The organism is Soonwooa purpurea (assembly GCF_053891095.1).
The window spans coordinates 173,014-230,684 of record NZ_JBSSMA010000002.1; the positions used below are offsets into that span (position 1 = coordinate 173,014).

54 protein-coding genes and 1 pseudogene (2 of these 55 only partly in view) are annotated in these 57,671 nt (G+C 35.7%); 29 read left to right on the plus strand and 26 right to left on the minus strand.

The window, feature by feature from the left end:
* The 11 genes from ACVFVN_RS02620 to ACVFVN_RS02670 all read right to left on the minus strand — a co-directional run.
* Nucleotides 1-229: the 5' portion of a plasmid mobilization protein gene (locus ACVFVN_RS02620; RefSeq protein ID WP_456234057.1), read on the minus strand. Its footprint begins 107 nt before the window's first position; 229 of the gene's 336 nt are visible here — the first part of the coding sequence; its start codon is at nucleotides 227-229; its stop codon lies beyond the left edge, outside the window.
* A gap of 257 nt (nucleotides 230-486) precedes the next feature.
* Nucleotides 487-927 (minus strand): toprim domain-containing protein, encoded by a 441-nt coding sequence (locus ACVFVN_RS02625; RefSeq protein WP_456234058.1) that lies wholly within the window; start codon nucleotides 925-927, stop codon nucleotides 487-489.
* Between the two features lie 14 nt (nucleotides 928-941).
* Nucleotides 942-2,171, minus strand: a complete 1,230-nt coding sequence (locus tag ACVFVN_RS02630; RefSeq protein ID WP_456234059.1) for a primase-helicase family protein — start codon at nucleotides 2,169-2,171, stop codon at nucleotides 942-944.
* A 70-nt stretch (nucleotides 2,172-2,241) separates the two neighbouring features.
* Nucleotides 2,242-2,520: a helix-turn-helix domain-containing protein gene (locus ACVFVN_RS02635; protein ID WP_456234060.1), complete on the minus strand. Its 279-nt coding sequence runs from the start codon at nucleotides 2,518-2,520 to the stop codon at nucleotides 2,242-2,244.
* Between the two features lie 173 nt (nucleotides 2,521-2,693).
* Nucleotides 2,694-3,266 (minus strand): hypothetical protein, encoded by a 573-nt coding sequence (locus ACVFVN_RS02640; RefSeq protein WP_456234061.1) that lies wholly within the window; start codon nucleotides 3,264-3,266, stop codon nucleotides 2,694-2,696.
* Nucleotides 3,267-4,335: 1,069 nt separating this feature from the next.
* On the minus strand, nucleotides 4,336-4,512 hold the full coding sequence (locus ACVFVN_RS02645) for a histone H1 (RefSeq protein WP_079666618.1): 177 nt from the start codon (nucleotides 4,510-4,512) through the stop codon (nucleotides 4,336-4,338).
* A 303-nt stretch (nucleotides 4,513-4,815) separates the two neighbouring features.
* Nucleotides 4,816-5,673 (minus strand): KPN_02809 family neutral zinc metallopeptidase, encoded by an 858-nt coding sequence (ypfJ, locus tag ACVFVN_RS02650; RefSeq protein ID WP_456234062.1) that lies wholly within the window; start codon nucleotides 5,671-5,673, stop codon nucleotides 4,816-4,818.
* Nucleotides 5,674-5,887: 214 nt separating this feature from the next.
* On the minus strand, nucleotides 5,888-6,370 hold the full coding sequence (gene ribH / locus ACVFVN_RS02655; RefSeq protein ID WP_456234063.1) for a 6,7-dimethyl-8-ribityllumazine synthase: 483 nt from the start codon (nucleotides 6,368-6,370) through the stop codon (nucleotides 5,888-5,890).
* A 2-nt stretch (nucleotides 6,371-6,372) separates the two neighbouring features.
* Nucleotides 6,373-7,077, minus strand: coding sequence for a tetratricopeptide repeat protein (locus tag ACVFVN_RS02660; RefSeq protein ID WP_456234064.1), 705 nt, complete (start codon nucleotides 7,075-7,077; stop codon nucleotides 6,373-6,375).
* 70 nt (nucleotides 7,078-7,147) lie between these two features.
* On the minus strand, nucleotides 7,148-7,684 hold the full coding sequence (locus ACVFVN_RS02665; RefSeq protein ID WP_456234065.1) for an adenine phosphoribosyltransferase: 537 nt from the start codon (nucleotides 7,682-7,684) through the stop codon (nucleotides 7,148-7,150).
* Between the two features lie 4 nt (nucleotides 7,685-7,688).
* A complete protein-coding gene (locus tag ACVFVN_RS02670) occupies nucleotides 7,689-8,897 on the minus strand; it encodes a hypothetical protein (RefSeq protein WP_456234066.1) in 1,209 nt (402 codons plus the stop codon).
* Nucleotides 8,898-9,059: 162 nt separating this feature from the next.
* On the opposite strand from ACVFVN_RS02670, the gene ACVFVN_RS02675 reads away from it, so the two are divergent.
* From ACVFVN_RS02675 to ACVFVN_RS02690, 4 genes are read left to right on the plus strand one after another with little or no spacing between them, the layout of a single operon-like run.
* On the plus strand, nucleotides 9,060-9,482 hold the full coding sequence (locus tag ACVFVN_RS02675; protein ID WP_456234067.1) for a RapZ C-terminal domain-containing protein: 423 nt from the start codon (nucleotides 9,060-9,062) through the stop codon (nucleotides 9,480-9,482).
* A complete protein-coding gene (locus ACVFVN_RS02680; RefSeq protein ID WP_456234068.1) occupies nucleotides 9,482-10,195 on the plus strand; it encodes a nucleotidyltransferase family protein in 714 nt (237 codons plus the stop codon). Before ACVFVN_RS02675 ends, ACVFVN_RS02680 begins: the two co-directional genes overlap by 1 nt.
* Entirely contained in the window at nucleotides 10,192-10,908 is a 717-nt protein-coding gene (locus tag ACVFVN_RS02685) for an LOG family protein (RefSeq protein ID WP_165135661.1), read from the plus strand. The genes ACVFVN_RS02680 and ACVFVN_RS02685 overlap by 4 nt, the downstream gene beginning before the upstream one ends.
* A gap of 48 nt (nucleotides 10,909-10,956) precedes the next feature.
* On the plus strand, nucleotides 10,957-11,427 hold the full coding sequence (locus tag ACVFVN_RS02690; protein WP_456234069.1) for a DUF6702 family protein: 471 nt from the start codon (nucleotides 10,957-10,959) through the stop codon (nucleotides 11,425-11,427).
* 52 nt (nucleotides 11,428-11,479) lie between these two features.
* Here the strand turns inward: ACVFVN_RS02690 and ACVFVN_RS02695 are convergent, their stop codons facing one another.
* The 8 genes from ACVFVN_RS02695 to ACVFVN_RS02730 form a co-directional block, all read right to left on the minus strand.
* A complete protein-coding gene (locus tag ACVFVN_RS02695; protein ID WP_456234070.1) occupies nucleotides 11,480-12,220 on the minus strand; it encodes a sulfite exporter TauE/SafE family protein in 741 nt (246 codons plus the stop codon).
* Nucleotides 12,211-12,666, minus strand: coding sequence for a FixH family protein (locus tag ACVFVN_RS02700; RefSeq protein ID WP_185670486.1), 456 nt, complete (start codon nucleotides 12,664-12,666; stop codon nucleotides 12,211-12,213). Before ACVFVN_RS02700 ends, ACVFVN_RS02695 begins: the two co-directional genes overlap by 10 nt.
* Nucleotides 12,667-12,677: 11 nt before the next feature.
* On the minus strand, nucleotides 12,678-14,129 hold the full coding sequence (gene ccoG / locus ACVFVN_RS02705; RefSeq protein ID WP_165135670.1) for a cytochrome c oxidase accessory protein CcoG: 1,452 nt from the start codon (nucleotides 14,127-14,129) through the stop codon (nucleotides 12,678-12,680).
* Between the two features lie 127 nt (nucleotides 14,130-14,256).
* On the minus strand, nucleotides 14,257-15,135 hold the full coding sequence (locus ACVFVN_RS02710; RefSeq protein WP_456234071.1) for a cbb3-type cytochrome c oxidase N-terminal domain-containing protein: 879 nt from the start codon (nucleotides 15,133-15,135) through the stop codon (nucleotides 14,257-14,259).
* Between the two features lie 15 nt (nucleotides 15,136-15,150).
* The gene (locus ACVFVN_RS02715; RefSeq protein WP_456234072.1) at nucleotides 15,151-15,372 is read right to left on the minus strand and encodes a cbb3-type cytochrome oxidase subunit 3; all 222 of its coding nucleotides are present in this window, start codon (nucleotides 15,370-15,372) and stop codon (nucleotides 15,151-15,153) included.
* 12 nt (nucleotides 15,373-15,384) lie between these two features.
* Complete coding sequence (gene ccoN / locus ACVFVN_RS02720; protein ID WP_165135678.1) at nucleotides 15,385-17,655, minus strand: cytochrome-c oxidase, cbb3-type subunit I; 2,271 nt, start codon at nucleotides 17,653-17,655, stop codon at nucleotides 15,385-15,387.
* 2 nt (nucleotides 17,656-17,657) lie between these two features.
* Nucleotides 17,658-17,855 carry a cbb3-type cytochrome oxidase assembly protein CcoS gene (ccoS, locus tag ACVFVN_RS02725; protein ID WP_456234073.1) on the minus strand — a complete coding sequence of 66 codons (198 nt, stop codon included), beginning with the start codon at nucleotides 17,853-17,855 and terminating at the stop codon, nucleotides 17,658-17,660.
* A gap of 107 nt (nucleotides 17,856-17,962) precedes the next feature.
* On the minus strand, nucleotides 17,963-20,344 hold the full coding sequence (locus tag ACVFVN_RS02730; protein WP_456234074.1) for a heavy metal translocating P-type ATPase: 2,382 nt from the start codon (nucleotides 20,342-20,344) through the stop codon (nucleotides 17,963-17,965).
* 91 nt (nucleotides 20,345-20,435) lie between these two features.
* On the opposite strand from ACVFVN_RS02730, the gene ACVFVN_RS02735 reads away from it, so the two are divergent.
* The 4 genes from ACVFVN_RS02735 (at nucleotide 20,436) to ACVFVN_RS02750 (ending at nucleotide 23,190) form a co-directional block, all read left to right on the plus strand.
* The gene (locus tag ACVFVN_RS02735) at nucleotides 20,436-21,149 is read left to right on the plus strand and encodes a Crp/Fnr family transcriptional regulator (RefSeq protein WP_165135687.1); all 714 of its coding nucleotides are present in this window, start codon (nucleotides 20,436-20,438) and stop codon (nucleotides 21,147-21,149) included.
* Nucleotides 21,150-21,214: 65 nt separating this feature from the next.
* Nucleotides 21,215-22,030, plus strand: a complete 816-nt coding sequence (panB, locus tag ACVFVN_RS02740) for a 3-methyl-2-oxobutanoate hydroxymethyltransferase (protein WP_165135690.1) — start codon at nucleotides 21,215-21,217, stop codon at nucleotides 22,028-22,030.
* 135 nt (nucleotides 22,031-22,165) lie between these two features.
* On the plus strand, nucleotides 22,166-22,489 hold the full coding sequence (locus ACVFVN_RS02745) for a hypothetical protein (protein WP_456234075.1): 324 nt from the start codon (nucleotides 22,166-22,168) through the stop codon (nucleotides 22,487-22,489).
* A 2-nt stretch (nucleotides 22,490-22,491) separates the two neighbouring features.
* Entirely contained in the window at nucleotides 22,492-23,190 is a 699-nt protein-coding gene (locus ACVFVN_RS02750) for an RluA family pseudouridine synthase (protein ID WP_456234076.1), read from the plus strand.
* Between the two features lie 62 nt (nucleotides 23,191-23,252).
* Here ACVFVN_RS02750 and ACVFVN_RS02755 read toward each other — a convergent pair whose 3' ends face one another.
* The 4 genes from ACVFVN_RS02755 to ACVFVN_RS02770 all read right to left on the minus strand — a co-directional run bounded on the left by ACVFVN_RS02755 (nucleotide 23,253) and on the right by ACVFVN_RS02770 (nucleotide 31,493).
* A complete protein-coding gene (locus tag ACVFVN_RS02755) occupies nucleotides 23,253-25,448 on the minus strand; it encodes a TonB-dependent receptor domain-containing protein (protein WP_456234077.1) in 2,196 nt (731 codons plus the stop codon).
* Nucleotides 25,449-25,575: 127 nt separating this feature from the next.
* Complete coding sequence (locus ACVFVN_RS02760; protein WP_456234078.1) at nucleotides 25,576-27,843, minus strand: aconitate hydratase; 2,268 nt, start codon at nucleotides 27,841-27,843, stop codon at nucleotides 25,576-25,578.
* Nucleotides 27,844-28,126: 283 nt separating this feature from the next.
* Nucleotides 28,127-28,564 (minus strand): hypothetical protein, encoded by a 438-nt coding sequence (locus tag ACVFVN_RS02765; RefSeq protein WP_456234079.1) that lies wholly within the window; start codon nucleotides 28,562-28,564, stop codon nucleotides 28,127-28,129.
* A gap of 166 nt (nucleotides 28,565-28,730) precedes the next feature.
* Nucleotides 28,731-31,493 (minus strand): bifunctional aconitate hydratase 2/2-methylisocitrate dehydratase, encoded by a 2,763-nt coding sequence (locus tag ACVFVN_RS02770; protein WP_456234080.1) that lies wholly within the window; start codon nucleotides 31,491-31,493, stop codon nucleotides 28,731-28,733.
* A gap of 352 nt (nucleotides 31,494-31,845) precedes the next feature.
* Here ACVFVN_RS02770 and ACVFVN_RS02775 point away from each other — a divergent pair, with 352 nt between their 5' ends.
* The 6 genes from ACVFVN_RS02775 (at nucleotide 31,846) to ACVFVN_RS02800 (ending at nucleotide 38,107) form a co-directional block, all read left to right on the plus strand.
* Nucleotides 31,846-32,148, plus strand: a complete 303-nt coding sequence (locus tag ACVFVN_RS02775; RefSeq protein ID WP_456234188.1) for a DUF2752 domain-containing protein — start codon at nucleotides 31,846-31,848, stop codon at nucleotides 32,146-32,148.
* Between the two features lie 206 nt (nucleotides 32,149-32,354).
* Nucleotides 32,355-34,469 (plus strand): TonB-dependent receptor, encoded by a 2,115-nt coding sequence (locus tag ACVFVN_RS02780; protein WP_456234081.1) that lies wholly within the window; start codon nucleotides 32,355-32,357, stop codon nucleotides 34,467-34,469.
* A 111-nt stretch (nucleotides 34,470-34,580) separates the two neighbouring features.
* The gene (locus ACVFVN_RS02785) at nucleotides 34,581-35,219 is read left to right on the plus strand and encodes a hypothetical protein (protein WP_165135717.1); all 639 of its coding nucleotides are present in this window, start codon (nucleotides 34,581-34,583) and stop codon (nucleotides 35,217-35,219) included.
* Between the two features lie 3 nt (nucleotides 35,220-35,222).
* On the plus strand, nucleotides 35,223-35,744 hold the full coding sequence (locus tag ACVFVN_RS02790; protein WP_165135720.1) for an acyl-CoA thioesterase: 522 nt from the start codon (nucleotides 35,223-35,225) through the stop codon (nucleotides 35,742-35,744).
* Between the two features lie 51 nt (nucleotides 35,745-35,795).
* Nucleotides 35,796-36,728, plus strand: coding sequence for a 2-hydroxyacid dehydrogenase (locus tag ACVFVN_RS02795; protein WP_456234082.1), 933 nt, complete (start codon nucleotides 35,796-35,798; stop codon nucleotides 36,726-36,728).
* Between the two features lie 101 nt (nucleotides 36,729-36,829).
* Nucleotides 36,830-38,107, plus strand: coding sequence for a serine hydrolase domain-containing protein (locus ACVFVN_RS02800; protein ID WP_456234083.1), 1,278 nt, complete (start codon nucleotides 36,830-36,832; stop codon nucleotides 38,105-38,107).
* A gap of 142 nt (nucleotides 38,108-38,249) precedes the next feature.
* Here ACVFVN_RS02800 and ACVFVN_RS02805 read toward each other — a convergent pair.
* Nucleotides 38,250-38,692: pseudogene (locus ACVFVN_RS02805) on the minus strand (HU family DNA-binding protein).
* Nucleotides 38,693-38,734: 42 nt separating this feature from the next.
* Between ACVFVN_RS02805 and ACVFVN_RS02810 the strand changes: the two are divergent.
* The 15 genes from ACVFVN_RS02810 to ACVFVN_RS02880 all read left to right on the plus strand — a co-directional run bounded on the left by ACVFVN_RS02810 (nucleotide 38,735) and on the right by ACVFVN_RS02880 (nucleotide 55,273).
* Entirely contained in the window at nucleotides 38,735-40,390 is a 1,656-nt protein-coding gene (locus ACVFVN_RS02810) for an Ig-like domain-containing domain (protein WP_456234084.1), read from the plus strand.
* Nucleotides 40,387-40,845 carry a heme-binding domain-containing protein gene (locus ACVFVN_RS02815; protein ID WP_456234085.1) on the plus strand — a complete coding sequence of 153 codons (459 nt, stop codon included), beginning with the start codon at nucleotides 40,387-40,389 and terminating at the stop codon, nucleotides 40,843-40,845. Before ACVFVN_RS02810 ends, ACVFVN_RS02815 begins: the two co-directional genes overlap by 4 nt.
* 49 nt (nucleotides 40,846-40,894) lie before the next feature.
* A complete protein-coding gene (locus tag ACVFVN_RS02820; protein ID WP_165135729.1) occupies nucleotides 40,895-41,965 on the plus strand; it encodes a formimidoylglutamase in 1,071 nt (356 codons plus the stop codon).
* A 5-nt stretch (nucleotides 41,966-41,970) separates the two neighbouring features.
* Nucleotides 41,971-42,978 (plus strand): glycosyltransferase family 2 protein, encoded by a 1,008-nt coding sequence (locus ACVFVN_RS02825; RefSeq protein WP_456234086.1) that lies wholly within the window; start codon nucleotides 41,971-41,973, stop codon nucleotides 42,976-42,978.
* A gap of 99 nt (nucleotides 42,979-43,077) precedes the next feature.
* Nucleotides 43,078-44,274 (plus strand): glycosyltransferase family 4 protein, encoded by a 1,197-nt coding sequence (locus tag ACVFVN_RS02830; protein WP_456234087.1) that lies wholly within the window; start codon nucleotides 43,078-43,080, stop codon nucleotides 44,272-44,274.
* Between the two features lie 22 nt (nucleotides 44,275-44,296).
* A complete protein-coding gene (locus ACVFVN_RS02835) occupies nucleotides 44,297-45,163 on the plus strand; it encodes a polysaccharide biosynthesis/export family protein (protein ID WP_185670487.1) in 867 nt (288 codons plus the stop codon).
* A gap of 3 nt (nucleotides 45,164-45,166) precedes the next feature.
* A complete protein-coding gene (locus tag ACVFVN_RS02840; RefSeq protein WP_456234088.1) occupies nucleotides 45,167-47,659 on the plus strand; it encodes a polysaccharide biosynthesis tyrosine autokinase in 2,493 nt (830 codons plus the stop codon).
* Nucleotides 47,660-47,848: 189 nt separating this feature from the next.
* Complete coding sequence (gene porG / locus ACVFVN_RS02845; protein ID WP_456234089.1) at nucleotides 47,849-48,610, plus strand: type IX secretion system protein PorG; 762 nt, start codon at nucleotides 47,849-47,851, stop codon at nucleotides 48,608-48,610.
* 4 nt (nucleotides 48,611-48,614) lie between these two features.
* On the plus strand, nucleotides 48,615-49,358 hold the full coding sequence (locus ACVFVN_RS02850) for an isoprenyl transferase (RefSeq protein WP_456234090.1): 744 nt from the start codon (nucleotides 48,615-48,617) through the stop codon (nucleotides 49,356-49,358).
* A gap of 39 nt (nucleotides 49,359-49,397) precedes the next feature.
* Nucleotides 49,398-51,935 carry an outer membrane protein assembly factor BamA gene (bamA, locus tag ACVFVN_RS02855; RefSeq protein WP_456234091.1) on the plus strand — a complete coding sequence of 846 codons (2,538 nt, stop codon included), beginning with the start codon at nucleotides 49,398-49,400 and terminating at the stop codon, nucleotides 51,933-51,935.
* Nucleotides 51,936-51,953: 18 nt separating this feature from the next.
* Complete coding sequence (locus tag ACVFVN_RS02860) at nucleotides 51,954-52,619, plus strand: OmpH family outer membrane protein (protein WP_456234092.1); 666 nt, start codon at nucleotides 51,954-51,956, stop codon at nucleotides 52,617-52,619.
* A 29-nt stretch (nucleotides 52,620-52,648) separates the two neighbouring features.
* Nucleotides 52,649-53,146: an OmpH family outer membrane protein gene (locus ACVFVN_RS02865; RefSeq protein ID WP_165135750.1), complete on the plus strand. Its 498-nt coding sequence runs from the start codon at nucleotides 52,649-52,651 to the stop codon at nucleotides 53,144-53,146.
* Between the two features lie 60 nt (nucleotides 53,147-53,206).
* Complete coding sequence (locus ACVFVN_RS02870) at nucleotides 53,207-53,686, plus strand: acyl-CoA thioesterase (protein WP_165135753.1); 480 nt, start codon at nucleotides 53,207-53,209, stop codon at nucleotides 53,684-53,686.
* A gap of 5 nt (nucleotides 53,687-53,691) precedes the next feature.
* On the plus strand, nucleotides 53,692-54,555 hold the full coding sequence (rfbD, locus tag ACVFVN_RS02875; RefSeq protein ID WP_456234093.1) for a dTDP-4-dehydrorhamnose reductase: 864 nt from the start codon (nucleotides 53,692-53,694) through the stop codon (nucleotides 54,553-54,555).
* A gap of 37 nt (nucleotides 54,556-54,592) precedes the next feature.
* Nucleotides 54,593-55,273, plus strand: coding sequence for a hypothetical protein (locus ACVFVN_RS02880; protein ID WP_456234094.1), 681 nt, complete (start codon nucleotides 54,593-54,595; stop codon nucleotides 55,271-55,273).
* A gap of 13 nt (nucleotides 55,274-55,286) precedes the next feature.
* Here the strand turns inward: ACVFVN_RS02880 and ACVFVN_RS02885 are convergent, their stop codons facing one another.
* Both ACVFVN_RS02885 and ruvC read right to left on the minus strand, forming a co-directional pair.
* Entirely contained in the window at nucleotides 55,287-57,434 is a 2,148-nt protein-coding gene (locus tag ACVFVN_RS02885) for a helix-turn-helix domain-containing protein (protein ID WP_456234095.1), read from the minus strand.
* Between the two features lie 11 nt (nucleotides 57,435-57,445).
* Nucleotides 57,446-57,671, minus strand: partial view of a crossover junction endodeoxyribonuclease RuvC gene (ruvC, locus tag ACVFVN_RS02890; protein ID WP_165135762.1) — the 3' portion only. It continues 329 nt past the right edge of the window; only the last 226 of its 555 coding nucleotides appear in the window; the start codon falls outside the window, past its right edge; it ends in the stop codon at nucleotides 57,446-57,448.

Genomic DNA, 57,671 nt, shown 5'->3' on the forward strand with positions numbered 1-57,671 from the left:
GATTTCGCAAAAGCTTGGTGATTTTTTTGAAATACGTTCCATATTCAAGTAAGAACTCATCAGTTTGAAATTCATTAATCTTGAGTTCTTTTTCGAACCGAATATTCCGAATGTAAGTAGACAATTTTAACTGATATTTTTTCTGTTTTTGAATAAGAGCTTCATATTCGGAATTGCTCATTCGTACCGAAATTACCTTGTCAAGTTTTTTATTTTCTTTGGTTTTCAAACCATCTTTGTGGCCTAATTCCTAGAAATATTTTTTTCTTTTTTCCTGAGCAATTTTTTCTTCATTGTCCTTGGTGGCTTGCTGTATGAATTCTTGTAAAAAGTCTTTTTCCATTGTGTAAATTTTATTGCATTTAAAAACATTTCTGACGATAGGAAATCAAAAATCCCAATTTTTCAATCAGCGGCTACGCTTATTGAAAACTTTGGTACTTTTTGCACTAACATACCACCATATTTTACCTGTATTTATTTTACTCACCTTCGCCTTTGTTTGACTTGTCTTTCAGGTAATGGATTTTTGTGAATCATCCAGTCATTTAAGTCTTTAAAATCTGAATATAAAACCCGACAATCTTCTGCGCTTTGATTTTTATTTCTAATAATTTCACCGGCACGATTTCCAGCTTCGTCATTGTCAAAATAAAGCTCAATATTTTCATAATTTCCTAGTGAACTTTTAATGTTGTGAATCATCGAAGCGGAATTCAAAATGAGATAATCGACAGGTTCTTTTTCTAAAAAATTCTTTACATTTTTAAAAGAAAGAAAATCTAAAAAGCCCTCGAAAATCCGAAGCGATTCTGATTCGTTTTTTATGGTTGAAATATCTTTTTTGCCAAAACAAATATCCAAAACCAAGTATTTAAAATTTGATGAGGCTTTTGATGAGATATAACTAATTGATTTTCTTTTCATTATAACTTAATTCATCATTTCATCAAATTTTGAAGAATAAAATCCTTTTCTATCGTAAAATACCGCCCTGTTTTATTCTGTTGGTAAAAGCTTCCACTATAATCAATATCGTATTTGATGTAGGCTAATGAATTGTTTTGAGGTTCAAGTTTCCAGCTTTCTTTCAATAGTTTTCGGACATCGTTGATCGTCCAATATTGTTTACTGATTATTTTGCCAAGCATATTGAAAATATCCTGCGGAACGCAATAGATATTACTGTCTTCTGTATTTTCAAAAAACTCATATAAAAGCTCGATGATCTTGGATTCCAGTTTATTGTTGTTCTTCCAAACTAATTTTTGAAGGGCTTTGGTTCTGATCTCATCGGCGGAAAACCACATTCTTGTTTTCTTCGCCGTTGAAAATGGTCTTTCAATTAAAAACCGAAAAAAGTAAGGGATTTCGGAAATGAGGTTATTCAAAAACTCAGTGTTTTCGCTTTTGATTGATCTTACTTTGATGATCAAGAATCGGATCTCATTTTCATCAATCTGAATGAAGTTATCTTCATTATTGGAACAGAGAATAAATTTTCCAAAGAATTCCACCTCTTCACGGTCTTTCCCTTTAGCTTCCTTCTTGTCCTTATCAGTAGTGGAAAGGTATTTTAAGCGTTCAGTAATCTCTTTTTTGTCAAAGAATACTTCATCTATTGCAACAATCAGCATTGATGTCCAATCCGAATTAAACTGGCTCCTAAAGGAGTCTCCTTTGATGTAAGTCATATTCAGTCCAAAGATGGATTTCAGCCATTTGATAAATGTGGATTTTCCGGTAGATCTTTCTTTGCTAACCAGACAAAGAATCGGGAGTATCTGTGTTGGGTATTGCAGTAGTATCTTTATATAATCAAGTCCCAATTCCAACTGTTCTCCGAAAATATGTTCCATAAATTTTAAGGAAAATAGAATTTTTTCTTGAAGGAAATCGATTGCCAAATTCTCTTCAATAGGTTGGTAAGGGATTTTATTATAGGTATTGTAGAATCCATCAATGATCTGCTGGTATTGCAGATGGGAGGGGATGCAACAGAAACCATCAAATTTCGGCACAGTTGATACATACGTTTTTCCGTGATCACTTACGATTGTTTCAGGATTCCACCGAACAAGTATTGAAATCTTGTCTCCTGATATCAATGGTTTTTCAATGGTTTTGTAGTAAGTTGTTCCAACTCTTAGATAGGGGATTTTTTCACTCATTTTTTATAGTGGTATTATTCCATAGAATTACGGAAGGTTAAAGTAGAAGTAATTGGATTTTTATTGATGTTTACTTTCTTCGATTTCTTCCGTAGTCCAAGAGTTCCTTTTTGGAATAATAATACCTTCCACTGAAATTGTAGAATGGTAAATCCTTATTTTTTCTCCAATCAATGATGGTAGGAATGGAAATGTGGAGGAATATTGTAGCTTCAATTTGAGAAATTAAGTCTTCAGGCTGTTCCTCCGTTTTCTTGACAGGTAATGTGAAATCGGTTGCTTTTTTTAGAATAATTTCAACCGCTTTTTCCAAATCTGCTTTGGAATGTGAATAGAGTTGTACTGACATTTTAAAGAATTTTAGTTAAACGTTGTTTGCTTTATTGTCAGTACAAAGGTTTGGGAATATTTGTTTAAATATTTTGTAATCTTTATTTTAAATGTAAATGGCTGATAACGTTGTTTTTATGTTTGGTTTTTTGAAAATAGAATCTCTATTTTACAATCTATTTTTAATTGTTTTTAATGGATACCTATATCAGGAAACTCCTCAAAAATGATTTCCGCAAGTTTCTTTTTTTCTAATGCAAATTTAGAGACAGCATAGGAAACAGCTTTGTAAAAATCTTCTCTGTTTTCAATGAAGAATTGACGGTCGTTGTAATCTTTAGTTGGTGCAGAACTTTGTTTATTAGAATTGTTCTTGAATCTTTTTGCCACAAATTTTAATAAATCTGACTTATTTTTTGACAAGAATTCCAAAGTAGATTTTCTGGCGAAAAAATCAATTACGATATCACCAACGTTTTTTACAAGATAATTTTCTGGTAATTTATAAACTAAATATTTGCTTTCTATTGTTATCTTATTCAGCTTTTCTTTAAGTGAATAAAGTATTTCAGCTTGTTCCGAAAGAGCGTAGTTTAAATTATTATTTTCAAATGCTAACTTCAGATTCTCTAAAGATTGATTTATTACCACTAAGCTGTTTTCAATGCTGAAATTTTCGTTATCTAAATTTATATGTTTATCAATTTCCCAATCAATAAGGGGAATGTCATAATGCAAACCTTGATTGTCATCAAATCTTATCATTTTAATATTTAGTAAAATTTCTGAAATAGTCTGATAGTCATTATTTAAATGAATAAGATTGTCAGTCTGCTTATCTATTCTACTAATGATTTCTACACATTTTTAAGATATTTTCGATAGAAAAGAGTTGCTGTATAATGATCGGAAATTGAATTGTATAATTTGTTATCGTAATATTCAAATGTTAAAAGTTGTTCTATTTTGAGTATAAAGTTTTCGAATAAATAATTTTTGTAGGCTGTATCGGTTATCCCGTTCAATTCTGTTTTTTTAATTTTGTCAATGATGGGTTCAAAGCTTTTTCTCCTGTATTCTTCTGTTTGGTTATTATAGAAACTTACTTTTGTGCTATATTTTTGAAAGAAAAAATCATCACGTAAACTTAATTTACCTTCTTTTCGGAACTTGGTTGTTTTGTATAAAAAATACGAAATCGACAATAAAATAAATACTCCATAATACCAATAAGGTGTAAAAATTACACTGTAAATTGCAATGATTACATATAAAAGAAAGACGCTTAAAATTGTAAATTTAAAAATGAAGTAAGAACTAAAGATTGTTTTTTGCAAAAGCCAAGTAAACTCATCTAAGAAATATTTTCAGTGATGTGGATATATGTTTTGAACAAAATAATAAATGCAATTACGCTTAAAACTGTAATTGATAAATATAAACTCAAGTTGTCAGTGATGATGCTAAATCTTATTTCCTATTTGTAAATAACTAGTAACTAATTATTGCGTATCGCAATATACAATAATCTAACCCCAAGCTTTGTCCATCTGTTCATCAGTGAATACTTCTGTCACCTTCATATATTTATCTAAAACAGCATCTTTTTTGATGTATTTTCTTCAAAACTAAATACAATAGCTTAATTTAAAATTTTATAAGTAGCTGTTAAATATTCCTAGAATTAATGATACATAAATATAATTGCTAATAAATAAATTATTCATATTATGGTAATGTCAAATATGCATTTTTAGTTAACAAATAGTTACAATTCAACAACAAAAAAGCCTTCAAAAACATGAAGGCTTTATAACTAGAAAGATTCAAAAAATTATTTTTTAGATTCTTCAACAGAAACTTTTCTGAATTCTTTGAATAATTTTGTTAATTCTAAAGCTGATTTTCTTGCTCTTGCTCCAGCAGCTTTGTTTCCTTTTTCTTCTTGTAAGCTAGCATCAGTTTTGAAAGCTTCGATTTCAGCATTGATCTTTTCAATAAGTTCTTTCATTGTAAATTATTTTAATTTGAGTGTCAAATATAGAATTTTGTTTGATTGTTCCCAATTTTTTTTCTAAAAAATGATGCCTCAATGCCTTATTTATAGTGTTTTTAATGAAAATGAGATTTTTTTAGATTCTATTTTTGAATTTTTTTTGAATTTTCAAGGTCTAGTTTTAAAAAATTGAGGTTTAAAGCCTCCTAAAATCTACTTTTAAAAATTAAATTTCACTTAAAAGTGATGACATATCTGGATAAATCTAGTTTTATTAATTTATAATCAAATCTAGGTATATTTAAAAAAAACAAAACATTATTTTAGCAAAGCATTGAAAGTATCTCCTTGACGGATATCGCCCGTATTATAACCCTTCATAAACCATTCCTTTCGTTGTGCAGAAGAGCCGTGGGTAAAAGCTTCTTGATTGACATATCCGCTTGATCTTTTCTGGATGTTATCATCGCCAACAGCTTCGGCTGCGCTAATCGCGGATTCGATATCGCCAGGTTCCAGAATTTTTTCGCGATTATCTGTTTGGCGTGCCCATAAGCCGGCATAAAAATCCGCTTGAAGCTCTGTAGCAACCGAAACACGATTTATTTCTGTTTCCGAATAGCGACCGCTTCGGCGCAATTGATCAACTTTTTGTGTCGTTCCTAATAAGGTCTGTACATGGTGACCAACTTCGTGTGCCATAACATAGGCTATAGAGAATTCTGTTACTTGGGCACCAAATCTTTGTTGAAGCTCTTTAAAGAAGCTCATGTCCATATATATGGTTTCGTCAGCAGGGCAATAGAAAGGCCCCATGGCTGCTTGTGCAGTTCCACAGCCCGATCTTGTAACATCTTCGAAGAGTACTACATGTGGTTTTCTATAAGTCATACCGTTTTGTTGGAAAATTTCAGTCCAAGTTTGCTCTGTTTCGGCTGTTACCATTTCGACAAATTCGCGGACCTGTAGCTCTTGTGGGTTAAGCTGTCGTTGTTCTGTTGTCTGTTGGTTAGAGTTGACTGCAGTTCCTAAAATTGCAGAAGGGTCACCTCCCAGAAAGAAAACTATTGCCGCTATGATAAGCGTCCCCAAGCCGCCACCTACTATGAGTCCTCCGCCTCCCCCGGAGCCTCGTCTGTCGTCAACCATGTCACTTCTATCTTTAGTCCATTTCATATTTCGTATATTTTTCGGATAAAAATACAAAAAAAATGCAGGTGGAAACCTACATTTTTTATTATTCTAAGCATGTTGAAAATTGTCTTTTTAGCCCCGATTGCAACATTTGTTTGAGCTCGTTGTAAAACTTGGAAAAGCTTGGGCTACAACAGCGAGTGCGGAAAGCGGGCCCCGTAGTCCTAATGAAGGTTTAATTGTCTTGCTCCTTATTCTAAACCTTGTTGTTGAATTGTATCATTTTGATGGCTGTTACGGCTGCTTCAAGGCCTTTGTTGCCCAAAGAGCCGCCACTACGAGCGATAGATTGCTCTTTTGTGTCGTCTGTTAGGACACAAAAGATAGCGGGTGTTTTGGTAAGGACATTGCAGTCTTTGATGCCATGCGCAACGGCAGAGCATACGTAGTCGAAATGTGGTGTTTCGCCACGAATAACACAGCCAATGGCAATAACCGCAGCAAAGCGGTTGGATTTGCACATTTGCATTGCTGCAAAACTTAATTCGAATGCGCCAGGAACATAAAAAACTTTGATGTTTTCTTTGCGAAGTCCTTCTTTTGCTAGAACTTCCAAAGCTGCATCGCGCATATTATAGGTTACAAAATCATTCCACTCCGAAACAACAATGCCGATAGAATATGTATCGGCATTTGATAAGTTAAGTGGCTTGTAATCCGAAAGATTAACTGTTGCCATGTTTAGTAATATTTAGTCATTTCAATATAAGCATCAGACTGACCGTTGTCGTAATCTTGATACTTCTCATCGATCGTTGCAAAGTATTTTTTAGCTTCTGCTTTTTTGTTTAGTGAAAGTGCTAACATACCTGCTTTTTTTGTAAAATAATAAATGGTATAAGGATCTTTTGCGGTAGAAACTGCTTTGTCCATATTGCTCATTGCATCATCGCTTCTGTTAAGATTTGCAGAGCAATCAGCCATTGCGCCATACTTCATCGCCATAAGCGTTTTGTTATCGCTGCTGAATTTATCTAGCATATCGTAAGCTTTTTGGAAATTTCCCTTTTTGAATTCGATAAGTCCTGCATTGTAAGCTGCAAGTTTACCCGCGTCCGTTGCGGAATATTCGTTATAAGTTCCCATGAAACCTGGGTTAGCAGCGCTTTTGCCTCCTAAAGCTAAATCGTTGTCGCCTTTTGAAAGGTTAGCTTGTGCTGTTAAAAAAGCTTTGGTTGCTTCTTCGTTTTTTGGACCAACGATAAATTGTTTGTATCCAAAAAATCCTAAAACAGCTAGGATAAGTACGATAAAAGCGATACCAATTGGTTTTGAATATTTTTCTAAACCTTGCTCCACGTTAAGAGCTTTTTGGTCTAAGTCTTTGAAAAATTCAACGGTTTCTTTTCCTTCCTGAATTTGTTTTTTATTTAAGTCTGCTGCCATATTTTGTAAATATTCGAAATGCAAATTTAATGCTTTCTGTGTGATATGCAAAAAAACTGCGTTTTATAGATTAATATTTTAAAATTGAATAAATCTCTGCGTTAAATTTTTTAAGCTTTTCGGTTCCGTTCAAACCGTCAAGTTCTATTAAGAAACTGAATTGTGCTGGGATAGCGCCTTGTTTTTCTACAAGTTTTGCGGCGGCTTCTGTTGTGCCTCCAGTTGCTAAAAGATCATCATGGATTAGTACACGTTGACCAGGTTTTAGTTGATCGGTTTTCATTTCAATTTCTGAAGTTCCATATTCCAAATCGTAAATTTGTCCAATGAAAGGAGGAGGAAGTTTTCCTTTTTTACGAATTAATATAAACGGAACTTCCAGCGCAACCGCAATGGCAATGCCGAAAAGATAACCGCGACTCTCGATGCCACATACAACATCTATTTTGCCTTTGCTGAATTCTACAAAGTCTTTGATAACTTCTTCATATAATTGAGGTTGAAGAAAAATGGGTGAAATATCTTTAAACTGAATACCTTCTATCGGGAAGTCAGGGATATTGTCGATGGTGTTTTCTAAATTTTGAATAAGCTCAGCAGATGCCATTTAATTATTGTTTTTTTGATGAATTTATTTTATAGCTTGTGATTTTCCAACCATTGGCTGTTGACTTAAGTCCATAGGTTACATTAAGTGATGTTGTGTTGCCATCTTTGTCCGTTACGTCGTAGTTGGCATTAATTGTTGAAATATTGTCTTTGGTAATGGGCGCCGAAACGGAGTTTACTTTAATATTTTTCACAGAGCCAAAGCCAGAATTTGGATTTGAGAATTTGTCATAACTTCCCCATGCTGGATTTTCTGCATTCTCGTAAGCTGCTTTAAGATTTTGAGAATTAAGATTGCTCAAGAATTTTGAAACCGTAGATTTTGGGTCACTGCTTACCTTTGGAGTCGATGGTGTAGAGGCTGTTGTGGTCGTTCCCGATGAATTGTCGGGACTTGTTGCTGTTGCGTCTGGATTATTAGGGTCAACCAAACTTGGATCAATAGGCTCCGTAGGTTCCGTAGTAACGGGCGCTTTTACTACCGCTCTCGGATTAAAATCAATTCCTGATTTTATCATTTGATAGACTTTCTTTGTTGTTTTTACGCTAACTTTTACTTCAAGTTTGTTATCGATAATACTTGCAATTGGTAAAGACGAATATTTTACAGTAAATCCGCGGAAATTATTATCCTGCATCATGTTTTTTGCAGTTTGTAGCTTGTTGCCATTGCTGAAAACTTCCAGTGTTGTTTCAAGTCCTGCTCCGGTAAATTCAATTTTTTCGCCATTTTGGTTAACCAACTGGGGGATTACTACAAAAGCTTTTGGACCATGGATGCTATCCGACATTGCGGGTTTTACAATAATATTAAGCGCGCTTGCAGCAACATCATTTGGGTCAACTTCTGATACTTTGTCATCACCAAAGATATTCATCGTGCCTAATGATGGTGGCGCTGTACTGGACCAACTAATGTTATTCTTCTGTGCGATTTCATCGGCCATTTTCATAATTTCGGGAACCTTTTTGCCGTTTAGCAATTTTCCTAAAGCCTCAATCTCTGCAACATCGCCATCCACATCAACACCGAATGTTTTTAAAATATATAAAGCTTCATTGAATTTTATCTGCTGTAAGGTCGGCAACGAGGAAGTCATATCGTTTATACTTTCCTGAAATGCCTTTCTGTTGGCACCATCTACACTTGTTTTTTTACAAGACATTACAAGGAATAAACTTGCAAACAAAAGGTATCGAAAGAATTTCATATCTATGTTTTTTCTAGTTAGATTTCTAATATACAAAATTGTTGTTAAATATCTACAATGCAATGTTTTGCATAGAATAGACATGTTACAGCGCAAAATTACATCATTTCTTTTTTCGCGAAGCAAATTAAAAAAACTATTTTTACAAAAATTAATAGTAGTATGTCGAATAAATTGACGGTTGAGATCCATAGTTTTTCCTATAAAAAAGGAGGAATCCCAAAAGATGATTCTGGAAATGGTGGAGGATTTGTGTTTGATTGTCGAGGAATTCTCAATCCTGGACGTATTGAAGAATACAAATCTCAAACTGGAAATGATGTTGCAGTTCAAGAATATTTAGAAGAAAACACAAAGATGCCTTCGTTCCTAGACGCTGTAAAATCTATTGTTTCTATTAATATTGATGATTATCTGGCGAGAGGTTTTGAAAATCTTCAAATCAATTTTGGGTGTACAGGCGGACAGCACCGCTCGGTATATTCTGCATTGAAAATTACTGAATTTATCAAAGAAAAATATCCGAAGGTTGATATCAAAATTCAGCATGATGAGCAACCACAACTTAACAAGTCACAAGCTTAATGAAAGCCTTGATTTTTGCGGCAGGGAAGGGGACAAGACTTCAACCATTCACCAACTTTCATCCCAAAGCGCTAGCTGAAGTTAACGGAATTCCTTTATTGGAACGAAATATCAAGTATTTGCAATCACATGGTATCAATGATTTTGTTATCAATGTTCATCATTTTGGAGAGCAAATCATTGAATTTTTGGAATTAAAAAATAATTTTGGTGCCAATATTGAAATTTCGGATGAGCGAGAAAAATTATTAGAAACTGGCGGTGGTTTGGTTTTTGCAAAAGACTTACTATCATCGGAAGAGAGTTTCCTCATTATGAATGCCGATATCTTAACAGATCTCAATATTTCTAATTTTTTAAAATTCCATTTGGACAGCAATAACTTTGTTACATTAGCCGTTTCGGACAGACAAAGCTCAAGAAAATTATTTTTTGATAAAGAAATGATTTTGAAAGGCTGGAAAAACCTTGGAACTAACGAAACTAAAATGGCTTGTGATAATGATAATTTCAGAGAATTAGCTTTTAGCGGTATCCATTGTGTGCATACATCTATCTTTGAAAAAATAACGAGAAACGGAAAATTTTCAATAATGGATGAATATCTTGATATGATGATGACCGAAAAAATTATAGGTTACGAACATAACGCGAATTTGATAGATGTCGGAAAACCCGAATCTATACAACAAGCAGAAAAATTATTTTTATGATTGACGATAGCAAAGACTTAGATAAAAGATTACACGAAAGTTTCAGACGAAAAACTTGGGACGAAACCATTACCAAAGACAGTTGGATGGTTTTCAAAGTGATGGCTGAGTTTGTAGATGGTTACGAAAAAATGGGACGTATAGGACCTTGCGTTTCGATATTTGGTTCTGCCAGATTAAAAAAAGACGATTATTATTACAACATGGCGATCGAGATTGCAACCAAAATTACCGAAATAGGTTTTGGCGTTATCACAGGTGGAGGTCCTGGTATAATGGAAGCTGGTAACAAAGGCGCTTTTGGACATGGTATTTCTATTGGGCTTAATATTGATTTACCGTTTGAACAACATTTCAATCCGTATATTGATAAAGGTTACAACCTCGATTTTGACTATTTCTTTGTTAGAAAAGTCATGTTTGTAAAATATTCTCAAGGATTTATTGTCATGCCAGGTGGTTTTGGGACTTTGGATGAATTGTCTGAAGCTTTAACTTTAATTCAGACCAAGAAGATTGGACGTTTTCCTATTGTATTGATAGGCTCAGATTTTTGGAGCGGACTTTTGGACTGGTTCAAAAACACATTGGTAGAACGAAAGCTAATCAATGAAGAGGATTTACAATTATTCCGAGTTGTAGATACAGCAGATGATGCCGTGGCACACATTAAAGCATTCTATGACAAATATGCTGTGAACGTCAATTTCTAAAATTGGCTGATGGCATGTTATTTGACCAAATTTTAAAAATCAATAGTTATGAAAAAGTATTTCAACATTTTTGGGGTTTTATTCTTGCTTATTGCAATGAGTTTTACAGGATTGGAGATGTTTTCATCGATGACAAAAGTTGAATTTGTAGAAGGTAGCAAAACCTTAAAATTTACAACTAAGCTAAGTACATCCCACATTTCTAAAGCGCTTAATATTGACCCAAACACAACAGGCTTCGATGCAGAGGTTAAAAAATATGTTAATGCTAATGTTGCTATCGCTGTTAATGGGAGTAGCAAAGTATTAACTTTTACAGGAAGTCAGGTGAATGGCGAATCTGTTTTCGTTTATTATGAAGCTTCTGGTGTTAGCGATGTTTCTAGTTTGAAAATTAAAAACTCAATATTAACAAGTGTTTATCCAAAACAAGTTAATATCGTCAACATTTCTTATAAAGGAAACCTGAAAACTGTTAACTTCCAAAAAGGAAAAGAAACTGCAGATGTCACATTTTAAAAGACATTGCTAGTAAAATAAAAACTCCCGAATTTTCGGGAGTTTTTTAATTTTAATGACATAATGTATGGTCGTTGGGATCACTACCGTGTTGATGGTGTTTAATTTGTAATGCTTCTTTTTTCGGGGAAAGATAAGGTATTCCGATTTCTAAACCGCGTAGAATGAAAAGTCCGCCCAAAATAATCATTACAACTGGCACGAATTTTACCAATTTTAAACGCATGTTTTGGCTTAAAAAATTCCCCAAAACAACAACTGCAAACATAAAAGGAAAAGTACCCAATCCGAAAAATAACATATACAAAGCACCTTGCCAAATTCCGCCAGCTGCTAGAGATGCCGTTAAAGCCATATACACCATGCCGCAAGGCAAAAGACCATTAAGAAGGCCTGTGGTAAATCGCGATGACAAATCAGCTTTGGTTAGTAGTTTTGACAGTTTTAATTTTACTTTTAATAAGGCTTTGTTGACAAAAGGAATTTTTGTAGCAAAATCTTTTCCGCCAAAAGAAAATAGAGCCATTACAATCAGCAAAATACCAACGCCAATACTAAGAGAAGTTTGTAAGCCTGCAAAATGAAAACTTTCACCAACAAGTCCTAAAATAGCACCTAATAAAGAATAAGTGATAATTCTTCCAAAATTATAAGTGAAATTTTGGAGATAGAAGTTGACTTTTTGCTGCCGCGATAATCCCATGGAAAGTGCGATAGGTCCACACATGCCAATGCAATGAAAACCTGAAGCAAATCCCAGTAACAAGGCGGATAAAAGCAATGCTATTTCCATAATACATCATAATCAATCTGGTAGGATTGGTTATTTTCTTTCCATTTTGTTTTTAAAGTGTAAGAACCAGGTACCAAAACTTTTGCTGGTATCAACATGGAGTTGGTGCCATCAAGACGTTCTAGTTTATGGATATCTAGATTCGAATCATCCGTGCGGAAGAGTACAATGTCGATTTGTTTATTATCGATTTTTCTTTCCGAAGGGAAATGAAGTTTTATACCGTTTTTATCTTGGGAATAAATGGGTTTTATCTCCAGGTGTTGTGCATTTTTTTTGGCATCAATAACATCTTGATAGACGAGTTCTTCCTCGTAATAATTGTCAGAAATCATTTCTGCATTTTGCTTTCCTATAGGAAATACTAAAATTAGATACAAAATAAATACAATAAAACTACCTAGCGCGATAACGACTCCATGTCCCCACGATAATTTCTTCAACATTTTTTTTATTTTTAAAATTGGAATTTGAATGGACCTTCGAAGTAAGTCTGGAAAGAGTCTAACAATTTTCCATTCATATCATAAACCCCGATGCTTAGGTTTTGTTTTGATAATTTAATTTGAGATTCTGGGAAACTTACATTGATGGTTCCTTTAATCATTGCATCTCTTTTCATGATAATTTTGTTACCTCCACTTACGCTAATTGTTCCATTTTGTGGTTCAATAACTTTGATCGTAACGGTTCTTGTTTCATTCGATTTGTTAAGGAAAGTATAGTTGTAAGTGTTTGTTATTTTGCCATCACGAAGGAAGAAAGTTGATCCAGGAGGTTTTAAAAATTTGGCCTCCATTGTTCCTCTATTGTTAAGTAAAAACCCTAAGAAAACCATCAATAAAACTAAAAGAACAGAAGAAATCTTCATTCTATTGTTAAACTTGAATTTTTCTTTTTTCTCAATCTGGTTGATGGATGCATAGCGAATAAGCCCTTTTGGCAGGCCTACTTTCTCCATAACTTCGTCACACGCATCAATACAAGCTGTACAGTTGATGCATTCTAGTTGTTGACCATCACGAATATCAATACCTGTTGGGCATACCACAACGCACTGGTGACAATCTATACAATCGCCTTTTCCTACGGCTTTTCTATCTTCTCCTTTTCTCCATTTTGAGCGGTTTTCTCCTCTTTGATAATCATAGAATACATTGATAGTTTCCTTGTCAATCAAGACACCTTGCAATCTTCCATAAGGACAAACTAAGGTACAGACTTGCTCTCTAAACCACGCAAATACAAAATAAAATGCTGCGGAGAACATAATCATCACCAAGAAATTAGTTGGTCGTGCAAATGGGCCTTCCTTCATGATTTTGAAAACTTCCTCGTAGCCTACGATATACATGAACATGAAGTGCGTTATGATAACAGAAATCAGAATAAAAATCGACCATTTGAGTCCGCGTTTCCATATTTTTTCACTATTCCAAGCTTGCTGGTCTAGTCGGATTTGTTTGTTTCTATCACCTTCTATGGCATATTCAATTTTTCTAAAAATCATTTCCATAAAAATAGTTTGCGGACATATCCATCCACAAAATATTCTACCAAAAACAACTGTAAATAAAATAATGAATACTAAAGAAGCAATTGCGCCTAAAGCTAAAATAAAGAAATCTTGAGGGTAAAATGGTTGTCCAACAATAAAGAATTGACGATCCAGGATATTAATCATCAAGAATGGATTGCCATTAATTTTTATAAATGGAACCGCGAATAGAATAATTAATAGAATAACACTGACTACATTTCTGTAATTGGTGTATTTTCCTTTTGGTTTTCTAGGAAATACCCATTTACGTTTTCCAGTATTATCCATCGTTCCGACAGAATCTCTAAAGGTTTCTGCCTCAACGATTTGGCCTTGCCCACCGATAACAGGTTTGTTAGAGTCGCTCATATCATAACTTTTATAAATAAAAAAAGAGATTGCCCGAAAAAAGAATTAATTCTTTTTCCAATACCAGTCCAATTTACGAAAGAACTGATATATTTAGACAATCTCTTTTATATGGTTTTCTTAAAATCTATTTCTCCCAGTTCGCTTCTGTACCTTGTGGTGCAGCGCCGCCCTGTGCTTGTGTAATAGGAGCTTGCTCTTGGTTGATATGATATACATAAGCCGAAACTTTTTCGATATCATTACCAGTTAGCACGCCATTTTGTCCCCAAGCTTGCATCGTTGGATTGTGTGGACTACCATTGTACACAACGTGGAAAATACTTTTGTATAAGGTTTTTTCCGGTTGATTAATCCAGAAATTGTCTGTCAAGTTTGGACCAATACCTCCTTTTCCTGCATCCATGTGGCAAGCCACACAGTTTGTTTCAAAGATAGCTTTACCTTCTTCAACATGATCTTCCGTGAAAACAGCGGTTTCCAATGTTGCCTGTGGTACTGTTTCTAGATACTTTTCGACAGCAGCAATCTGTGCTTTGTGTTCTTGGTTGTACTCGACATCTGGGTCAGCAAAATCTGTAAAGCTAAAAGAAACAATATACAATACACAATATGCAATACCGAAATAGAATAGACCTAACCACCACTTTGGTAATTGATTGTCAAGTTCCATAATTCCATCGAAACCATGGTCGATAAGGATATCCTCTTCCTCTTTTGCGGTTTGTTTTTTAGAAGCAGACGCCCACAAATGTTTGAAATAAGGGACTTTTGTTTCTGCTAGATATTGGTTTTTCTCTTCTTCAGTTAATTTTTTGAATTTTTCATTCTCAATTAAATCACCAATCGCAGACTGAATAAATACTACGATGATACTTACTATGGTTGCTGCCCAGAAATATTTCGTTTTGAAAAATTCTGAAGTCTGTGCAAACATGTAAAATACGACAAGCAATAATCCTAATACAATAAGGATATTAATATATACGGGTGTTCTTCTTTTCATGATCTTAAAATTGTTTTAATGCGAAGTTTTATTATCATCTTTTTCTTCTTTTTCCTCAATGTCGATATCGTCATCAAGTGGCGCATTTTCTTGTTCTTGATAAAACTTTTTTGGTTTGTTGAATACATAGTACGCAATACCAACAAAGGTGATAAGGAACAATATTAATGACAGGGTATTCAAAAATCCTGCATATTCTACATTGGAAACGATGTCTTTAAAACTTTGCGGAATCATTCGTAATTATTATTAGTTGCTCGCAGTTTTTACTTCAGTTGTCTTAATATCTGTTCCTAAGCGTTGTAAGTACGCAATAAGAGCTGTTATTTCTCTTTTTTCAAGCGGTACGAAACTTGCACCTTGCGTTTCTTTTTGCTTAGCAAATTCTTCCTTAACGTCTGCTGCTTCAGAATAAATATTTTTAACAATTGCATTGGCTTGATTATTCATCCAAGAATCTATGGAGTCAATCTGTGCTTTTGTATAAGGTACATCTAGTGAGTTTTTCATAAGCTCAAGTTTAGCTTTGCTCAAAGATGTATCTAGCGTATTTGTAATTAACCAAGGGTAACGTGGCATGATAGATCCTGCCGATGTTGATCTTGGATTATACATGTGTTTGAAGTGCCAAGAGTCTGGTCTTACACCGCCTTCTCTATGTAAATCTGGTCCAGTTCTTTTAGAACCCCAAAGGAATGGGAAGTCATATACGAATTCGCCAGCTTTAGAATATTGACCATTTTTACCATTGAAACGTACAACTTCGTCACGGAAAGGTCTAATCATTTGAGAGTGACATGCGTTACATCCTTCTCTAATATAGATGTCTCTACCTTCTAATTCTAATGGACTATAAGGTTTAACCGCTGATATAGTAGGGACGTTATTTTTCACAAATATTGTTGGTAAAATCTCGATCATACCTCCGATAGCTACAGCAACGAAAGCTCCGATTGTTAAATATAAAGGTGTTCTTTCCAACCAAAGGTGGAAGGTTTCGCCTTGTTTTCTACCTTTTACAGTTTTAGCCAATGCAGGTGCTTCAGCAGGTACATTTTTAAGGAATGAACCTTGTCTAGCTGTTGCAATTAGGTTAACTACCATCAAAATTGATCCAATGATGTATAATAAACCACCAACAAATCTCATCTTGTAATATGGTAAAATAGCCGTTACAGTATCTAACCAGTTTTTATAAACTAAAGTTCCATCTGGGTTGAATTGTTTCCACATCAAACCTTGCGTAAATCCTGAAATATACAAAGGAACGGCATAGAAAATAATACCGAAAGTCCCTAGCCAGAAATGCCAGTTAGCCATTTTGGTTGAGTACAATTTAGTTCTCCACATTACAGGTACCAAATAATAGATAACCCCAAATGCCATAAATCCATTCCATCCTAAAGCACCTAAGTGTACGTGACCAATTACCCAGTCTGTAAAGTGCCCAACTTTATTTAAAGTTTTTGTTGCTAAAATTGGACCTTCGAAAGTTGCCATACCGTAACATGTTACCGCCACTACGAAGAATTTAAGAATTGGATTTTCTCTTACTTTATCCCAAGCTCCTCTTAATGTCAATAGACCATTAAGCATACCACCCCAAGAGGGTGCGATTAGCATGATTGAGAAACCTGTTCCTACGGCCTGTGCCCATGCTGGTAAAGATGTATATTGTAAATGGTGAGGGCCTGCCCAGATATATACAAAAATTAATGACCAAAAGTGGATAATTGAAAGTTTGTATGAGAATACTGGTCTTTCTGCTGCTTTAGGTAAGAAGTAATACATCAAACCTAATACAGGCGTTGTTAATACGAAAGCCACAGCATTGTGACCATACCACCATTGTACTAATGCATCTTTAACACCAGAATAGATAGAATAAGACTTCCACATTGTTAAAGGAACCTCAAGGTTGTTGAAGATGTGCAACATTGCAATGGCAACCCATGTACCCAGGTAGAACCAAATAGCAACATACAAGTGTCTAACTCTTCTCTTGGCGATTGTCCCGAACATGTTAATACCGAAAATCACCCAGATTACCGTAATTAAAATGTCAATAGGCCATTCGTGCTCGGCATATTCTTTAGAAGTGTTAATACCCATAAGGAATGTGATGACTACAGAGACGATCATAATCTGCCATCCCCAGAAGTGGATCCATGACAACGTGTCGCTCCACATTCTTGTTTTTAGAAGTCGTTGCATCGAGTAATATGCCCCAGCAAAGAAGCTGTTACATACGAACGCGAAAATCACAGCACTAGTGTGCAACATTCTGATTCTTCCGAAACCAAATGCCCCATGTGAGTTGATTAATCCCTGCATATCCCCACTCTTAAGACTGGCAATTGTCGGGTCGTCCGTTCCTAAGAAATATTCAGGAAGTTCCGGATAAAAAAGCATTAGTGCCGCAGTAAGCCCAAGTAAGAATCCAACCAAGCCAAAAACTACAGTTGCAATCAAAAAAGCTTTTACGATACTATTGTCATAACTAAACTTTTGTGTTTCCATATCTACAAATCACTATTATCTTTTCTTTCTTTTTCTTCAGATTCCAATGTCTCATCTTTTATTTCGTCATCCATCAGGATCCGAACCGCAGGGCTTTCATCGTCTTCAAAATGTCCTTTTCTAGCCCCAATAATAAAGATTATTAAGAAAACTACAGCCAGAGAAACGCTGCATATAATCATTAAATATAGAATCTCCATATGTGAGACAAATTTAAACTAAATAAAGTTCCCAAATTTAGTTAAAATTAATGACTTTGGTCAGAATGATTTTATTTTAATTAATTTATAATTTATCTAAATAGTTTTTATTTACGTAATAGCTTGAAATACTTTGTACTACGGTACCATGTTGACAAGGTGGTGAAAGCCACAACGCTTATAGAGCTGATAGGCATAATAATGGCCGCAAATAAAGGCGAAACTTTCCCCATAACCGCAAAGCTAACCCCAATAACATTATAGAATAAACTGATTGCAAATGTTAATTTTACAATACTTATAGCGTCTTTTGAGAATTTTAAGTATTTATCAAATTCTGGGATTTTTCCACCGTCCATAATCACATCAGATGATGGTGTGAAGGCGTTGGTGTCGTCAGCGATTGCGATGCCTACATTGCTTTGTTTCAAGGCGCCGGCATCGTTCAATCCATCACCGAGCATAGCGACTTTATGATGCTGGTTTTGAAGCTGTTGGATGAATTCCAGTTTATCTTCTGGACTTTGGTTAAAACGCATTTCTTTAACATTTGGGATCATCGCTTTCAGTTGTTGTTCTTCCGAAGAATTGTCGCCGCTTAAAATGCTGATTTCGTAGGATTTTAAACTATAAAAAAGTTGTTTTAAATCTTTTCGATACTCGTTTTTAAAAGTGTATTTTCCTAAATAATCATTACCAGCTTGGATGAAAACTGCGGTTTCCAAATTGCCAGATTGTTGTCCTGTGAAATTGGCTGATCCTATTTTGTAAATCTTACCACGCACATTTGCCGAATAGCCTTTTCCTGAAATCTCCACAAAGTTTTCGACAGGGAAATAATCGTCCTCAATTTCAATGAAATCGTATAAAGATTTGGACAATGGGTGGTTTGAGTTTTTAAGTAAACTTTTAATATTTCTTAAATCAAATTCAGAAATCGTATCACCATGATAGTTGATATTTGATTTTTTACTTTCGGTAATAGTTCCTGTTTTGTCAAATACCAAGCTGTCAATTTTAGCTAGTTTTTCGATGGTTAAAGTGTCTTTGACGTAGAATTTGTTTCTTCCCAAAATTCGCATCACATGTCCAAAGGTAAATGGTGCCGAAAGAGCCAAGGCACAAGGGCAAGCGATAATTAATATGGCCGCAACCACTTGGAACATTTTTTCGAAATTCTCTTGCGACCAATAGATGGCAGAGATGGCAGTAATACTTAGTATAACAATAGTAAAGTACTTACTAATTTTGTTGGTTATGGTATCGAGCCCTGTTTCTGTTTTTTTGAACGCTTCTTTGTTCCAAAGTTGAGTAAGATAACTTTGGTCCACGTTTTTAATAACTTCCAGCTCCAATATTGGTCCGCTTTGTTTCCCTCCAGCAAAAATCTTGTCGCCCGCTTTTTTGGAAACTAAAGCAGCCTCTCCTGTTATGAAACTGTTGTCAATATTGGCTTCCCCTTTTATTAGGATAGAATCGACAGGGATAATTTCCTGATTTCTTACCATAATTCTGTCGCCCACTTTTAGGTCGGACAAGAGAATGTTTTCTTGTTTTCCGTTGAAGTCTATTTTGGTAACCGCAATTGGGTAAAAAGATTTATAATCGCGGTCGTATGATAAAGTATTGTAAGTTCTTTTCTGGAAGGTTTTTCCTAAAAGCATGAAGAAAAGCAGTCCGCAAAGCGTATCGAAATACCCTGGACCATAGTCTGTTGCGATTTCGTAAATGGATCGTCCGTACAGCATGATGATTCCAATAACAATAGGAACGTCGATGTTGATAATTTTGTTTTTTAAGCCATACCAAGCAGATTTGTAATAATCTTGCGCGGAATAAAATACCACAGGTGTCGCTAAGATTAATAACATAATTCTGAAAAGATGCTTGTAACTTTCCATCCAGACATCGTTGCCGCCGATGTATTCTGGGAAGCTTAAAAACATGCTGTTTCCAAAAGCAAATCCTGCAATCGCTAACTTTACGAGTAAACTTTTGTCAAGAGTTTCCTTTTTTTTATCCGCTGTTTCTAAATTAATAACAGGTTTGTAGCCGAAGCTTGTTAAAAATCGAGCGAGTTCACTCAGTTTTAATTCTTCACTTTTGTACGCGATTTGTACGGTTTTTCGAGTGAAATTAACTTGCGAGTATTTTATTTTCGGATTAATTGTGTTAAGACTTTCTAAAAGCCAAATACAAGACGAACAATGTATAACTGGAATTTTGAAAGTGACCAAAGTTGTCCCACCTTCATGGAAATCAACAATTTTGTTGAAGACATCTTCGGCATCCAAATAATCGAATTGCGTCTGGTCGTCGCTATTTGGTCGTATCCCCGAACTTTTATTAAACTCATAAAAGTTACCAAGATTATGTAGGTTTAGGATTTCGTAAACGGACTGACAACCATTGCAACAGAATAATTTTTCATCAAACTCAATGCGCTCTTTTTCAATAGGCTGACCGCAGTGAAAGCAATTTTCTGACATGTGGCATGATTGTTTTAGCTTACAAAATTACGTCAAAAAACTTTGCTTTTAGAGGTAGAATGTCTTATTTTTGCTGATAAATGTCATTCGTATGTCACTTGAACAACAGCAACTTATCGAGCAAAACTTTATCCAAGCCTTTAACAGAGAGTCTTTTAGAAATAGTTTAAGTTCGGAAGATTATGAAAAATTAGTAGCCGAACTTAAAGATTTGGAATTCGCAAAAGGCGAAACCGTTTTCGAGGATGGAGAAGCTCCACAAGGCGTCTATTTTATTAAAGAAGGAACTGCAAAGCTTTCAAAATCTGGAGTTTACGGAAAGGATCAAATCCTCCGATTCTGTAAAGAAGGCGATCTTATTGGTTATAGATCACTCTTGTGTGGGGAAAACTTCCAAGCTAAAGCAGAAGCCATGACGCCTTTGAAAGTCACTTTTTTGCCAGCCGATTTTTTCATTCACTTATTAGAAGTTGATGCGAAGTTATCTTATGCAATGTTGCAAAAAATAGCTTTCGAACTAGGAGAGTCATCCAATACAGTTACTTTTTTGGCTCAAAAAACTGTTCGTGAAAGATTAGCCGAAATTCTTATTTTACTAGAACAAAAATTAGGAACAGATCCAGAAGGTTTTATTAATATTTCGCTGACCCGTGAAGAGATTGCAAATCTTATCGGGACTGCTACAGAAAGCGCTATCCGTTTGATTTCTGAATTTAAACAAGATGAACTTATTCTGGTGGAAGGTAGAAATATAAAAATCATCAACCACGAAAGACTTATCAAGTTAGGTCACGTTGTGATATAGAAGTAATATAACAATAATGATTTCATTGCTTATCATTATTAAATAATAATTTATCAATCAAGAAAATGTCTGTACATTCTGAAATAAAAAAAGTAACCACCGAGAGCCTTCGCAAAATGAAATTTGACAAGGATAAAATCTCGATGATTACAGCTTACGATTTTACAACGGCTAAAATGGTAGACGCAGGAGGAGTGGATGCTATTTTGGTTGGAGATTCTGCAGCCAATGTTATGGCGGGTTTTGAGACGACACTTCCTATTACATTAGATCAAATGATTTATCACACACAATGTGTCGTTCGAGGAGTGGATAGGGCTTTAGTAGTTGCGGATTTACCCTTTGGAACTTACCAAAGTAATCCCGAAAAAGCGTTGGAATCTGCGGTAAGAATGATGAAAGAAGGAGGAGCCCACGCCGTGAAAATTGAAGGAGGAAAGGAAATTGAAGATTCCCTTAAGAAAATTGTAAATGCTGGAATTCCTGTAATGGCGCACTTGGGCTTAACACCGCAATCTATCTATCAGTTCGGGACTTATAAAGTTCGTGCTAAAGAAGATGCTGAGGCTGAAAAATTAATTGCTGACGCCAAATTGGTGGAAGAATTAGGCTGTTTTGCATTGGTTTTAGAGAAAATTCCTGCAGATTTGGCTAAAAAAGTTACAGAAGCTATTTCTATCCCGACAATTGGGATTGGCGCAGGTGTTAATTGCGATGGACAAGTTTTGGTATATCACGATATGGTAGGTATGAACAAAGGCTTTTCGCCAAAGTTCTTAAGAAGATATTTGGATTTGTATACCGAAATTACAGGCGCAGTTTCGCAATATGTTAAGGATGTAAAGTCTGCCGATTTTCCAAATGAATCAGAAAGTTATTAAACTTTCCAGATATTAAAATATAATAGGGAATTGTATAGAATTCCGATTTTTAAAGCATATTTTAAAAATGATAGTTTTTTAATGACTATCATTTTTTTTAATGTAGCGTGTAGTTTTTAGCAAATATAAAAATATATGAAAAATTTAATGGCCATACAGGCAGGTGTATCTTTTGCCGCTTTAGCTTGTTTATTAGTTGGTTGGATTCAGCCATTTTCACCAGAGATTAATAATTTTATTTACAATAAGTTATTTTACATTTTAGTAGGTGCAAGTTTCGCGTTACAAGCACCAACTTTAGCAAATCAAAGATTCAAAATCCCTATGTATATCGCAGCAGGACTTTGTATTGTTGGTGTTTTTTTACCAACTGAAACAAGACTTGCTGGTATTAAAACTATTGGATTAGTTGCGGGAGTTATCATGTCTTTGTTTGGAAGAAATAGAAGCGTAAATTAAAAATGGCGGATCAAAAATTTTCTTCTGAACAAATTGTTTTTGAAGACAATCATATTATCGTTATTAACAAAAAAGCGGGTCAGCTTGTTCAAGGAGATAAAACAGGTGATGAATCTTTGCTAGAATTAATAAAAGATTTTATCAAAATAAGAGAGGCTAAACCAGGAAATGTTTTCCTAGGTTTGGTTCATCGTATTGATAGACCTACTTCTGGTTTGGTGATTTATGCGAAAACTTCAAAAGCACTTTCTCGTTTGACGCAAATGGTGAAAAACCGCGAGATTAAAAAGACCTATTGGGCTTTGGTGGCAAAGGAGATGATTCCCACTTCTCAAAAATTGGTTCATTATTTAAAGAAAAACGAGAAAAATAATAAAGCTATCGTTTTTCCTAAAGTGACAGAAGGTGCCAAAGAAGCGATTCTGACTTATACTATTATTAAAGTTCTGGACAATTATCAATTATTGGAAATCGATTTGGAAACAGGTCGTCATCATCAAATTCGGGCACAACTTTCAAAAATTGGAATTCCGATTAAAGGCGATTTAAAATACGGTGCGCCAAGATCCAATCCCGATGGAGGAATATCGCTTCATGCTAGAAAACTAAATTTTATACATCCCGTAACGAAAGAAGAGATTGAAATTGTAGCGCCACTTCCCAAAAATGACAAAGTTTGGCAAGCCTGCGAAACATTATAAACAAAAGGCATTCAAAAATTTTCTGAATGCCTTTCTTGTTAATATAAATGTAATTTGAGTCGTTATTTTGTGTTCATTAATCCGCCATTGTCATCTTTTGGAATGTCGTTTTTCAGCATATTCGGGTCTTCTTTGGCTAATTTATTCTTGGTCGGAATTTTATAATTAATAGAGAATCCAAACTGGCGACTATCCCAACGGTTGTTAAGGTAGATTGGCGATGGCGTGTTCACGGTTTTGAAATTCATTCTACTGCTTTTGAAAATATCATTTGCAAAGAGACTTAGCGTAATTCTGTCTTTATTAAATTTCTTACTAAAATTCAAATCAACACGATTCATAATAGGTTGAGTCGCTTGGAAGAAATAATAATTTCCTTTGGTGGAATAGCTAAATGTAGGTGAGAATTTTATTTGATATGGTAAAATAAACTGCCCTGTTACATTAAAAAACCACATGCCTTTTTTGTCTGCAATTTCTTTAATATCCTGGAACTGATATCCTGCGTACAGATACAAAAAGTTAATTTTATCAGGATTAAAATTAAACTTCATGATTTCGCTAAAAGGCTTACTGAAAATCATTAAAGGAACAGGTAAACCAACGTTGAAACTATGCTGTGTTAAACTATTAATGTTAACATTGGTCTGCGAAATATTGTAACCGTCGCGTTCCACATACATCATCACCTGATTGTCCACTTTGCTCACGTTATAACTTATAAAAGCATAATCGAAAGCACTTAATTTAGCTTCAAAATTGTCATAAATGGTTGGCTGAACATTTGGGTTTCCGGAAATGTCGACATTCGGATTTTGGAAAGTTGTGTTATTGGGGTTCAGTTGACCTGTAGATGGCAAACTTATTTTTCGGTTGTAGTTTAAATTGAAATATAAAGATCTTGCAAAATCATATTGAATACTCGCATTTGGAAATAATTCAAATTTTTTGAAAGCCGTTAAATCGTCCCAAGTGTTTTGAGCCACATTCAGAGATTGACCAGAAATATCATAATCTTCAGCTCTCAAACCTGCAATAAAACTGAATTTTTTCAATTTAGCATTCAATTCTGCATAAGTGGAAGTGGTCTGTCTTTGGTACTCTAAATTTTGGATTCCCATAAAGTCAGTTGTAAAATTCACTTTTTCATATAAACCACCAAAACTAAATTTCCCTTCATCAAGAAGTTTTATCGGCTGGGAATAATCTACACGAAGATTATAAAAGTCTTGATTAGAAGCATTGTTAAAGTCGGTATTTGTTTGGATTGAACCCAAAGGGAAGTTGACAAAATTATCGCCTTTTTGATCAAATTTTGATTGGAAGTTAGAGTAATTCATTTTGATGTCTAACTTTTGGTTTTTGTCATCAAAACGTTTTTGGTAAGTAGCTGTAATTTCGTTTCTGTCGCTTTTGGTTTTACCTTTTCCAAGATTTAAATAATCTGCAACCACAAAATTGCCAGAACCAATTGGTGTTTCAAATTGTGCAGTTCCGTCCGAATTGTTGTAAGTATCGTTGTTTGAGGTGTTATAATCGTAGTTCAGTAATAATCTGTCTTTTCCAATATCAAAAGTCATGGCACTTTTTGCGAAATATCCTCTCGAATATTTATCTGCAAAACCTTTTGATAAATCATCCATTTCGTTGCTGCTAAAGGCTTCTGCATAAGTTTGACCAGCACTAAACTGCCACCCGAACCATTTATTTCGTGAGTTTAAAACGATACTATTGTTAAAACGATTTCTAAATTTATCATAATCAGAAAAACGATAACCTCCAGAATAGGTTGCTGTAAGATAATTTTTTGCTGATTTAGAAGTTATGATATTTAAAATAGCACCTCCAGAAGTGGCGGGAAATTCTGCGCCAGGTTGTGTTATGACTTCAATTCTATCTATTGCCGAAGCGGGCATTCCTTCCAAAAAAGCAGTAAGATCGTTGGTGGAAATATTCATCGGTCTGCCGTCCATATAGACTTGGAGGGGTTTTCCTTGATACATCATTCCAGCAATATCCGTAACCACCATTCCTGGAAGTTTTTTAATTCCTTCCAATGAAGAACCAGAATTAAGATTGGCTTGTTCCGAGAAATCAAAAATCGTTCTGTCTGCTTTTTGTTCAACGGCTTTTTTAGTTTTTGTAATTGTTACCGCTTCTATTTGTTTTTCTTTAGAAATTTCTGTTTTTGTTTGCTGTGCAAATCCTATTTGAAAACTCAAAACCAAACTTGCTGCGAAAATAATTTTTTTATTCATAAATTCTAATCTAAATAATAAGACTATTTTTTTTTAAGTTTGTTACAATTGTATAAAAAAAGGATGAAAAATCTATCAAAAAAACCGCTCCAAAGGAAGCGGTTTTAATATTTAAAGCAAAGGAAGTTTAGTTTTCTTGTTGCTTAATTAAGTTAAGAGCAGAACCTGCTTTAAACCAATCAATTTGTTGCTCGTTGTAAGTGTGGTTTGCAATAACGGTGTCTTTTGTCCCGTCGTTATGAACAAATTCTAAAGTCAATTGTTTTCCTGGAGCAAATTGATCAAGGTCTAAGAAATTCACCACATCATCTTCACGGATTTTGTCGTAATCCGACTTGTCAGCGAAAGTTAAGCCAAGCATTCCTTGTTTTTTCAAATTCGTCTCGTGGATACGTGCAAAAGATTTTACCAAAACGGCTTTCACACCTAAATGTCTTGGCTCCATGGCAGCGTGTTCTCTTGAAGAACCCTCACCGTAATTTTCGTCACCAACAACAATAGAAGGAACTTGAGCCGCTTTGTAAGCTCTTGCTACTTTTGGAACTTCGTCGTATTGACCCGTCAATTCATTTTTCACTTTGTTGGTTTCCATGTTGTAAGCGTTCACCGCTCCAATCAACATATTGTTTGAAATATTATCCAAGTGACCTCTGTATTTCAACCATGGACCCGCCATAGAAATATGGTCGGTTGTACATTTTCCGAAGGCTTTAATTAAAACTTTAGCTCCGGTAATATTTTTACCGTCCCAAGCTGGAAATTCTTCCAATAATTGAAGTCTGTCCGAAGTTGGACTTACCACCACCTGAACGCTAGAACCATCTGCGGAAGGCGCTTGGTAACCATTATCGTCCACCGCGAAACCTTTAGCTGGAAGTTCAGAACCATTAGGTTCATTTAATTTTACTTGCTCGCCAGCTTCGTTGGTTAAAGTATCGGTAATTGGATTGAAATCTAAACGTCCCGAAATTGCGACAGCAGCTACCATTTCTGGAGAAGCTACGAAAGCATGGGTATTTGGATTTCCGTCGGCTCTTTTTGCGAAGTTTCTATTGAAAGAATGGATAATAGAGTTTTTCTCACCTTTGTCCGCGCCTTCTCTGTCCCATTGTCCAATACAAGGCCCACAAGCGTTGGTGAAAATTCTTGCATTTTCAAATTTTCTGAATGAATCTAAGAAACCATCTCTTTCCGCTGTGAATTTCACTTGCTCAGAACCTGGGTTGATTCCTAATATGGCTTTTGGTTTTACTCCTTTCGCTACGGCATCTTCAACGATGGAAGCAGCTCTAGATAAATCTTCGTACGAAGAATTGGTACAAGAACCAATTAGTGCCCATTCTACTTCTAAAGGCCATCCGTTTGCTTCCGCTTTTGCTCTGAATTCAGCCACAGGCGTTGCTAAATCTGGAGTGAAAGGTCCATTTAAATGTGGAGAAAGCGTAGAAAGATCAATTTCAATCACTTGATCAAAATATTGCTCTGGATTGGCGTACACTTCAGCATCACCTGTTAAATGTTCAGCGATTTTATCGGCGGCATCCACAATATCTTGTCTTCCCGTTGCAGAAAGGTATCTTCTCATGGAATCATCATACCCGAAAGTAGAAGTGGTCGCACCAATTTCCGCCCCCATGTTACAAATTGTTCCTTTTCCTGTTGCAGAAAGAGATTGTGCACCTTCTCCAAAATATTCCACGATGCAGCCTGTTCCTCCTTTTACAGTAAGAATTCCAGCTACTTTTAGAATAACGTCTTTAGCGGAGGTCCATCCCGACATTTTTCCGGTCAATTTAACACCAATCAATTTTGGCATTTTCAATTCCCAAGCCATTCCAGCCATTACGTCAACGGCATCGGCGCCACCAACACCAATCGCCACCATTCCTAAGCCACCTGCGTTTACGGTGTGAGAGTCGGTACCAATCATCATTCCGCCTGGGAAAGCGTAATTTTCTAAAACCACTTGGTGAATAATTCCTGCACCTGGTTTCCAGAAACCGATTCCGTATTTATCACAAACAGAACTCAAAAAGTTGAAAACCTCAGAGTTTTTGTTAATTCCTTCTTGCAAATCTGCTTCTGCACCCACTCTCGCCTGAATCAAGTGATCCGCATGCGCTGTTGAAGGAACGGCAACTTTAGATTTTCCAGCTTGCATAAACTGTAATAAAGCCATCTGCGCGGTTGCATCTTGCATCGCTACTCTGTCTGGAGCGAAATCTACATAAGAATTTCCTCTTTCGTAAGCTTGTGTCGCGTTACCTTCCCAAAGGTGCGTGTAAAGAATTTTTTCTGAAAGTGTCAAGGGTTTTCCCACAATTTCTCTCGCTTTTGCGATTCTTTCAGGGTAACGGTCGTACACTTTTTTGATCATATCAAGGTCAAAAATCATATCTTAATTTTTTAATATTAATAGTATTTAAAAAAGGCTATACAATTTACAAATTATTTTCGATCAGAGAATTACTTATTTTTTTCTTTAGAATTAAAATAAATAAGAAGATAGGTTCTTTAACGAATTCAGCCTTGCTATTTGGATGGAAATTTCGTGCCTTTAGCGTGTTAACAAATTAGAAAGTTTGTATTTCGATGATGGGAATTTTGGATAATGCTTAATTTAAAAAAATTAAACATACATTCTTTTATTTAGGTTTCCTACTATTAATAATATAAAATTATTTCACTAATGATTCCACTAAATTAGAATCACTATCAAAATACGCTACAGTTATATCTAATTTGTTTCGCTGTACATTATATTGTTTGATTTCCAATTCCTGAGAAGGCGATAAATCGAACTTGAAGTCTGGATCTTTTTTACCTAAAACATTTTTATTGTAGAACAAAACATAACCTTCAATCGAAAGTTCTTTGTTCATTTGCGATTCTAAAAATCTAGCGTATTGCTGAATAGAATTTTTGTCATCAAAATCAACTTGAAAATCTACTCTTTGCTTAATAATATCTAATCCAATTGTACCATGAACTGGCAACAAAGCAATCAATTCAGGTTCGGATGTTAAAGTGAACCAATCTGGCAATGCAAACACGGCTTTGTTTGAATACCATTGATCTTCTTTATGTTTTGCTTGTGAAATTAACTTTTCAATCATTTACTTGTTCTTTATACACTTTGGCATATAAGAAAATTGCTTTCCTTTCAAAAGCATAAAACTACAAATTTCAAAGTCGTTACAAACATCTATTGAAGCCAAATTCCTAGTAAAGAAAAGGCTATCCGAAAATGGACAGCCTTTTGTTATGATGTTCGCTAATTTCTTAGTGACAAGAAATAGGAGTGAATTTCGTTAAGTTAATACCTTCAACAGCATCTTGGTACTCTTCAATGTTCGGAATTCTACCTAAAATAGCAGAAAGAACAACCACTGGAGTAGAAGCCAATAAAGATTCACCTTTTTTGTCGGCTTTATCTTCTACCACACGACCTTGGAAAAGACGCGTAGAAGTAGCCATCACGGTGTCACCTTTTTCTGCTTTTTCTTGGTTACCCATACAAAGGTTGCAACCAGGACGCTCTAGGTACATGATGTTTTCGTATTCTGTACGAGCAGCACCTTTTGGAGCGTCGTCATTAAATTCGAAACCTGAATATTTTTGCAACATTTCCCAATCACCTTCCGCTTTTAATTCGTCGATGATGTTGTAAGTAGGGGCAGCAACCACTAGCGGAGCTTTGAATTCTACTTTTCCGTTTGCTTTTTCTACGTTTTTCAACATTTGAGAAACGATTTTTAAGTCGTCTTTATGAACCATACAAGATCCTACGAAACCTAAATCTACTTTTTTGTCACCGCCATAATAAGTAAGGTCTCTAATGGTATCGTGCGTGTAACGTTTAGAAACATCAGCATTATTTACGTCTGGATCGGCAATCATAGGTTCGTTGATGATATCTAAATCTACAACAACTTCAGCATAATATTTAGCATTTGCATCAGGTTGAAGAGCTGGTTTAGCACCAGATTTAATTTCTTCGATACGTTTGTTGGCTTTGTCAATTAATCCTTGAAGAACTGCATGGTGGTTATCCATTCCTTTATTAATCATGATTTGGATACGCGATTTCGCAATTTCCAAAGATTGAATTAAAGTATCGTCTTGAGAAATACAGATAGAAGCTTTCGCTTTCATTTCTGCAGTCCAGTCGGTGAATGTAAAGGCTTGGTCCGCCAATAAAGTTCCGATATGAACCTCGATAATTCTACCTTGGAAAACGTTTTCCCCATCAAATTGCTTCAGCATTTGAGCTTGCGTAGCGTGAACCACATCACGGAAATCCATATAAGGTTTCATTTCACCTTTGAATGTTACTTTCACAGATTCAGGAATTGGCATTGAAGCTTCACCCGTTGCCAAAGCCAAAGCTACCGTTCCAGAGTCAGCTCCGAAAGCAACGCCTTTAGACATTCTTGTATGCGAGTCGCCACCGATGATGATTGCCCATTCGTCGATGGTAATATCGTTCAATACTTTGTGAATAACGTCCGTCATTGAATGATAAACGCCTTTCGGGTCTCTAGCAGTAATTACACCAAAATCATTCATAAATTTCATCAATTTAGGGATGTTTGCTTGCGCTTTTTTATCCCAAACTGAAGCCGTGTGACATCCTGATTGATACGCCCCATCAACTGTTGGAGCAATTACTGTAGCAGCCATTGCTTCTAACTCTTGAGCGGTCATTAAACCAGTGGTATCTTGTGAACCTACAATATTTACTTTTACACGAACGTCAGATCCGGCATGTAACGTTTTTCCTGGAGTCACCCCAACTGCATTACGGTTGAAAATTTTCTCTACTGCTGTTAAACCTTGACCTTCATTTGATATCTCTTTAGAAGGAGCAAAAACTACAGGCGCTTCCATTCCTAAAGTTTGAGCCGCAAACGTTTGGATTTTTTTACCAAAAACGATAGCGTAAGAACCGCCCGCTTTGATAAATTCTAATTTCTGAGGCGTGAAAGATTTAGAAATATCTTTTAATTCTACTTCTCCGTTGTATAATTTTTTTGATTTCGTATTAATCGTTAAAACAGTTCCTGTAGCAACAGAATAAGCTTGTTCAAGAATCACATCACCATTTTCGTTACGAACTACATTTCCGTTTTCGTCTGTTTTCTTTACCCAGTTTTGAAGATCGATTCCGATACCTCCCGTTACATCCACCGTCGTTAAGAAAATTGGAGAAATACCGTTAGTTCCCGCAACAATTGGAGCAATATTCACGAAAGGAACGTAAGGCGACGCTTGTTTCCCTGTCCAAAGTGCAACGTTGTTCACACCCGACATACGAGAAGAACCAACACCCATTGTACCTTTTTCAGCGATTAACATTACAGAAGCATCAGGGTGTTGCGCTTGTAACGCTTTAATTTCAGCTTGAGCTTCTGGCGTAATCATACATTGACCGTGCAATTCTCTGTCTGAACGAGAGTGCGCTTGGTTACCAGGAGACAATAAATCCGTAGAAATATCACCTTCCGCGGCGATGTAGGTTACCACTTTAATTTCTTCTGCAACTTCAGGAAGTTTTGTGAAGAATTCTGCTTTAGCATAACTTTCTAAAATATCTTTAGCAATTGCGTTTCCTGCTTTGTAAGCATCAGCTAAACGAGCTGTATCAGCATCATACAAGAAAACTTGAGTTTTCAAAACATCAGCGGCTTGTTTTGCAATCGCTTCGTCATTTCCTAAAGCCAAATCCAAAAGAACGGCGATAGATGGGCCACCTTTCATGTGAGATAACAACTCGAATGCAAAAGTAGGTGTGATTTCAGCTACTACAGCTTCACCTAAAATAATTTCTTTTAAAAATTTTGCTTTTACACCAGCTGCAGGAGTAGTTCCTGGAAGGGTGTTGTAGATGAAAAACTGTACAGAATCTTCTCTGTTTGGGTTGTTAGCATCCTTAATTTGAGCGATGATTTCGCTTGTTAATTCAGCGCCGTCAATTGGCTTTGGGTGTAAACCTTGACCTTTTCTTTCTTCAATTTCTTGGATATAATCTGTATAAATACTCATAATACTAGAAGTCTTTTTCCTCTGATTTTCTCGAAACCAAAAGTTACATTTTTACTTAGATTTTAGTTAAAAATAAATTTGCGCAAAAATACGAAATTTATATTTTTTATGGACTATATTCGTGTAGTTTTAAAATAAGATCATATTTGTATATTTCTATAGTGTTGTTAATGTTTTGATAGTCATTGGCTTGGGATTTTTTTTGTTTTAAAAATTGTTGTGTATTTCTTGGCGAATGTTCGCTGATTTAGAGTCGTAAATGATGAAACTAAAATCGTTTTTTTTGTTTTTACTATTCTCTGTTATTTTGGCTTATTATTTTATAGATCCAAAAGTATCATCATGGACGTTGATGTGTCCTTTCAAGAGTGTCACCAGTTATGATTGTCCTGGTTGTGGGAGTCAGCGGGCTTTTCATGAAGTTTTACATGGAAATCTAGACAAAGCATTTATTCTTAATCCTTTATTTGTTATTGCAATTCCGTTTTTTGTGCTGTTTTTAGTATTCCAAATTGGAGATTTGAAAATGAAATATTTAAAATGCTATCAAATAATTTTTGGGTTTAAAAGTATCTTAGTTTATTTAGTAATATTGATTTTATTCTTTATTGTCAGGAATACTAGCTTTTATCATGAGGCGTTTTCTAGATTGTAATTTAGAATCCCGATGAAATTTTAATTTTCATTGAAAAATTACCAAGAATTTAATTTTATTTTTTATAAGTTTGCAAAACGGAAAAAGGGGTGCCCAAAAGGCTGAGATTATACCCTAAGAACCTGGGCAGGTAATGCTGCCAAGGGAACTAAGCGAACAGCTTGGCTGTTTTGTGCATCCTTTTATTCCAAATAATAATATTGAGAATGAAAGGATTTATTTTTTTATCAGCGTTAAGTATCGGTGCTTTGGCTTTTGCACAATCAAAACAAGATACAATCAAAGAAATAGAGCAAGTTCGCGTGTTCAAGAAATTGCCAGTTTCTAAAGAAATTATCAATGTTCAGAAAGATCTTGATGGTCGTAATTTAGGACAAGATTTACCTATTCTTTTAAAAAATCAAACTTCGGTAATGTCAACTTCCGATGCTGGAAATGGCGTTGGATATACAGGTTTTAGAATTCGTGGTGTTGCCGGAACGAGTATTAATGTAATGATGAACGGGATTCCTTACAACGATTCGGAAAGTCAAGGGACGTTTTTTGTGAACGTTCCAGATTTGACAAGTTCGGCTTCGCAGATTGTTATTCAGCGTGGCGTTGGCACTTCTACTAATGGGGCGGCGGCTTTTGGTGCGAGTGTTAACATTGTTTCTAAAGATCCAGAAAAAGAGTTTTATGTAAAAACCGACAACAGTTACGGCTCCTTTAATACTTACAAATATTCTGCTGAGGTTGGCTCTGGAAAATTCTGGAAAAATAGATTGTCTGTGATGGGACGCTACACCAAAATCCACTCAGATGGTTATATAGACCGTGCTTTTTCCGACCTTAATTCTTATAATCTTACAGCCTTATTTGAAGAAGATAAAATCAAAATCAGATTTATGGCTTTTGGGGGAAAAGAAAAAACCTACCAAGCTTGGAATGGTGTTGACAAAGCGACTTACGAAAAGGATATACGTTTCAATTATTCTGGGGCAATCTATGATGCCAGTTGGGAAAATATTGTCGGATATTATGATAACGAAACTGATAATTATCGTCAAAACCATTATCAATTGCTTTGGGAGCAGGCCTTTAATAATCATTGGAAATTAGAAACAACTTTACATTATACAAAAGGAAAAGGTTATTACGAAAATTATAAACAAGATGCTAAATTTTCAAAATATAATTTACCGAATCTTTTCGTTGATGCCGCAGAAGTCAAGCGTACAGACTTCATTAGAAAAAAATGGCTGGATAACGATTTTTATGGTGCAGTTTCTACTTTGTATGGTAAATTTGACAATGTCGATCTTAACGTTGGCGTTGTTGCGAACCAGTATTTTGGAAAGCATTTTGGAAATGTTACTGGCGTGTATTTTCCTCAAATTAATGAGCATGAATATTACCGAAACAGAACCTTGAAAAATGAAATTTCAGGTTTTGTAAAAGCGCTTTATCGTATTGGCGACTTTGAGTTGTTCGGAGATTTGCAAGCAAGAAATGTAACTTATGATGCGAAAATAATTAACCAAGGCGATGACGAAGGTTTTGACTTAAATAAAAAATGGACCTTTATTAATCCTAAAGCTGGCGTTAACTATAGAATTAATGGTGGCAAGTTGTATTTGTCCTATGCCATCGCTAACCGAGAGCCCAATCGTGACGATCTGCAAGCCAACCCAGATACCAAAAATGAATTTCTACAAGATTGGGAATTGGGATTAGAAAAACAATTTTCATCGGTGTTGTCCTTCACCGCGAACCTATATTATATGCAATACAAAGATCAATTGGTTTTGTCGGGCGTTATTAATGATGTTGGTGATTTTGTTCGTCAAAATGTCGATAAAAGTTACCGTGCAGGTGTAGAATTAGGCGCTTTAGCGAATCTTACAAAAGATTTCCGAATGAATGCTAATTTAACTTTAAGTAAAAATATAATCCAAGAAGTGAATGCGACAAAAGATGATTCGGTTGTTGTGATTAAAGATGCCGATACATCTTTTTCGCCTTCGGTTATTGCAAATTTAGGATTGTCTTATGATCTTTCCAAAGCCTTTACTGTTGGTCTTATCAATCAATATGTAGGCAAACAATATTTGGATAATACACAAAACGAGAACTTTAGGTTAAAAGATTATTTTCTTACAGATTTTAATGCGAAATATTCTTTTGAACTGCCATGCACAAGTGTTGACTTAAAGCTTTTGGTGAATAATCTATTCAATCAAAAGTATATTAACAATGGTTTTGTCTATGGTGACACACCTTATTATTACGCACAAGCAGGTCTTAATTTTATGTTCGGTATTTCAGTGAAGTTCAGATAACTTACTCAAATTAAATTTTTCAATAAAACATCTCATTATTGGGGTGTTTTTGTTTTTTATAAATTAATAATTAATTTGCCATCCTATTATAAAATCATAAATTTGCAAATTATGGACATTACACAGCAAATTTTACAGGTTCTTAATACTCAGGAAAAACTCGAATTGGCAGGATTGGGCTCACTTTCGCTTGTTAAAAAACACGCTGAATTGGATGTTCAGAATGATAAGATTCTGCCTCCGAAAAAAGAATTGGTTTTTAATCTTGATCGAGGGCAAAAAGCGAGTAATGCTTTCAATGATTTGTCATCACAAATTCTTAAAGATCTTTTAGAAAAAGGAATTTACGAAATTTCTGGTGTTGGGAAATGGACCAACTTTGCAGGCAAAATAGATTTTGTTGCCAATCCTCAAGTTGCTGGTGACGATTTTTATGGTTTTGAAGAAATCATTGTACCCAGAGTAGGCGCAGGCTCTCCTCAGCTAATGCAAGTAGCGGAAGAAGATTATAAATATAATAAATCCATATTGTGGGCTTTTCTGGTTTTAATGCCTGTCGCTGGGATATTGTACTTTGCAGCGACGCAAAAAGAAAAAATATTTGGGAAAGCCTCTTTTGAAAGCCTCGAACTTTCTAAAATTGAAAAAAAATCTGCAAAACCCGCTGTTATAGATTCAACAAACGTGCGTGCTAAAGACAGTATTAAAAAAGATTCTTTGAATTATCTTCCAAACAATAAAAGTAAATAATTTATGCAAAAATCAAAAAAAGCATCAGAATCACTTACGGTGATGACCAATATCGTTTTACCCAACGAAACCAATTCTTTGAGAAATCTGTTTGGAGGAGAATTGCTTTCCAAAATGGACAGATGTGCGTCAATATCGGCAGCGCGTCATTGCGAAAGACGTGTGGTAACAGCTTCGGTTAATCATGTATCTTTCAATCATCCTATACCCGAAGGGGGTATTGTGGTTTTGGAGTCGAAAGTGAGTCGCGCTTTTTCAACCTCTATGGAGATTTATGTGGATGTGTGGTTGGATGATCCTATTAACCAGAAAAAAATCCATACTAACGAAGGGATTTACACCTTCGTGGCGGTAGACGAGTTTAACAAGCCTGTGCCGATTCCCGCTTTGGAGCCAGAGACCGAAGAAGAGGTGAAACGATTCGATGCTGCGCTTCGCCGAAAAGAATTGTCATTGATCCTTTCGGGAAGAATGAAAGCTACAGATTCTGTAGAACTTAAAAAATTATTCGCTGGAGAAATATAATACAACGGGAGATTTATCTTCCGTTTTTTTATCATTATAAAAGAAGACATCATGAAGCCAAGAATATTATTATTAGACAAAAATCATCCCTTAATAGAAGAACAGCTATTAGCAAAACACTTTGTTCTGGAAGAAGATTACCAATCGAGTTATGATGAGGTTGTTGCTAAAATTCATCAATACGATGGCGTTATTATTAGAAGCAGAATTCCTGTAGACGCCACGTTTTTAAAAGCAGCCAAGAAGCTGAAATTCATTGCTAGAGTAGGCGCTGGGATGGAAAATATCGATATCGAAACGGCTAAAGATTTAAACATTAAACTCATCAATTCGCCAGAGGGCAATCGCGATTCGGTTGCCGAACATGTTTTGGGAATGCTTCTGTTGTTGATGAATCGTCTTTTCATAGCTTCTCAGGAAGTTAAAAATGGCATTTGGCTTCGCGAAGAAAATCGTGGCGATGAGTTGCTGGGCAAGACTTTCGGAATAATAGGTTACGGCAATATGGGAAAAGCCACAGCCAAACGGCTTTCGGGTTTCGGCGTTAAGATTATCTTTTATGATATTTTGCCCAATTTGTCAGACGAGTTTGCAACGCAAGTTGATTTGGAAGAATTGCAAAAGCAAGCAGATATTATCAGCCTCCATGTTCCAGAAACCGAATTGACCCATTATATGATAGATGAGGTTTTTATCAATAATATGACGAAGGCTTTTTATTTGGTGAATACCGCGCGTGGCAAAAATGTTAAAACTTCGGCTTTGGTGCAAGCGCTGAAATCTGGAAAAATAAAGGCTGCCGCTTTGGATGTTTTAGAATACGAAAAATCTTCTTTTGAAAATCTAGAAGTTGATAATGAAGATTTAAACTACTTACTCCATTCAGATCAAGTTATTGTCACGCCACACATCGCGGGGTGGACACATCAAAGCAAAGAAAAGCTTGCACAATTTATCGTGGATAAAATTTTGCAAGACTTTTAAAAGACTTTTCAAATCTATATTTTAACATAATATAACATTTTAGCTTACCTCAATTGTTTTAACAATTCATAATTTAGCCTTTTCCTATGAATGTTAAGAAGATGAAGAAATCGAGTCTTGTGTTGTTGTTGGTGACTTTGCTGTCACTTTTTAATTGTAAAAAAGACGATTCAAAAACAGAAAAGTCAGACTATCAAAGTAAATTACCCAATTATTCTAATGTAAAACTCGACAAGGTTTTCTCCGACGCAGACCGACAGCTTGATAACAAAGCGCAAATCCTCTCACAAATCAATAATTATTACGACATGGTTTGGGAACGGGGCAATCTCAGCGGAAGCTTTCTTGTGGCGAAAGGCGACGATATTCTTGTTGAGAAATACCGAGGTTTTGGTAGAGAAAATAGCCAAATGCCTATTGATAAAGATACGCCACTACATGTTGCATCGGTTAGTAAGACGATGACTGCGATGGCGGTTCTCAAACTGGTAGAAGCGGGAAAACTAAGTCTAGAAGACGATTTAACCAAGTTTTTTCCAAAATTCCCTTACCCCAATATTACAGTTTTCAGTCTGTTGTCCCAACGCAGTGGCCTTCCCAAATACGAGCATTTTGACCAGTCGATAAAACCAAAACCTGCCGAACTGGACAAGGCATTTATCACCAACCAAGATGTTCTTAATATTTTGGAACGCGACAAGCCAGAACTGGCGCGCCCTAGCAATACGGGTTTTATGTATTGCAATACCAATTTTGCACTATTGGCTTTGATTGTTGAAAAAGTTACTGCAACGCCATTTCCAGAAGCCATGCAAGAGATATTGTTCAAAGCTTTGGGGATGGACCATTCTTTTATTTTTCAGGAAAAAGATATTCCCACCGCGGCGCAATCCTTTTATAATGGGCAGAATAGGCTCTATCCTTTGGATAATCTCGACTTGATATATGGGGACAAAAACGTTTACACCACGCCAAGAGATTTACTGAAATTCTCAACGGCGATGTTTTCCGATGACTTTTTGAAACCTGAACTTAAAGCTAAAATCTTCGAACCTTACAGCAACGAAAAGGCAGGCGTTAACAATTATGGACTAGGTTTTCGTATGAAGGTTTTTGATAATGGCGAGAAGTTGACCTACCATAACGGATGGTGGCATGGCTCCAACACCGTGTTTGTACATCTTTTAAAATCAAAAGTCACCATTGTGGCTTTGGGGAATAAGTATTCGCAAAGAGTCTATTCGGCGATGGCTTTGTCGGGTTTGTTTGAGCCTTTTCCGTTTGAGGTTGAGAAGCTTAATAAAGTCTTAAACGGTGGTAAAGCTAATGCTGGAAACGCCGATTCTGCAAATGTTAATGCCAGTCATTATTCGGAATAGAAAAAAAATGATAAACATTCCTAAACATCGATAAGCACAGGCTACAAAACGGATGCGCATCCGACGATTGACGGATGCGCATAGGATGAGAGACGCGTGCGCACAGACGAGATGTCCGATGCGCACACGTTGGCTGGTCTTTCTACTTGTTGTATTTCTCGTACTTTACAGTGCTTAGCATATCGCGCAGGTCAACCCCTGGACGAAAGAGGATTTTGTTTGATCGGATCAGTGCCGAGGTCGCTTTGGCAGCAGTGGTTGCACCCTCGCTAGAGATGGAGATCTGGAAGTTACCGAAGTCGCCGAGCTTACGATCTTACCATCTGCAAGATGACGGCTTACTGTTTTTATAAGGTCATTGAGCACTGCTAAAACATCGGTGTCGGATACCGTGGTGGAGCCACCTGCGATTTCTTTAGAAAGGCTTTTTAGGTTAACTTCCCCATCGGCTTTGGCGCTTGCATAGAATTTTGGAGCGGCCTGCGGATCTTGCAGGTTCTTACGCTCAATCACATTGTACTTTACTGGCATAATATAAATTTTTAAAATTGTGTTTTGATTTAATAAAACTAATAAAAAAAGCATTACAAATTTTAGTTTTTCTATTTTTGCACTATGAATCCAAAAATGAAGAAGTTTCTTTTTCTAGTAATCATAAGTTTGTTGGTGTATTCTTGCGCGCGCGTTGGTTCGCCAATTGGTGGTGCCAAAGATAGCATTCCGCCAAAAATGTTGTCAAGTAATATTGATACAACGCGTGTCAATGTGCCCACAACAACCAAAGAATTGCGCATCGATTTTGATGAATATATCAAGCTGAAAGAGATTAACAAAAACCTAATTATCTCGCCACCCATTACTAAAATAAAAAAGATCTTGCCGGCAAACCTCGGGACCAAATTCCTATTGATCCAGTGGGAAGATACCCTGAAAGCGAATACAACCTATAACTTCAACTTTGGAAATGCAATTACCGATCTTAATGAAGCCAACACATTGCCGTATTTTAATTTCGCATTCTCCACAGGGCCAGAGATTGAGGATTATTACATCAGCGGCGAGTTGACAGATGCGTTGGGCGAGAAAAAGGCGGATGGTAAAGACGTTAATTATGTTGTCGGACTTTATCAGGTGAAAGACTCTATGGACTATCGCCAAAAGCCTTATTATATTACCAATGTTGACCCAGATGGCTATTTTGAGCTTAACTATCTGTCGCCTGGGAAGTATAAGATTTTAGCCTTCGAAGATCAAAATCAAAATTCTATTTTTGATAACGGAAAAGAGAAGTTTGCCTTCTCAAAAGATGATATTACGATAGAGGACAAAACGAATATTTCTGGGATGAAGCTAAAACTTTTCCCAAGTGTCCCGAAGGTTAAATACAAAGAATACAAGCCAACACAAGGCGGTCTTGTCTTGCTATACGAAGGCAAACCAGATAAGGTGGAGGTGACGTCAGCATCGGAGAATCTTAAAGATTTTAAAGTGACGCACCGTCGCAAGTCGGATTCGGTTTTTGTGTGGTTTGACGCCGTTTCACAAAATATAGGAATTGAGAAAAGCGACAATATAAAGTTGGCTGCCAAAACTACTGTTAAATCAGATTCAATCTCTGCTTATTACAAATACGATCCCAAAGTAGAGATGACACTTGGCAGCATTGGCGACAAAGTTGTTGCCCCGAATAATCCGTATAAAGTACGCGCTAATTTCCCTGTTTCCGAGATGGTAACGGACAATTGGGTTTTGACATCGGATAGTATTTCTCAGAGTTTTACCGCGAAAGTTTCGAAAACCAATATTTATGATTTAGAGATTAATTCGGATTTTAAAGCAGGGAAAACCTATCAGCTTTCTATCCCAAAAGAAACGGTGAAGTCCTATTATAAAAGCATTGACAAATCGTATCGCTTGGATTTTGAAATTGGAAAACCCGAGAATTACGGCTCTCTGAAGTTGGCGCTTAGCAATGTGCCACAACATTATTTTTGGATACAAATGTTGGGTGATAAAAATGAAATCCAATACCAACAATATACAAGAGATCAGCAAATCACCTTTAAAAACTTAAAACCAGGAAACTATAAGCTAAGGATTTTGCTAGATAATAATGATGATGGCTATTGGGAACTGGGTTCTTTTGATGAAGGGCGCTATGCCGAAGACGCTTTCTTGTTCCGAAAAGGAAAAGATACCAATCCGATGACGACGGTTAATATTCGTCCAATGTGGGAGATTAATGAAAAATGGGATTTGAATTCTGAAATACAAAACAATTGAGAAAAACGATAAAAATTTTAATAAGTGCCATTGCCGTTTTTGGGCTAATACAGTTGGTGCCAATAGACCGCAATAACGAACCTGTAAGGAAAGAGGAGAATTTTGTAGACCTCCACAAGACCAATCCGCAAGTTGTTACATTGCTTCGTGCTGCTTGTTACGATTGCCACTCCAACGAGGTTAATTATCCCGATTATGCTTTTGTAGCGCCTATTTCGTGGTTGGTGAAAGACCATGTCAGAGAAGGTCGAGATCGGCTCAATTTTTCGAAATGGGGCACTTACAACTTATTTCAAAAACAAGGTATGCTGGAAAGAAGTATTTCAACAACCCAAAACTATACAATGCCAATGCCTGTTTATATCCAAAAGCACCCGGAAGCTAATCTTAGTAAAGCCCAACGTGAGCTTTTAGTAGGTTATTTCCGAGAAATTTTGAATGCAGAAAAGCCTTAAGCTTTTAAACTTTTCATTGTAAAACTTGTCAACTATCAATACCTAAACTATGAATTTTGAAGATTTTATCATCGCTCCCAAATCTATAAAAACCGAAGACTGGCAATTGGGCGCACACTTTTCCAACGAGATTTTGGAAGACAGCATTGTGTTGTTGTTTGTTTCGGATTATCGTGGCGCGCGCGGCGATGCAGAAGTTCAGGATTTTATGAATATCCGTCGTGAGTTTTACCGATTGTCAAAATTAGATTTTGAGATTCCGATGGTTGATTTGGGCGATTTGGTTTCAGGGAAAAGTTTGGAAGACACGCATTACATTCTTCAAGAGTTGTTGTCGGCGTGTCATTACAAACGTGCAATTCCTGTTGTGGTAGGCGGTTCTACAGATTTGGCGTTTTCGTTATACGCGGCTTTGGACTTTCATTATAAAAAAATAAACTATACGCAGATTAACAATGTCGTGTCTCTGGAACAAGGCGATGGTATTGATGAGCGTAATTTTTTAAGTAAAATATTAGGTAGCAAAAACTTTGAAATCCAGAATTACCATCATCTAGCTTATCAAAAACATTTGAATGAAGTAGACTCTGTGAAATTGATTAAGGAAGTACAGTTTGATGTGATCCGTTTGGCCGAAATGATGAATTCCACAGACCGAACAGAGCCTTATTTTCGAAAGACAGATTTGGTGACTATCAACTGTGATGCTATAGAAAGTGGCTATGACGCGTTCTCTATCAATCCGCAGGTTAATGGGCTCAACAGACGTGAAGTTTGTGCTTATATGAAGGAGATTGGTCTTAGTGAAAACTTAAAATCTGTAGGAATTTTTAATTATAATATTTATTCTGATGATCGTATGAATCATCAACTTTTGGCGCAAATGCTTTGGTATCTTATTGAAGGTATTAACATCCAACGCACGCATCCAAAAGAGCGAAAATTCGAGACTTATTGGGTGATGGTCGGCGAAGAAAGTTATGCTTTCCAGCGCGATACGTTTAGAAATCTTTGGTATTTTGGTGAGGACGAAGATGCTAATAATTTAGTTCCGTGTTCTCGATCAGATTTTGAAGATGCCAAAAGAGGTTATTTGGGCGAGCGTTTCACCAGACAATAAAACCTATGCGTCCAAAAGTTTCTATAATCGTTCCTGTTTATAATGTCGAAAATTATTTAGAAAAATGTTTGAATTCTTTGGTGAATCAGACGTTAGACTCTATTGAAATTATTGTCGTTAATGATGGTAGCCAAGATCAATCTCAACAAATAATTGATGTTTTTGCGCAAAATTTTCCTGAGAAGATAAAAGCTTTTTCTAAAGAAAATGGTGGGCTTAGCGATGCCAGAAATTTTGGTTTAGACCGTTGTGCAGGCGAATATATTGGTTTTGTGGATAGCGATGATTATGTTGCTAAAGAAATGTTTGATGAGATGTATCAATTGTCTCAAAAACATGATGCTGATATGGTGATTTGCAATCTGCAGAAAGTGGATGAGTGTGGGAATGTTACCCAAAAACTGACGCAAATCCCAAATATGGAGGAGAAGATCGAGCTTGAGAGACATTTTTCTGTGTTTTCGGATCTGAGTTATTTTGCATGTAATAAGCTTTTCAAAGCCGAATTGTTTGCTTTAAAACGATTTAAGAAAGGAATTCATTTTGAAGATATCCAGTTGATTCCGCAATTGTTATTGGATTGTAAAATCCTTGCTCAGACGCAGGCGTTTCATTACCAATATCTAGAGCGGACAGATTCGATTTCCAAAACACATACGTTGAAAGGTCTTGATATTTTGAATGCTGTGGAAGATGTTGAAGTGTTTTTTAATAATTCGTCTTTTTCAAATTTTAAAACCGAATTGAAAGCGTTCCAAATTTTGGAAGGTGTTTATACCTTTTTAGCCTATTTGGCTTTTGTAAAAGATAAAGCGACTTATTTACAAATGCGTTATGCGCTTTCTGATTTTATGCAAATGCGGAATATTTCTCGTAAAGATGTGATGGGGTATCAACGTTTTGGCGCAAATTATTTTTCGAGTCTTGGGCTAGCAAAACGTGTGTATTATCTGATACAGTTTTTTGTTCCGATTCGTTTTCATCATTTTTTACTTTCAAAATTGGCAAAATAAGTTTTTGAATTTTTAAGTTTTCAATTGATTTTTTTGTTTAAAACTATTGTAAATATATTAATGTATTGTTAATTTTTTTTGATAACGATACGGATATATATGGTTTTTATTAGTATTTTTGCGATGTTTATGGTTTTTACCGAGACAAAAACACAAAAATATGACGAAAAATTATTATCTCAGCCTATGGACAAGTTAGGTTTGTTACAAGACTTGGATTCTAAAACAATCTTTTATATTAAGGGGGTATTAGGTTTTACAATTTCTTTTTTGCTAACCTATATTACTATTCCTGCAATAATTAAAATTTCCCGAAGAAAAAATCTAATGGATGAGCCGACCATTAGAAGTTCTCATGAGCGCAAAATCCCTAATTTGGGAGGTATTGCTATTTTCTTTTCCTTGGGTGTCTGCGCACCTATTTTTGCGTATGAACTTTTTGAACAGTATAAGTTTTTGTTTGCTTCTTTGGTGATTTTGTTTTATGTTGGCGTTACAGATGATATTGTTGTGATGCGCGCTTATAAAAAATTGTTGGTGCAGATAGCGGTTTCGGTGTTAATGGTGGTAGGTTCTGATGTTAGAATAAGAAGTTTTTTTGGACTTTTTGGTATAGAAGAACTCAATTATTATTTTAGCGTATTTTTTAGTATTCTGACGTTTATAATTCTGATAAATGCCTTTAATTTAATTGACGGTATCGATGGTCTAGCTGGTAGTTATAGCGTCTTGTCGAGTGCTGTTTTTGCTATAAGCTTTTACAGGTTAGGCGAATATAATTATCCTTTGGTTGTTTTTTGCATCATTATTATTGGTGCCGTTTTAGGCTTTTTAAAATTCAATCTTTCAAAAGAAAGGAGCTATAGGATATTTATGGGAGATACAGGATCTATGATCTTGGGGTTTTTATTGGCTTTTACCGCGATACAATTTATTGACGTTTTTATAGATAAAGACGATATTATGATACCTCGCTATCATCTGTTATCTGCACCAGTTATTGCTTTGTCTATTTTGATTTTACCAGTAATAGATACGTTTTCCGTGATATTAATTAGATTGTTTAAAAAGCAGTCCCTCTTTAAGCCCGACCGAAATCACTTGTACCATAGGGTTTTGGATTTGGGTTTAACACATAAGCAAGCCACTTTAGTAATATGTTTTATTTATGTTTTGGTAATTATCTTAGTCTATTTTTTAAGACATCTTGACCTTAACCTACTTTTTTTTGTGGTATTTTTGCTGGGCATGTTTCTTTCAATTTTGCCTATAATTTTAAAAAAAAATATTAATTAAATAGTTTACAGATTATAAGATAATGATACGAAAGTTTTATATAGTCGCCATCCTTTTACTAGTGTTTTCATCGTGTATTTCTCGAAAAGATATTACTTATCTGCAACCAAGTGAGAGTCTTACGCTTAACGAGGAAGGCTTGGTTCCTTACAATATTCAAGAATACAGAGTTACAAAAAATGATATTTTGGGTCTTAATATTATAACGACGCCCAAAGGAGATGCTGCACAATTTTATTCTAATTATAATGTGACGCCTTCTGGGGAATCTGGAGGCGGCGGCGGGCAAAACCCTACAATATCAACAGGTGGTGTGGGTAGTGGCGGACAAGGTTTAGGAAATACCAGATTTTATTTCAATGGTATAAAAGTAGATTCTAAAGGTGATATTTACGTTTTTGGAATTGGTTTTATAAAAGCTGAGGGCAGAACATTGGAAGATATTTCACAAGAAATACAAACCAAGGTTAACGAAAACTTTCTGGATGGTAAGTCGGAAGTACGTCTTAATATTGATGGAATCAATTATTACATCTTGGGCGACATGGAAAGTGTGAATATGACGGGCGTAAAAAAAGCGCACGTTCAACAACTTAATATCCTTGAAGCTTTGTCAGCCAACGGTGGGCTCAACAGGACTGTTGATAGAAAAAATGTCGTGCTTCAGCGTAAATATCCAGAAGGTATAAAACGCGTGAAACTCGATCTTACAAGAGAAGATATCATGAACTCACCCTACTTTTGGATTCAGAATGGTGATATGATTTTGCTGAGTACCAACAAGAAAAGTATTTCTGGATTTGGGAAAGAGCCACTACAAAGTTTAACGACAGGGGTTTCGTTGTTAACAACGGTCTTGTCTATTTATTTGATTTTTACAAAGCTGTAAAATATGATCCCAGATAATAATAAAAAAACAACACATCTTGAAGATGAGGTTAAAACCAAGTCTTTTAGTTTGTTTGATCCTATGCATTTTGTACATAGGTTACTTAAAAATTGGTATTGGTTTGTAATTCTAGGACTTATAGGTTATGCTATTGCTTTCTTGTATAGTAAATATTATGCGCAAAGAGTCTATGAGTCGAGTTTGTCGCTGAGTATTTCTAATAATACAGCAAGTTATTTTACACCCAATCAATCTATTAATTTTATTTGGGGGCAAGGGGGCAATCAAGATGGGGTCTATATTAAAAAGATTTTACTTTCCAGAAGTCTTAACGAATATTTGGTTAACAAGCTGGATCTTTATACTAATTACACCACAAAAGGGTTAATAAAGCAGACTTACTTGGACCAAGATGATTCTCCAGTGATTTTAAAATTGGACAAAAGTCATGTGCAACAAGTTAATTATCAAATTACACTTATCCCAAAAGGAAATGATAAATATGAAGTTGTGCTTCCAGAAGATGGCAAGTCAACAACGCTTTATAATTATCAAACAGAAAGTTATGAAACGATACCCGATTATCCACAGCCTCAAAATAAAATTATAGGTATTGATGAATGGTATACCTCTCCGAATTTAAGATTTAAGCTAGAAAAAAATCCGAATCCTTCTTCGATTAAATTCGATAATATTAATATAACATTATTGGCTATTAATACCGCAGTTAATGGTATTGTATCAACACTTTCTGTACGTTTTGATCAAGAATTGCCATCTATTATGATTATCAGCAAAAAAGGATACAATCTTAATGGGACCGTTAGGTTTCTAAATATTGCTGTCGATGAGCTTATCAAAAAAAGACTAGAAGATACGAATACCGTTGACAAAAACACATTAGAATACCTAGCGAAGAATATCGATAAAGTAAGAAAAAAATTAGACTCTAGCGCAGCTTATCTTAACCATATTAAAGTTAGTAACAGGCTATATGATTTTAAAGGCTTAGATTCTAAAACCTTTGACAAACTTAAAGAAATAGAAACGAAAAAGGCAGAGCTTTTATCCAAAGTTAAAAATCTTGACCAAGTCCGAAATGTTGTTAACTCGAACAATATTGAGAAAATTATTAACATCAGCAGTGCAGGGATAGAAGATGGCGTATTTTCTGCTACGGTTTCTGAGCTCAAAGCACTTTATGCAAAGCGTAGAGAAATGGCGAAAATCTATACGCCCAATTCGGAGCCAATGCGTGAAATCAACAGATTGATTAACGAAGCAAAACTGAATTCAGTCGGTGGTTTACGACAATATTATTCCACATTCGATCAACAAATGAGGGATCTAGATGTAGAATTAAATAGTCTTGAAGGAAGTCTAGCAACTTTGCCAGAAAAGCAACGTTTATATCTGGATGCCGAAAGAGGTTACAACATTATAGAATCAACATACAACTCACTTTTGACAGAGCAAGCAAAAGCCCAAATGAGAATTGTATCAAATAAAAGTAACTTAACAATAATTGATAAAGCGAAAAATCTAGGACAAGGGCCTATCGCTCCCAATGTCGAAATCGTGAAAAGCGCGATTATCGGTGGATTATTGATTATTCCGTTAGTGCTCATTGCATTGTCAGAAGTTTTAGACAATCGCGTAAGAAATATCAAAGAAGTTGTAGGTGTAACCAAAATGCCGTTGTTAGGTGTTATTGGAAAAAATACAGATGATAGCAATCTTAGCGTTTTGGACCGTCCAAAATCTTCTATTGCAGAAGCATTCCGAGGCGTACGCGCCAATCTTAAGTTTTTATTCGATGAGGCCAAATCCAGCAAAGTTATCCTGGTAACATCCTCCATTAGTGGAGAAGGGAAAACTTATAACTCGATGAATTTGGCAACTGTCTTAGCCATAAGTGGCAAAAAAACAATATTGCTGGGAATGGACCTTAGAAAACCAAAAATATTTGGAGATTTCAAAATCAATAATAAAAGTGGTATTTCCAATTATTTAACGGGAGAATCATCTTTAGACCAGATTGTTAATAAGACCCAGATTGCAAGTTTGGATGTTATAACTTCTGGACCTATTCCGCCTAATCCTTCGGAGCTTTTATTAAGTGAGAAAAATCAAAAATTATTGGAGGAACTTAAAAAACAGTATGAATATATTGTCATAGACTCTCCACCTGTGGGACTCGTAGCTGATGCGTTTGAGTTGATGAAGCATGCCGATGCAACCATATACGTGGTAAGACACGAGTATACAGAAAAGTATATGCTGAATCTTATCAAAGAAAAAGTTGCAAAGAAAGAAGTATCCCATATAGGACTTATTTATAACGACTACGAAGCCAAACAAGGTTATGGCTACGGTTACGGCTATGGCTACGGCTACGGTTATGGCTACGGTTATTTCGAGGAAGATGTTGATTATAAAGAACCGAAAATTATTAAAATTAGGAACCAAATGAGAAGAATCTTTAAAAGAGGTTAATTGTTCCATTGTTGTTAGCGTTTGAAAAGAAAATTTTCACTTAGTCAATAATAATCTTACATTTTTTCGTTATTTAATTAACTTATTTTAATGTACTTCAAGTTTTTTTAACTAAACTTTAAGAAGTTTGTTAACCTAAAAATGTGTTATATTTGCAGCAATTTTAGGGAGAATTTGTCCCGAAATAATATGAGAATTAAAACTGTTTATACTTTTTTTATACTACTTGTCAGCTTTTTTAGTGTTACTAAAATAAGTGCACAACGTCATGAAGTGGGAATCCAAGCTGGGCTTAGCAATTTGGTGGGAGATATTGGAAATACCAATTTCATATTGCAAAAACCAATTCTGGGTAAGACCCTTAGTCTAGGCGTTCCGGTATATTTTGGCGCAATTTATCGCCTCAATGTCAATCCTCAGCAATCTTTGAGATTAGGTTTGGGCTATAGCCATATCCAGTTTAGTGATTTGCATGCCAAAGAAAATTATAGAAGACAAAGAGGATTATACGGTTCAAACTCTGTATTTCATGCAGATTTAACATTTGAGTATTATTTCTTCGATATTAATGAAGAACATAAAAGTAAAGTAAGCCCTTATGTTTTTGCAGGGATTGGAGGGATGATGTATAACGCCGTTAAGCTGAAAAATGTAGAAGTAGTAAATGGCCAGGTAGAACCTACTTACGATTCTACAAAAAAGATGAGTATGGATTTGCCCTTCGGTGTTGGAGTGAAATATAAATTTAATTATAATTGGGCGCTTTCCGCAGAAGCAACTTTTCGACAATCATTCTCAGATATGATTGATTATAGCCAAATCGAATCTAATGTTGAAGGAATTCCTAATGATTTTAGACAAATTGGAAATCCCAATTCTAATGATTGGATAAATTCTGCAACCATTATTTTATCATATTCATTTGGAAGACCACCTTGTTATTGCAAATAATTACATGTCAGATTTAAAACAACAAATAGATAAGACGAAATTGCCTCAACATGTTGCGATCATTATGGATGGCAATGGACGATGGGCAAAAACCCGTGGCGAGCAAAGAACCTTCGGACATCGTAATGCGATAGAAGCTGTTCGCAACGCCATCAATGCTTGTAACGAAATCGAGATACCTTATCTTACCCTCTATACCTTTTCAACAGAAAATTGGAAACGTCCTACAGATGAAGTAGATACATTGATGTCGCTGTTGTCGGAGTCATTGCTTAACGAAGCGGAGGAGATTTATACCAAAGGATTACGCCTGCATTTCATTGGAGATATTTCAAAACTACCAGATTTGGTGAAAGAGCAACTCCTTAATTTGGTCGATTTAACCAAAAATAATACAAGAGGAAATCTTATTTTGGCACTCAATTATGGCTCTCAGAATGAAATTTTAAAAGCCGTGAAAGAGATTGTACAAGACGTTAAAGAAGGCAAAATACAACAGGATGAGATAGATGACAAGGTTTTTGAACAGCATCTCTATACCAAAGATTTTCCACCGGTGGATCTTATGATTCGCACCAGTGGAGAAATCAGAATCAGCAATTTTATGCTTTGGCAGATTGCCTATGCTGAGCTACAATTTTTAGATGTTTTGTGGCCAGATTTTAGTAAAGACATTTTTTTCCAATGCATATTGGATTATCAAAATAAAGAACGACGTTACGGCATGACAAGTGAGCAAGTCCAGTAACATTTTGAGATTAAGCGATTGAAGAACTCATAAGAGAAAATGAAAAAATTAATTTTACCTATCATATTTTTTGCAGCCACAACCAGCGTGGTGAATGCACAAATAACACCACAAACAGGTAATCAAACTGCAGAGGTGCAGAATGAAGATGCGAACGAGTATTATCTTAAAGACATCGTTGTCGATGGTGTTAAGAAATATAATTCTGCACAAATTCTTAGAATGGCAGGCTTGGTAAAAGGCGAAAAAATCGAAATACCAGGGCAACGCATCAGCTCTGCAATCAAAAAATTATGGGAATCACAAGCTTTTTCGAAAGTGGAGATTCTTGTAGAAAATGTAGAAGGTGACCAGGCGGTTCTTAAGTTTTCACTCCAAGATCTTAAAGAACTTGGCGAAGTGAAATTTACAGGAAAAGGAATTGGTAAGTCTAAAAACGAAAAGTTTATAAAAGACAATAACCTTAAACCAGGAACTAAAATTAATAATAATTTAGTATCCAGTTTGCAAAACAAAATTCCGCAAGAGTACATCAAAAAAGGTTTTGCCGATGCCAAAATCACCATTGCCGACAAACCCAATGCCAACGATCCTAATATGGTCGACTGGACAATAGAAGTGGCTAAAGGAAAACGTGTGAAAATCGATGAAATTAGCTTCAAAGGAAATGAAAATGTGTCTTCTAGAAGACTTAGAAAAAGTGGTTTCAAAGACACAAAGCAGAAAAGATTTCTTTTAGGCTTATTAAAACCGTCACGCTTTATCGAGGACAAATACGAAGAAGATAAAAAAAATCTCATCAGTTATTACAACTCGCTAGGCTTTAGAGACGCTACAATTATTTCGGATAGTGTAACGCGTGACAACAAAGGTTATCATATCAATGTTAATCTTAACGAAGGAAAGAAATACTATATCGGAGATATCAACTTCATCGGAAATACAACGTTTACAACCGAGTTTTTGCAAAAAGTATTAGGTTATAAAACAGGAGATATTTACGACGCTGTTGGTTTTAATAAAAAAGTAGGTGAAGACGGCGGAAAGGAAGACGATTCTGATCTAAAATCGATCTACATGAACAATGGTTTCCTTTTCTCAAGCGTAACACCTATTGAAAAAGCGGTAAAAGGCGATTCTATCGATTTGGAAATCCGTATTAACGAGGGCGAAAAAGCAACTTGGAATCGTGTAACATGGTCGGGAAATACCACCACACATGACCATGTTATCCTCAGGTCTTTGAGAACGCTTCCAGGCGCATTGTTTGCAAAGTCTGATATCAAAAGAACTTATTTTGAATTGGCAGGTATGCAGTTCTTCGATCCCCAGCAGATCGGGACAGATGTAAAACCCAATCCTCAAGATAATACAGTTAATATGCATTGGACGTTGGTGGAGAAAGGTTCTTCGCAAGTACAATTACAAGCGGGTTATGGTGGTAACTCTTTTATCGGAACTTTAGGATTGACCTTCAATAATTTCTCACTTAGAAACTTCTTGAAGTTTAAAGATTTTAAACCGATTCCTCAAGGTGACGGGCAGACTTTATCATTGCAGGCACAGGCTGGACAGTATTTTACCAACTATTCCATCTCTTTTGTGGAGCCATGGTTGTTTGGGACGCGCCCAACAGCACTTAGTGTAGGGTTTAATTATTCGCGTGTTAATTACGATTATTATAATGGTGAAGATCAAAAATTAAATATCTTCTCAGCAAATGTTGGTTTAACCAGAAGGTTGAAATGGCCCGATGATTATTTCTCGTTCTATACAGGATTACAGTTCCAGAGTTATGATTTCAGAAACTATCCATTCCAGTTCGGCGATGCACAAGAAATGAATGGTAGTACAAAATCTTTAACAATGAACTTGGGATTAAGCCGAAACTCAGCAGGTCTGGATCCTATATTCCCAACTTATGGATCGAATTTGGATTTATCAGTGAAATTCACGCCACCGTATTCATTGTTTGAAAAGAAAGATTATTCAACAATGGCAGCTTTGGATAAGTACAAGTGGATGGAGTTCTTTAAAGTTAAATTCAAGGCAGACTTTTATAATGAAATCGTAGGAAAACTTGTTTTAAGAACAACCGCAGAAATGGGTTATCTTAGTGGATATAATAAAGAACTGGGTGCACCGCCATTTGAAAGATTCTATGTCGGAGGAGTTGGACTTTTTAATGGTAGATTCGACGGTAGAGAAATTGTTCCTTTGAGAGGTTACGAAAACTCATCATCTTCAGGTTTTACAAGTTCAACACCTTATGATATTACACCTTATGGTGGAGCGACAATTTATAACAGATTCGCTGCCGAATTGAGATATCCCATATCCATGAATCCAACGGCCAAAATCTTTGCTTTAACTTTTGTTGAAGGGGGTAACGCTTGGAACTCTTGGGGAAGTTATAATCCATTCCAGTTAAAACGTTCAGTAGGTATCGGCGTTAGAGTATCGATGTCAGCATTCGGACTTATTGGATTTGACTTTGCTTACGGATTCGACAAAGGTCTTGGGCAAACAGAGCCTTCAGGATGGCAGACACACTTCTTGATGAACCAACCATTATAATTTTTATACATTTGTAATATGAAGAAATTAGTTTTAGCTTTTGCAGTATGTGCTTTTTCTAGCACTGCTTTCGCGCAAAAAATTGGCGTTGTCGATACTAATTATATTTTGAGCAAATTGCCACAATACAAAGAGGCTGAAACTAGACTTAATACTCAAGTTTCGCAATGGCAAGCAGATTTGCAAAGATTGCAGAATGAATACGAAACCAAAAAAGCGGCTTTCGAAAGCGAAAAAGTTTTGTTGGTAGGAGATCAATTAAAACTTAGAGAAAAAGAAATTTCAGATTTAGAAAATAATATTCGTAACTCTATCAACGGTCGCTTCGGGACAGGTGGAGAGATTGACCAGTTGCGTTCAAGTTTGGTAAAACCTTATCAGGATCAAATCTGGAATAGCATCAAAAGCATGTCGGAGAAAAATAGTTTGGGCATAGTTATTGATAAAAGCAACAACACAAGTGTATTGTTTTTAGATAAAAAGTACGATTATACGGATGCCGTTTTAGCTTTGTTAGTAAAAGATTTACCTAAAACAGATAATGCTAAACCAGACCGCAAAGTAGGTGCACCAGTTAATAATACCAGACCTGGAGCTACGAAGTCTGCGCCAGCAAGAAGTAATAGTAGAGGTGGTGTCCGAGAGATAAAAGCGGCAGACACCCAAAAAATGGAATTAAAATAAGTAACAATTAAAATTATATATATTCAATTATGAAAAAACTAAGTGTATTATTTGCAGCAGTATTCTTGTTTGTTGCAGTAGGCGTTGCAAAAGCTCAGAAAATTGCATCTCTAGATGTAGGAGCAGTACTTAGCGTTATGCCAGAAAAAATCAAATTAGATCAACAAATGAAAACTTTATCTGATGCTAAAAAAACTGAATTAGATAAGAAAAGAACATCTGCTGAAACATTGTTCGAGAAATATCAAAAAGAAGCACCTACGCAAACACAGCAAATCAACGAGCAAAGAAATGCGGAATTGCAAAAACTTCAGTCTAACTTACAGCAAGAAGCTATGGCTGGTGAGAAAGATATCAGAGATAAATATGATGCTGGTCTAGAGCCAATCGAGAAAAAAATCCAAGATGCAATCTCTAAAGTTGCTAAGGCTAAAGGTTACGACTTCATCGTTGATGCAACTGTTTTTGTTTACAAAGGAGGTCCAGATGCGACTCAGGATGTAAAAGCTGAGTTAGGTTTGAAATAATCAAACTTAATTAACAAATATTAACCACTCTTTATGGAGTGGTTTTTTTATTTTTGCCCTATGGAAAAAGAATTCAAAAGTATAGCCAAAATACGTTTCGGAGATTGTGACCCGATAGGACATCTTAACAACATCAACTATCTTGTGTATATGTTAAATGCAAGAGAAGATCATGTAGAACAGCATTTTGGTTTTACTTACGAGGAATACGCTACCAAAACAGGCTTTACCTGGGTAAGTATTCAAAATGAAATCGCTTATTTTAAAGAAGTTAGATATAATAAAAAAGTTGTTATTTCCAGTAAATTAATCGACCTTCAAGACCGCATTTCGAAAGTTGAAATTCTTATGATGAGCGAGGACGAAAAAACAATCCACGCCGTACTTTGGATGACGGTTATTCATTTTAGTATGAAGTCCCGAAAAAGCGTGGCACATCCACCAGAAACTTTAGCTTTGTTCGAGCCAACGATCATTAACTTAGAAGAAAAAGATTTTACAGACCGTACCAAAGTCCTTAGACAGCGAAATAAAAAATAAAAACTATGAAAAGAATTTTAGTCATTGGTGCCAATGGTCAGCTGGGACATTGCCTGCAAAAGATTGCCCCAAAATATCATGAACTGTTCGATTTTAATTTTACAGGCTCATCCGTTTTAGACATTACAAAACATGAAGACATTGCTCGTGAGTTTCAAGACTATCAACCCGACTTTTGCATTAATGCTTCGGCTTATACCGCAGTCGATTTAGCAGAAACCGAGCAAGAAAAAGCTTTTGCCGTTAATGCTTATGCTGTGGCGGATTTGGCAGACGTTTGCGAAAGTCATGACTGTACACTTATCCATGTTTCTACAGATTATGTGTTCGAAGGCAATACCAATATCGATTATGATGAGGATAACTTTACCAATCCAACGGGTGTTTACGGTGCGAGCAAAAGAAAAGGGGAAGAGTTGGCTTTGGATAACAATCCTAAAACCATTATCCTGAGAACATCTTGGTTATACTCGGAGTTTAACAAGAACTTTGTGAAAACCATGCTTAGTTTATTTAAAACCAAAGATGAGGTTGGCATTGTTGATGATCAATACGGACAACCAACCAATGCTAATGACCTTGCAGAAGCGATTATGTCAATTATCGAGAAACAAGCGAAGCATTATGGGATTTTTCACTTTTCAAATTATCCGGAAACGACTTGGTTCAAATTTGCGGAGAAAATTAAAGAATTTTCAGGTTCCGATATTAAGCTTAATCCAATTACCACAGAGCAATTTCCGACGCCGGCAAAACGCCCTATGCGCAGCACGATGAATCTTGACAAAATCGAAAAAAAATATGGTATCGAACCGCGCCGTTGGGAACATAGTTTGGAAGAATGTGTTGATATTTTAAAACATCTTTAATTAAATAATATTTTTACAAACATTAAGTTTACTGAACATGAGAATAGCAAAAAAAATAATTTTTGGATTAGCATTGATATTTGGTTTCATCGCTATGGCACAAAATGTTGTGTTAAGCAGCGTGGTGAAATCCAACGACAATCAGGATAAATTCCTTTACAAAATAAATCCTGAAACGACCAAAGGAGACTATCTCGGTGAGATTTTGGTGAACGGATTTTCCAATGACGATGTTGCGGTTTTTGATGCTGTTTATAAAAAAGCAAAACAAGTGGGCGCCAACACATTTTCTTGGAAAAAACCCGACGGAATGGAAGATGAGGCCTTCAATCCCAATCATTATTTTTTGAGTTTGTATTATACGCCAGCTTCAGAAATTCCGCAAGAATATAACACGATTTATTTGGTAGCATCCTCCAAGAATGACCAAAAAATTAGCATTAACAAAAATAAAATGAATTTAAAAGAAAGACATTTTATCAGAAAAACATTTAGTCCAGGACAAGAAATTACGGTTTCTACAAGACAATTTTTAGGAAGCGGAATAAAAGTCACAGGAAAAGAAGAACACCCAGCACAGTATTTCCAAATCTCCAATTTCAAAGTCAAGGAAAACCAGAGCATGTACGGCGGCATTAATATAAAATCCAGCGACATTATTGGGTTAGAGCGTTCTTACGGTGATTTTTTAACAACGATCTATACAGAACAGAAATAATCAAAAAAACATCTCAATCGAGATGTTTTTCGTTTTTTATATTTAAAAAAAAGTTCCAAAGCAATCGTATTTCATTGTACTCGAATTCCAGTGGAAGCACCGCTTTCCAATCGTTGAGATTGTCTTGTGGATTTTCCTTGAAAACCTTTTCAAAATCATTAAATTTTTCTTTTGGGTAAATTCTCAACATGTCTTTTTTATCCAAAATGCCTTGCTCAGCAAATTTTCCTAAATGACCATACACCGTTGACACGACCAATCCGCGTTCTTTAGCCACTTCTGCCAAAGTCTTTCCTTCTTGGAACATCTGGAAACTTAAGATATGCGTTGGGACCTTTTTAATTTTTGAAGAAATTTCAACATCTTTACTTTTATCAAACAAATCGACATTTAGCAATTGTGCGTCTTTGATATCATTGAGATATTCTTGCATATCATCGACCCAAATTTTAAAATCTTCGTTGTAAGCTTTTAGCCCTTTTACGCCTTTGGTTGTTGCATAGAAATCTTTTAAAGGAACAAATATTTTCTCATTAACATTGCTAAAAAAGAAATTAACGGCGCCTTTAGCTTTTTCCTCAACTTGTTGCCAATCACTTTCCTGACTGATGAATTTTTGAGTCAATTGTTTTAAAACTTTTTCAAACTTATTGAAGATTTGTACCAGATTTTGGATTTCGGGTTTTAGACTTTGGTAAAGATTTTTCTTTTGTTCGCGGTCCAGATAACGACTATCTTTTCCACTATTAAACCAAATTTCCAATGTCGGTGCAAACCAAGTGCAGTCCAATCTTCGGATCACTTTTTCGATGCTGTAATCGTATTTTTCGGCTTCCAAAATTGCCTCCATTCTGTCATTCGCATTTGTGGAGGTCTGGAACTGTGCTACACGATGGTCTTTAAAAATAACATCGGGTGTGATTCGGGATTTTAAAACAATACCTTCCAAAGTTCGGCAACGCGACAAAGCCACATAAACTTGGCCAGAAGCAAAACTTTTTCCAGCATCGATAATCAAACGGTCAAAGGTTAAACCTTGACTTTTATGAATGGTAACCGCCCAAGCCAAACGTATTGGATATTGTTTGAAACTACCCAAAACCTCTTCGGTAATATTTTTTTCAGAATCGAGGCTGTATTTTTTTTGTTCCCAAATTTCAGGTTTTATAGTAAATTCTTCCTGACTGCCGTCCAAAACAACACTTATCTCGTCTCCGTTGATGTAGGTGATTTCTGCTAATTTTCCATTGTAATAAAGCTTATCTGGCGAGGTATCATTTCTGATAAACATGATTTGAGCGCCTACTTTTAGTTCAAGTGTTTGCTCATTTGGATATTGACTTTCTTTAAAATCGCCAACAATTTCAGCATCGAAATAATGAGAACGATTGCCAAGCTCTTTTAATTTGCGTTGGTTAATTTCGTCAGCTTGTCGATTGTGAGAACATAGATAGACGTAAGATTCTTCTTTTGGCTCAAAATCGGGATCGTAGCGAGCGTTTAGTTCGTTAAAATCAATGTTTTCAGTATCTCCATTTCGGATGGCGTTTAGTATTTCAAGGAATTTTTCATCGCTTTGTCGATATACTTTCCGAAGTTCAATGGTGATAATGGGATAGTTTTCTAAAGCTTTTGCGTGGAAAAAAAATGGCGAAGCATAATATTGATTCAATAAATATTCGTCCCGAACAACAGGCGGTAATTGGTAAAGATCACCAATGAATAGCATCTGCACACCACCAAATTTTAGTGGATTACGTCGAATATGACGTAGCGCAAAATCCATCATGTCCAAGACATCTGCGCGCAACATTGACACTTCGTCGATGATGATAACTTCTATCTCGCGAAGTAGTTTTAATTTATCTTTTCGATATTTGAAATGAGGCATCAGATCCGCAATGTTGTTAGCAAGATTTTGGTCGATACGCTCTGTCGTAGGGATAAAAGTCCGAAGTGGTAATCCAAACATCGAGTGGATGGTGACGCCACCAGCATTGATTGCCGCAATACCTGTTGGCGCGATAATGATATGTTTTTTCTGAGTTTTCTTTACGAAATTATTTAGGAAAGTTGTTTTTCCCGTTCCTGCTTTTCCTGTTAAAAAAATACTACGATTGGTATGTTCAATCAAGTCAAATAAAGCCTCATTCTGTTCCATAAAAAATAAGTTTATTTAATTCGATTAGGATTTTGTTTTAGAAAACTGTCCCAACCAGAGTAGGATTTTTCTGTCGAAAGATTTCCAGAATTAAAATGATGACAAACCGCCACAGCCAGACCGTCCGAAGCATCCAGATATTTGGTCGGAAATTCTTTTAGGTTCAAAAGTTTTTGCAACATTCCTGCAACTTGTTCTTTGCTGGCATTTCCATTTCCAGTGATTGCCATTTTAATT

What these genes read in the sequence shown, in the direction of transcription:
- ACVFVN_RS02625 (WP_456234058.1), bottom strand. Translation starts at nt 927, where the DNA reads ATGAAAAGAAAATCAATTAGTTATATCTCATCAAAAGCCTCATCAAAT.
- ACVFVN_RS02630 (WP_456234059.1), bottom strand. Translation starts at nt 2,171, where the DNA reads ATGAGTGAAAAAATCCCCTATCTAAGAGTTGGAACAACTTACTACAAA.
- ACVFVN_RS02635 (WP_456234060.1), bottom strand. Translation starts at nt 2,520, where the DNA reads ATGTCAGTACAACTCTATTCACATTCCAAAGCAGATTTGGAAAAAGCG.
- ACVFVN_RS02640 (WP_456234061.1), bottom strand. Translation starts at nt 3,266, where the DNA reads ATGATAAGATTTGATGACAATCAAGGTTTGCATTATGACATTCCCCTT.
- ACVFVN_RS02645 (WP_079666618.1), bottom strand. Translation starts at nt 4,512, where the DNA reads ATGAAAGAACTTATTGAAAAGATCAATGCTGAAATCGAAGCTTTCAAA.
- ypfJ (WP_456234062.1), bottom strand. Translation starts at nt 5,673, where the DNA reads ATGAAATGGACTAAAGATAGAAGTGACATGGTTGACGACAGACGAGGC.
- ribH (WP_456234063.1), bottom strand. Translation starts at nt 6,370, where the DNA reads ATGGCAACAGTTAATCTTTCGGATTACAAGCCACTTAACTTATCAAAT.
- ACVFVN_RS02660 (WP_456234064.1), bottom strand. Translation starts at nt 7,077, where the DNA reads ATGGCAGCAGACTTAAATAAAAAACAAATTCAGGAAGGAAAAGAAACC.
- ACVFVN_RS02665 (WP_456234065.1), bottom strand. Translation starts at nt 7,684, where the DNA reads ATGGCATCTGCTGAGCTTATTCAAAATTTAGAAAACACCATCGACAAT.
- ACVFVN_RS02670 (WP_456234066.1), bottom strand. Translation starts at nt 8,897, where the DNA reads ATGAAATTCTTTCGATACCTTTTGTTTGCAAGTTTATTCCTTGTAATG.
- ACVFVN_RS02675 (WP_456234067.1), top strand. Translation starts at nt 9,060, where the DNA reads ATGTCGAATAAATTGACGGTTGAGATCCATAGTTTTTCCTATAAAAAA.
- ACVFVN_RS02680 (WP_456234068.1), top strand. Translation starts at nt 9,482, where the DNA reads ATGAAAGCCTTGATTTTTGCGGCAGGGAAGGGGACAAGACTTCAACCA.
- ACVFVN_RS02685 (WP_165135661.1), top strand. Translation starts at nt 10,192, where the DNA reads ATGATTGACGATAGCAAAGACTTAGATAAAAGATTACACGAAAGTTTC.
- ACVFVN_RS02690 (WP_456234069.1), top strand. Translation starts at nt 10,957, where the DNA reads ATGAAAAAGTATTTCAACATTTTTGGGGTTTTATTCTTGCTTATTGCA.
- ACVFVN_RS02695 (WP_456234070.1), bottom strand. Translation starts at nt 12,220, where the DNA reads ATGGAAATAGCATTGCTTTTATCCGCCTTGTTACTGGGATTTGCTTCA.
- ACVFVN_RS02700 (WP_185670486.1), bottom strand. Translation starts at nt 12,666, where the DNA reads ATGTTGAAGAAATTATCGTGGGGACATGGAGTCGTTATCGCGCTAGGT.
- ccoG (WP_165135670.1), bottom strand. Translation starts at nt 14,129, where the DNA reads ATGAGCGACTCTAACAAACCTGTTATCGGTGGGCAAGGCCAAATCGTT.
- ACVFVN_RS02710 (WP_456234071.1), bottom strand. Translation starts at nt 15,135, where the DNA reads ATGAAAAGAAGAACACCCGTATATATTAATATCCTTATTGTATTAGGA.
- ACVFVN_RS02715 (WP_456234072.1), bottom strand. Translation starts at nt 15,372, where the DNA reads ATGATTCCGCAAAGTTTTAAAGACATCGTTTCCAATGTAGAATATGCA.
- ccoN (WP_165135678.1), bottom strand. Translation starts at nt 17,655, where the DNA reads ATGGAAACACAAAAGTTTAGTTATGACAATAGTATCGTAAAAGCTTTT.
- ccoS (WP_456234073.1), bottom strand. Translation starts at nt 17,855, where the DNA reads ATGGAGATTCTATATTTAATGATTATATGCAGCGTTTCTCTGGCTGTA.
- ACVFVN_RS02730 (WP_456234074.1), bottom strand. Translation starts at nt 20,344, where the DNA reads ATGTCAGAAAATTGCTTTCACTGCGGTCAGCCTATTGAAAAAGAGCGC.
- ACVFVN_RS02735 (WP_165135687.1), top strand. Translation starts at nt 20,436, where the DNA reads ATGTCACTTGAACAACAGCAACTTATCGAGCAAAACTTTATCCAAGCC.
- panB (WP_165135690.1), top strand. Translation starts at nt 21,215, where the DNA reads ATGTCTGTACATTCTGAAATAAAAAAAGTAACCACCGAGAGCCTTCGC.
- ACVFVN_RS02745 (WP_456234075.1), top strand. Translation starts at nt 22,166, where the DNA reads ATGAAAAATTTAATGGCCATACAGGCAGGTGTATCTTTTGCCGCTTTA.
- ACVFVN_RS02750 (WP_456234076.1), top strand. Translation starts at nt 22,492, where the DNA reads ATGGCGGATCAAAAATTTTCTTCTGAACAAATTGTTTTTGAAGACAAT.
- ACVFVN_RS02755 (WP_456234077.1), bottom strand. Translation starts at nt 25,448, where the DNA reads ATGAATAAAAAAATTATTTTCGCAGCAAGTTTGGTTTTGAGTTTTCAA.
- ACVFVN_RS02760 (WP_456234078.1), bottom strand. Translation starts at nt 27,843, where the DNA reads ATGATTTTTGACCTTGATATGATCAAAAAAGTGTACGACCGTTACCCT.
- ACVFVN_RS02765 (WP_456234079.1), bottom strand. Translation starts at nt 28,564, where the DNA reads ATGATTGAAAAGTTAATTTCACAAGCAAAACATAAAGAAGATCAATGG.
- ACVFVN_RS02770 (WP_456234080.1), bottom strand. Translation starts at nt 31,493, where the DNA reads ATGAGTATTTATACAGATTATATCCAAGAAATTGAAGAAAGAAAAGGT.
- ACVFVN_RS02775 (WP_456234188.1), top strand. Translation starts at nt 31,846, where the DNA reads ATGTGTCCTTTCAAGAGTGTCACCAGTTATGATTGTCCTGGTTGTGGG.
- ACVFVN_RS02780 (WP_456234081.1), top strand. Translation starts at nt 32,355, where the DNA reads ATGAAAGGATTTATTTTTTTATCAGCGTTAAGTATCGGTGCTTTGGCT.
- ACVFVN_RS02785 (WP_165135717.1), top strand. Translation starts at nt 34,581, where the DNA reads ATGGACATTACACAGCAAATTTTACAGGTTCTTAATACTCAGGAAAAA.
- ACVFVN_RS02790 (WP_165135720.1), top strand. Translation starts at nt 35,223, where the DNA reads ATGCAAAAATCAAAAAAAGCATCAGAATCACTTACGGTGATGACCAAT.
- ACVFVN_RS02795 (WP_456234082.1), top strand. Translation starts at nt 35,796, where the DNA reads ATGAAGCCAAGAATATTATTATTAGACAAAAATCATCCCTTAATAGAA.
- ACVFVN_RS02800 (WP_456234083.1), top strand. Translation starts at nt 36,830, where the DNA reads ATGAAGAAATCGAGTCTTGTGTTGTTGTTGGTGACTTTGCTGTCACTT.
- ACVFVN_RS02810 (WP_456234084.1), top strand. Translation starts at nt 38,735, where the DNA reads ATGAAGAAGTTTCTTTTTCTAGTAATCATAAGTTTGTTGGTGTATTCT.
- ACVFVN_RS02820 (WP_165135729.1), top strand. Translation starts at nt 40,895, where the DNA reads ATGAATTTTGAAGATTTTATCATCGCTCCCAAATCTATAAAAACCGAA.
- ACVFVN_RS02825 (WP_456234086.1), top strand. Translation starts at nt 41,971, where the DNA reads ATGCGTCCAAAAGTTTCTATAATCGTTCCTGTTTATAATGTCGAAAAT.
- ACVFVN_RS02830 (WP_456234087.1), top strand. Translation starts at nt 43,078, where the DNA reads ATGGTTTTTATTAGTATTTTTGCGATGTTTATGGTTTTTACCGAGACA.
- ACVFVN_RS02835 (WP_185670487.1), top strand. Translation starts at nt 44,297, where the DNA reads ATGATACGAAAGTTTTATATAGTCGCCATCCTTTTACTAGTGTTTTCA.
- ACVFVN_RS02840 (WP_456234088.1), top strand. Translation starts at nt 45,167, where the DNA reads ATGATCCCAGATAATAATAAAAAAACAACACATCTTGAAGATGAGGTT.
- porG (WP_456234089.1), top strand. Translation starts at nt 47,849, where the DNA reads ATGAGAATTAAAACTGTTTATACTTTTTTTATACTACTTGTCAGCTTT.
- ACVFVN_RS02850 (WP_456234090.1), top strand. Translation starts at nt 48,615, where the DNA reads ATGTCAGATTTAAAACAACAAATAGATAAGACGAAATTGCCTCAACAT.
- bamA (WP_456234091.1), top strand. Translation starts at nt 49,398, where the DNA reads ATGAAAAAATTAATTTTACCTATCATATTTTTTGCAGCCACAACCAGC.
- ACVFVN_RS02860 (WP_456234092.1), top strand. Translation starts at nt 51,954, where the DNA reads ATGAAGAAATTAGTTTTAGCTTTTGCAGTATGTGCTTTTTCTAGCACT.
- ACVFVN_RS02865 (WP_165135750.1), top strand. Translation starts at nt 52,649, where the DNA reads ATGAAAAAACTAAGTGTATTATTTGCAGCAGTATTCTTGTTTGTTGCA.
- ACVFVN_RS02870 (WP_165135753.1), top strand. Translation starts at nt 53,207, where the DNA reads ATGGAAAAAGAATTCAAAAGTATAGCCAAAATACGTTTCGGAGATTGT.
- rfbD (WP_456234093.1), top strand. Translation starts at nt 53,692, where the DNA reads ATGAAAAGAATTTTAGTCATTGGTGCCAATGGTCAGCTGGGACATTGC.
- ACVFVN_RS02880 (WP_456234094.1), top strand. Translation starts at nt 54,593, where the DNA reads ATGAGAATAGCAAAAAAAATAATTTTTGGATTAGCATTGATATTTGGT.
- ACVFVN_RS02885 (WP_456234095.1), bottom strand. Translation starts at nt 57,434, where the DNA reads ATGGAACAGAATGAGGCTTTATTTGACTTGATTGAACATACCAATCGT.